At 39.8% G+C, this 57,671-nt stretch carries 54 protein-coding genes, 1 tRNA gene and 1 other RNA gene (1 of these 56 running past the window's edge); 25 read left to right on the forward strand and 31 right to left on the reverse strand.

Annotation, left to right across the window (positions count from 1 at the left end):
* The 4 genes from MTF66_RS23780 to fabB form a co-directional block, all read right to left on the reverse strand.
* Positions 1-1,872, reverse strand: a 1,872-nt coding sequence (locus tag MTF66_RS23780; RefSeq protein WP_282454172.1) for a FimV/HubP family polar landmark protein, incomplete at its 3' end; no start/stop codon positions are given.
* 349 nt (positions 1,873-2,221) lie between these two features.
* Positions 2,222-3,238 (reverse strand): aspartate-semialdehyde dehydrogenase, encoded by a 1,017-nt coding sequence (locus tag MTF66_RS23785; RefSeq protein ID WP_010388045.1) that lies wholly within the window; start codon positions 3,236-3,238, stop codon positions 2,222-2,224.
* A gap of 45 nt (positions 3,239-3,283) precedes the next feature.
* Complete coding sequence (locus tag MTF66_RS23790) at positions 3,284-4,405, reverse strand: 4-phosphoerythronate dehydrogenase (protein WP_138622089.1); 1,122 nt, start codon at positions 4,403-4,405, stop codon at positions 3,284-3,286.
* Between the two features lie 108 nt (positions 4,406-4,513).
* Positions 4,514-5,725 (reverse strand): beta-ketoacyl-ACP synthase I, encoded by a 1,212-nt coding sequence (gene fabB, locus MTF66_RS23795; protein WP_010388041.1) that lies wholly within the window; start codon positions 5,723-5,725, stop codon positions 4,514-4,516.
* 178 nt (positions 5,726-5,903) lie between these two features.
* Here fabB and mnmC point away from each other — a divergent pair, with 178 nt between their 5' ends.
* Together mnmC and MTF66_RS23805 are read left to right on the forward strand one after the other, a co-directional pair.
* The gene (gene mnmC, locus MTF66_RS23800; protein ID WP_138622091.1) at positions 5,904-7,913 is read left to right on the forward strand and encodes a bifunctional tRNA (5-methylaminomethyl-2-thiouridine)(34)-methyltransferase MnmD/FAD-dependent 5-carboxymethylaminomethyl-2-thiouridine(34) oxidoreductase MnmC; all 2,010 of its coding nucleotides are present in this window, start codon (positions 5,904-5,906) and stop codon (positions 7,911-7,913) included.
* Positions 7,914-8,202: 289 nt separating this feature from the next.
* Positions 8,203-8,838, forward strand: a complete 636-nt coding sequence (locus MTF66_RS23805) for an SDR family oxidoreductase (RefSeq protein WP_138622093.1) — start codon at positions 8,203-8,205, stop codon at positions 8,836-8,838.
* Here the strand turns inward: MTF66_RS23805 and MTF66_RS23810 are convergent.
* Entirely contained in the window at positions 8,831-9,589 is a 759-nt protein-coding gene (locus MTF66_RS23810; RefSeq protein ID WP_138622095.1) for a sulfite exporter TauE/SafE family protein, read from the reverse strand. The two genes, MTF66_RS23805 and MTF66_RS23810, sit on opposite strands and share 8 nt — an antisense overlap.
* A gap of 270 nt (positions 9,590-9,859) precedes the next feature.
* Positions 9,860-10,216, reverse strand: a transfer-messenger RNA (tmRNA) gene (gene ssrA / locus MTF66_RS23815).
* 249 nt (positions 10,217-10,465) lie between these two features.
* On the opposite strand from ssrA, the gene MTF66_RS23820 reads away from it, so the two are divergent.
* Positions 10,466-12,091: a DUF342 domain-containing protein gene (locus MTF66_RS23820; protein ID WP_138622097.1), complete on the forward strand. Its 1,626-nt coding sequence runs from the start codon at positions 10,466-10,468 to the stop codon at positions 12,089-12,091.
* A gap of 55 nt (positions 12,092-12,146) precedes the next feature.
* Here MTF66_RS23820 and rnt read toward each other — a convergent pair whose 3' ends face one another.
* Complete coding sequence (gene rnt, locus MTF66_RS23825) at positions 12,147-12,821, reverse strand: ribonuclease T (protein WP_024602076.1); 675 nt, start codon at positions 12,819-12,821, stop codon at positions 12,147-12,149.
* Between the two features lie 471 nt (positions 12,822-13,292).
* On the opposite strand from rnt, the gene MTF66_RS23830 reads away from it, so the two are divergent.
* A complete protein-coding gene (locus tag MTF66_RS23830; RefSeq protein ID WP_138622099.1) occupies positions 13,293-14,171 on the forward strand; it encodes an OmpA family protein in 879 nt (292 codons plus the stop codon).
* A gap of 303 nt (positions 14,172-14,474) precedes the next feature.
* Positions 14,475-15,677, forward strand: a complete 1,203-nt coding sequence (locus MTF66_RS23835; protein WP_138622101.1) for an aromatic amino acid transport family protein — start codon at positions 14,475-14,477, stop codon at positions 15,675-15,677.
* A 76-nt stretch (positions 15,678-15,753) separates the two neighbouring features.
* On the opposite strand, the gene ggt is transcribed toward MTF66_RS23835, so the two are convergent.
* Together ggt and MTF66_RS23845 are read right to left on the reverse strand one after the other, a co-directional pair.
* Complete coding sequence (gene ggt, locus MTF66_RS23840) at positions 15,754-17,418, reverse strand: gamma-glutamyltransferase (RefSeq protein ID WP_138622103.1); 1,665 nt, start codon at positions 17,416-17,418, stop codon at positions 15,754-15,756.
* Between the two features lie 109 nt (positions 17,419-17,527).
* Entirely contained in the window at positions 17,528-18,073 is a 546-nt protein-coding gene (locus MTF66_RS23845; RefSeq protein ID WP_138622105.1) for a GNAT family N-acetyltransferase, read from the reverse strand.
* Positions 18,074-18,122: 49 nt separating this feature from the next.
* Here MTF66_RS23845 and MTF66_RS23850 point away from each other — a divergent pair, with 49 nt between their 5' ends.
* The gene (locus tag MTF66_RS23850) at positions 18,123-18,488 is read left to right on the forward strand and encodes a hypothetical protein (protein ID WP_010388018.1); all 366 of its coding nucleotides are present in this window, start codon (positions 18,123-18,125) and stop codon (positions 18,486-18,488) included.
* A 71-nt stretch (positions 18,489-18,559) separates the two neighbouring features.
* On the opposite strand, the gene MTF66_RS23855 is transcribed toward MTF66_RS23850, so the two are convergent.
* Positions 18,560-20,782: a TonB-dependent receptor gene (locus MTF66_RS23855; protein WP_138622107.1), complete on the reverse strand. Its 2,223-nt coding sequence runs from the start codon at positions 20,780-20,782 to the stop codon at positions 18,560-18,562.
* 375 nt (positions 20,783-21,157) lie between these two features.
* Here MTF66_RS23855 and MTF66_RS23860 point away from each other — a divergent pair, with 375 nt between their 5' ends.
* From MTF66_RS23860 to MTF66_RS23870, 3 genes are all read left to right on the forward strand, one after another.
* Positions 21,158-21,754: a LuxR C-terminal-related transcriptional regulator gene (locus MTF66_RS23860; RefSeq protein WP_138622109.1), complete on the forward strand. Its 597-nt coding sequence runs from the start codon at positions 21,158-21,160 to the stop codon at positions 21,752-21,754.
* A gap of 242 nt (positions 21,755-21,996) precedes the next feature.
* A complete protein-coding gene (locus tag MTF66_RS23865; protein ID WP_138622111.1) occupies positions 21,997-23,142 on the forward strand; it encodes a porin in 1,146 nt (381 codons plus the stop codon).
* 12 nt (positions 23,143-23,154) lie between these two features.
* The gene (locus MTF66_RS23870; protein ID WP_010388011.1) at positions 23,155-23,562 is read left to right on the forward strand and encodes a phosphate ABC transporter substrate-binding protein; all 408 of its coding nucleotides are present in this window, start codon (positions 23,155-23,157) and stop codon (positions 23,560-23,562) included.
* A gap of 105 nt (positions 23,563-23,667) precedes the next feature.
* Here MTF66_RS23870 and MTF66_RS23875 read toward each other — a convergent pair whose 3' ends face one another.
* The 8 genes from MTF66_RS23875 to rlmE all read right to left on the reverse strand — a co-directional run bounded on the left by MTF66_RS23875 (position 23,668) and on the right by rlmE (position 31,961).
* On the reverse strand, positions 23,668-25,296 hold the full coding sequence (locus MTF66_RS23875; protein WP_054201677.1) for a methyl-accepting chemotaxis protein: 1,629 nt from the start codon (positions 25,294-25,296) through the stop codon (positions 23,668-23,670).
* A 250-nt stretch (positions 25,297-25,546) separates the two neighbouring features.
* A tRNA-Leu gene (locus MTF66_RS23880) sits at positions 25,547-25,631 on the reverse strand.
* Between the two features lie 76 nt (positions 25,632-25,707).
* A complete protein-coding gene (gene secG, locus MTF66_RS23885) occupies positions 25,708-26,061 on the reverse strand; it encodes a preprotein translocase subunit SecG (RefSeq protein ID WP_010388009.1) in 354 nt (117 codons plus the stop codon).
* 1 nt (position 26,062) lies between these two features.
* The gene (tpiA, locus tag MTF66_RS23890) at positions 26,063-26,812 is read right to left on the reverse strand and encodes a triose-phosphate isomerase (protein ID WP_138622113.1); all 750 of its coding nucleotides are present in this window, start codon (positions 26,810-26,812) and stop codon (positions 26,063-26,065) included.
* Positions 26,813-26,884: 72 nt separating this feature from the next.
* Positions 26,885-28,234: a phosphoglucosamine mutase gene (gene glmM, locus MTF66_RS23895; protein WP_138622115.1), complete on the reverse strand. Its 1,350-nt coding sequence runs from the start codon at positions 28,232-28,234 to the stop codon at positions 26,885-26,887.
* The gene (gene folP / locus MTF66_RS23900) at positions 28,235-29,080 is read right to left on the reverse strand and encodes a dihydropteroate synthase (RefSeq protein ID WP_248528946.1); all 846 of its coding nucleotides are present in this window, start codon (positions 29,078-29,080) and stop codon (positions 28,235-28,237) included.
* 211 nt (positions 29,081-29,291) lie between these two features.
* A complete protein-coding gene (ftsH, locus tag MTF66_RS23905) occupies positions 29,292-31,265 on the reverse strand; it encodes an ATP-dependent zinc metalloprotease FtsH (RefSeq protein WP_041709666.1) in 1,974 nt (657 codons plus the stop codon).
* A 66-nt stretch (positions 31,266-31,331) separates the two neighbouring features.
* Positions 31,332-31,961 (reverse strand): 23S rRNA (uridine(2552)-2'-O)-methyltransferase RlmE, encoded by a 630-nt coding sequence (gene rlmE, locus MTF66_RS23910; RefSeq protein WP_010388002.1) that lies wholly within the window; start codon positions 31,959-31,961, stop codon positions 31,332-31,334.
* Between the two features lie 88 nt (positions 31,962-32,049).
* Here rlmE and yhbY point away from each other — a divergent pair, with 88 nt between their 5' ends.
* The gene (gene yhbY / locus MTF66_RS23915) at positions 32,050-32,346 is read left to right on the forward strand and encodes a ribosome assembly RNA-binding protein YhbY (protein WP_008112687.1); all 297 of its coding nucleotides are present in this window, start codon (positions 32,050-32,052) and stop codon (positions 32,344-32,346) included.
* Positions 32,347-32,403: 57 nt separating this feature from the next.
* Here the strand turns inward: yhbY and MTF66_RS23920 are convergent, their stop codons facing one another.
* The gene (locus MTF66_RS23920; protein ID WP_138622119.1) at positions 32,404-32,895 is read right to left on the reverse strand and encodes a histidine phosphatase family protein; all 492 of its coding nucleotides are present in this window, start codon (positions 32,893-32,895) and stop codon (positions 32,404-32,406) included.
* Complete coding sequence (locus tag MTF66_RS23925; protein ID WP_054201683.1) at positions 32,892-34,046, reverse strand: serine hydrolase; 1,155 nt, start codon at positions 34,044-34,046, stop codon at positions 32,892-32,894. Before MTF66_RS23925 ends, MTF66_RS23920 begins: the two co-directional genes overlap by 4 nt.
* Before the next feature lie 115 nt (positions 34,047-34,161).
* Between MTF66_RS23925 and MTF66_RS23930 the strand changes: the two genes are divergently transcribed.
* The 6 genes from MTF66_RS23930 to MTF66_RS23955 all read left to right on the forward strand — a co-directional run bounded on the left by MTF66_RS23930 (position 34,162) and on the right by MTF66_RS23955 (position 39,973).
* The gene (locus MTF66_RS23930) at positions 34,162-34,971 is read left to right on the forward strand and encodes a hypothetical protein (protein WP_010387998.1); all 810 of its coding nucleotides are present in this window, start codon (positions 34,162-34,164) and stop codon (positions 34,969-34,971) included.
* 93 nt (positions 34,972-35,064) lie between these two features.
* On the forward strand, positions 35,065-35,922 hold the full coding sequence (locus MTF66_RS23935; RefSeq protein WP_010387997.1) for a MipA/OmpV family protein: 858 nt from the start codon (positions 35,065-35,067) through the stop codon (positions 35,920-35,922).
* Positions 35,912-36,298 carry a DUF3019 domain-containing protein gene (locus MTF66_RS23940; RefSeq protein ID WP_010387996.1) on the forward strand — a complete coding sequence of 129 codons (387 nt, stop codon included), beginning with the start codon at positions 35,912-35,914 and terminating at the stop codon, positions 36,296-36,298. Before MTF66_RS23935 ends, MTF66_RS23940 begins: the two co-directional genes overlap by 11 nt.
* 41 nt (positions 36,299-36,339) lie before the next feature.
* Entirely contained in the window at positions 36,340-37,044 is a 705-nt protein-coding gene (locus MTF66_RS23945; protein ID WP_138622122.1) for a response regulator transcription factor, read from the forward strand.
* Positions 37,045-37,130: 86 nt separating this feature from the next.
* Entirely contained in the window at positions 37,131-38,420 is a 1,290-nt protein-coding gene (locus MTF66_RS23950; protein WP_138622124.1) for an ATP-binding protein, read from the forward strand.
* Positions 38,421-38,617: 197 nt separating this feature from the next.
* Positions 38,618-39,973 (forward strand): sodium-dependent transporter, encoded by a 1,356-nt coding sequence (locus tag MTF66_RS23955; RefSeq protein ID WP_010387992.1) that lies wholly within the window; start codon positions 38,618-38,620, stop codon positions 39,971-39,973.
* A 49-nt stretch (positions 39,974-40,022) separates the two neighbouring features.
* On the opposite strand, the gene MTF66_RS23960 is transcribed toward MTF66_RS23955, so the two are convergent.
* Both MTF66_RS23960 and MTF66_RS23965 read right to left on the reverse strand, forming a co-directional pair.
* A complete protein-coding gene (locus tag MTF66_RS23960) occupies positions 40,023-40,466 on the reverse strand; it encodes a GNAT family N-acetyltransferase (RefSeq protein WP_010387991.1) in 444 nt (147 codons plus the stop codon).
* A 51-nt stretch (positions 40,467-40,517) separates the two neighbouring features.
* Positions 40,518-41,261: a sporulation protein gene (locus MTF66_RS23965; RefSeq protein ID WP_138622126.1), complete on the reverse strand. Its 744-nt coding sequence runs from the start codon at positions 41,259-41,261 to the stop codon at positions 40,518-40,520.
* Between the two features lie 310 nt (positions 41,262-41,571).
* Here MTF66_RS23965 and MTF66_RS23970 point away from each other — a divergent pair, with 310 nt between their 5' ends.
* Both MTF66_RS23970 and MTF66_RS23975 read left to right on the forward strand, forming a co-directional pair.
* Positions 41,572-43,143 carry a cation:proton antiporter family protein gene (locus MTF66_RS23970; protein ID WP_138622128.1) on the forward strand — a complete coding sequence of 524 codons (1,572 nt, stop codon included), beginning with the start codon at positions 41,572-41,574 and terminating at the stop codon, positions 43,141-43,143.
* A 284-nt stretch (positions 43,144-43,427) separates the two neighbouring features.
* Positions 43,428-43,649, forward strand: coding sequence for a DUF3820 family protein (locus tag MTF66_RS23975; RefSeq protein WP_138622130.1), 222 nt, complete (start codon positions 43,428-43,430; stop codon positions 43,647-43,649).
* A gap of 107 nt (positions 43,650-43,756) precedes the next feature.
* On the opposite strand, the gene MTF66_RS23980 is transcribed toward MTF66_RS23975, so the two are convergent.
* The 6 genes from MTF66_RS23980 to ilvY all read right to left on the reverse strand — a co-directional run bounded on the left by MTF66_RS23980 (position 43,757) and on the right by ilvY (position 49,098).
* Complete coding sequence (locus MTF66_RS23980) at positions 43,757-44,992, reverse strand: ATP-binding protein (protein ID WP_138622132.1); 1,236 nt, start codon at positions 44,990-44,992, stop codon at positions 43,757-43,759.
* 26 nt (positions 44,993-45,018) lie between these two features.
* The gene (locus tag MTF66_RS23985) at positions 45,019-45,711 is read right to left on the reverse strand and encodes a response regulator (RefSeq protein WP_010387984.1); all 693 of its coding nucleotides are present in this window, start codon (positions 45,709-45,711) and stop codon (positions 45,019-45,021) included.
* A 14-nt stretch (positions 45,712-45,725) separates the two neighbouring features.
* Positions 45,726-46,091, reverse strand: a complete 366-nt coding sequence (locus MTF66_RS23990) for a DUF3019 domain-containing protein (RefSeq protein WP_010387982.1) — start codon at positions 46,089-46,091, stop codon at positions 45,726-45,728.
* A gap of 13 nt (positions 46,092-46,104) precedes the next feature.
* Entirely contained in the window at positions 46,105-46,944 is an 840-nt protein-coding gene (locus MTF66_RS23995) for a MipA/OmpV family protein (RefSeq protein WP_171043258.1), read from the reverse strand.
* Positions 46,945-47,055: 111 nt separating this feature from the next.
* Entirely contained in the window at positions 47,056-48,102 is a 1,047-nt protein-coding gene (locus MTF66_RS24000) for a GGDEF domain-containing protein (RefSeq protein WP_138622134.1), read from the reverse strand.
* 90 nt (positions 48,103-48,192) lie between these two features.
* Positions 48,193-49,098, reverse strand: a complete 906-nt coding sequence (gene ilvY, locus MTF66_RS24005; RefSeq protein WP_075169662.1) for an HTH-type transcriptional activator IlvY — start codon at positions 49,096-49,098, stop codon at positions 48,193-48,195.
* 137 nt (positions 49,099-49,235) lie between these two features.
* Between ilvY and ilvC the strand changes: the two genes are divergently transcribed.
* From ilvC to MTF66_RS24025, 4 genes are all read left to right on the forward strand, one after another.
* Complete coding sequence (ilvC, locus tag MTF66_RS24010) at positions 49,236-50,708, forward strand: ketol-acid reductoisomerase (protein WP_010387978.1); 1,473 nt, start codon at positions 49,236-49,238, stop codon at positions 50,706-50,708.
* A gap of 155 nt (positions 50,709-50,863) precedes the next feature.
* Positions 50,864-52,783: a methyl-accepting chemotaxis protein gene (locus MTF66_RS24015; protein ID WP_138622136.1), complete on the forward strand. Its 1,920-nt coding sequence runs from the start codon at positions 50,864-50,866 to the stop codon at positions 52,781-52,783.
* Between the two features lie 77 nt (positions 52,784-52,860).
* Positions 52,861-54,051 carry a tetratricopeptide repeat protein gene (locus MTF66_RS24020; protein ID WP_248528948.1) on the forward strand — a complete coding sequence of 397 codons (1,191 nt, stop codon included), beginning with the start codon at positions 52,861-52,863 and terminating at the stop codon, positions 54,049-54,051.
* A 139-nt stretch (positions 54,052-54,190) separates the two neighbouring features.
* Entirely contained in the window at positions 54,191-54,964 is a 774-nt protein-coding gene (locus MTF66_RS24025; protein ID WP_248528950.1) for a M28 family peptidase, read from the forward strand.
* Here MTF66_RS24025 and MTF66_RS24030 read toward each other — a convergent pair.
* A complete protein-coding gene (locus MTF66_RS24030; protein WP_138622142.1) occupies positions 54,910-55,251 on the reverse strand; it encodes a GIY-YIG nuclease family protein in 342 nt (113 codons plus the stop codon). The two genes, MTF66_RS24025 and MTF66_RS24030, sit on opposite strands and share 55 nt — an antisense overlap.
* Before the next feature lie 106 nt (positions 55,252-55,357).
* On the opposite strand from MTF66_RS24030, the gene MTF66_RS24035 reads away from it, so the two are divergent.
* A complete protein-coding gene (locus MTF66_RS24035; RefSeq protein WP_010387969.1) occupies positions 55,358-55,717 on the forward strand; it encodes an outer membrane protein assembly factor BamE in 360 nt (119 codons plus the stop codon).
* Between the two features lie 56 nt (positions 55,718-55,773).
* Here MTF66_RS24035 and MTF66_RS24040 read toward each other — a convergent pair whose 3' ends face one another.
* Both MTF66_RS24040 and MTF66_RS24045 read right to left on the reverse strand, forming a co-directional pair.
* Positions 55,774-56,097, reverse strand: coding sequence for an RnfH family protein (locus MTF66_RS24040; protein WP_010387968.1), 324 nt, complete (start codon positions 56,095-56,097; stop codon positions 55,774-55,776).
* On the reverse strand, positions 56,094-56,534 hold the full coding sequence (locus tag MTF66_RS24045; RefSeq protein WP_054201695.1) for a type II toxin-antitoxin system RatA family toxin: 441 nt from the start codon (positions 56,532-56,534) through the stop codon (positions 56,094-56,096). The genes MTF66_RS24040 and MTF66_RS24045 overlap by 4 nt, the downstream gene beginning before the upstream one ends.
* 148 nt (positions 56,535-56,682) lie before the next feature.
* On the opposite strand from MTF66_RS24045, the gene smpB reads away from it, so the two are divergent.
* Together smpB and MTF66_RS24055 are read left to right on the forward strand one after the other, a co-directional pair.
* Entirely contained in the window at positions 56,683-57,162 is a 480-nt protein-coding gene (smpB, locus tag MTF66_RS24050; RefSeq protein WP_008109102.1) for an SsrA-binding protein SmpB, read from the forward strand.
* A 292-nt stretch (positions 57,163-57,454) separates the two neighbouring features.
* On the forward strand, positions 57,455-57,671 hold the beginning of the coding sequence (locus MTF66_RS24055) for a TonB-dependent receptor (protein WP_010387964.1). The gene runs 2,378 nt beyond the window's last position; 217 of the gene's 2,595 nt are visible here — the first part of the coding sequence; it begins with the start codon at positions 57,455-57,457; its stop codon lies beyond the right edge, outside the window.

Below are 57,671 nucleotides of genomic sequence, written 5' to 3' on the forward strand. Positions count from 1 at the left end.
TTCAGTTTGAGCTTCAGTAGTTGGTTGCTCAGCATCGAGCAATTCATCAATATCAACTTCATCGTCTTCATCAACTAAGCTGTCGATGTCTGGCTCTTCAGTTTGAGCTTCAGTAGTTGGTTGCTCGGCATCGAGCAATTCATCAATATCAACTTCATCGTCTTCATCAACTAGGCTATCGATATCAGGCTCTTCAGTTTGAGCTTCAGTAGCTGGTTGCTCAGCATCGAGCAAGTCGTCAATATCAAACTCGTCGCCCTCTTCAACTAAGCTGTCGATATCTGGCTCTACGCTTTGATCTTCAGTAGCCGGTTGCTCAGCATCGAGCAAGTCATCAATATCAAACTCGTCATCTTCATCAACTAAGCTGTCGATATCTGGCTCTTCGCTCTGATCTTCAGTAGCTGGTTGCTCAGCATCGAGTAAACTGTCTATATCAAACTCGCCATCATCAGCTTGTGCTGTTACATCATCTGCTTGTTCATTATTCTCATCAAGCAAGTCGTCAATGTTAAAGTCTTCGCCCTCTTCAGCAAGTTCTTCACTAAGTGCTGCCATATCATCATTCGATTCACCTTTAGGTTCATCTGGCAGAGCATCGTCGTCTTCTTCGTCAAACAGGCTATCTAAGTCATCTGAACTTAAAATATCATCCGATTCGTCAAGATTAATTGTATCGCCCGTGTCATCTTCATCTGAGCTATCAAAGTCTTGTTGCATGAAAACATCAAGTTCATCGTCTTCGGTATTTTCGTCTTCAAAAACAACATCATCACTGAGTAGGCTTTCTAACTCATCTTGATCTAGAAGACTGTCGTCGTCGAGATCATCGTTTAAATCAACATCATCATCGAGTAACACGTCATCCATGTTATCGTCTAGTTGCACACTTATATCATCAAGTGGATCGGGGGCTGGCGCTTCATCAAGAGTGGGCTCTGGCACTTCATCTATCGGATCAGTAAAAGCAGGTGCTTGTGGAATAAACTCATCATCGTCACTTTCAGGCTCTTGATTATTACTTCGCTTACGCAACCACATAACAACGGCAAAAATGATCAATAAAGCCGGAATGGTCATTAATAAAATCAGCACTAAAGGATTCGAAAGTAGCGCGGCAAAGCTAAATTCACTCTCTTGCTCTACCTCTTTTAATTTTTGCTGCGCAATAATCTCATTTTGCTTAAGGATTAATTCTTTTAACTGTTGCTGTATTTCACTGTCTTGACCAAGCTGTAAGCGAACGTTTTCTAACTCGTTTGAAATACCTGTAAGCTGTTTTTTTAGGTTGTTGTTTTCAACTAAGATCTCTTCTACGTTGCTAACTGAACTTTTAAACTGCTGCTGAAGCTCAACTAATTTATTACCTTGGTCTGTTTTTATCGCTTTTAATTCTTGTTGTAACTCTTTTTTAGCTTCATCAACATCAGCTTTGCGAGCTTGCGTGACTTGTGTTTGTGCTGAATTAATTTCTGCTTGAGTAAGCGTACCATTTTTCTTTTTTTCCCACAGGTCATCATCTTGCTCAGAGCGTTGCTTAGCTAATTGCGGGTTTACTCGTCTAATTTCTGCCAAAGTAGGTATCTTTAAATAAGAACCGCTTCGCATGTGATTTAAATTTTGTTCTAAAAATGAGTTGGGGTTTTTGTTATACAAGGCCTGCATAACTTGGTAAATGCTAACTGAATTATCGGGACGAACCTTAACGGCAATGCGCCAAAGTGTATCGGTTGGTTTTATTGGCCCAATAGAACGCCCCTGTGCGCCGTAATCTGCGCCTTTGGGCCCTCTTAATTGGGTACTGTCTTGAGAGTAAACAGTCGTTACCATCAGTGCAGACGCTAATATAATAAGTGAAACGAAACCGCGCATGCTGATCCTTTAATGTTTAAATGTTAACACAGCGCTTTCAATTGGCGCTTAAACATTGATTATTCTTGCCGTTGTTAACCACGTGGCTAACGCACATTTTTATTACAATCTATTTTTATTGCAAGCTCTATTCCAGTTACAAACTATAAACCAGTTAAGCCATAATATCCATCGCAACGCATTGAAAATAAATACCTTAAACATCAAGATAAAAATATTTTTATGTTGTTTATCAAAGTGTTTACATTACTGTTGTTTATAAGTGGCAAAAAAATGGCAATTTAAGCACAAAAAAACGGCAAGCCACTTTGGTTTGCCGTTTATTGGATTATCACTGTATTCTGGCTAATTACATATAATTAGCGATCAGTTCTTCTGCTATTTGCACACTGTTGGTTGCTGCCCCTTTACGGGTGTTATCACTTACTACCCACATATTTAATCCATGTGGGTGTGAAATATCGGCACGTAAACGGCCAATGTAAACAGTGTCGTTACCACTGGCATCAGAGACAGCCGTTGGGTAATCACCCGCATCATCAATTAGCTCAACACCCGGTGCATCGCTCAATAATTGCTTCACATGCTCAAAGTCATAAGGCATACGCGTTTCTATATTAATTGACTCAGAATGACCAAAGAACACCGGTACACGAACGCAGGTCGGGTTTACTGCAATGGTGGTATCGCCTAAAATTTTATGCGTTTCGTTTACCATTTTCATTTCTTCGCGTGTATAGCCATTGTCTTCAAAGCTATCGATTTGCGGAATAACATTAAACGCAATTTGCTTAGGAAAAATGTCGTTTTCCATTGGACGTGCATTCATTAAGTTAGCTGTTTGTTTTGCCAGTTCATCAACCGCTTCTTTACCTGCACCCGACACTGCTTGGTAGGTTGAAACGTTAATACGATCAATACCGTAGGCATCATAAATAGGTTTAAGCGCGAGCATCATTTGAATAGTTGAACAATTAGGATTAGCGATTATATTACGGTTTCTAAAATCGGCTAAACTCGCTGCATTCACTTCTGGCACAATTAGCGGCACTTCAAAGTCATTTCTAAAGTGTGAGGTATTATCAATAACAATACAGCCTGCGTCTGCAGCAATCGGGGCGTACTTTTCAGACACACTGCCACCAGCAGAAAATAAGCCGATATGCGCTTGGCTAAAGTCAAAGCCTTCAACATCGCGTACTTCTATGCTCTCACCACGAAACTTTATATCTTCGCCGGCACTTCGGCTGCTTGCTAATAAAAACAGCTGATCGACCGGAAATTTACGATCTTCCAAAGTTTCAATGATTTGACGACCAACAAGGCCGGTAGCGCCGAGTACGGCAACGTTATATTTTTGCGACATATTTCATCCTCTGTAAGCACGGTTAAAACAACCGCGCTAATTAAATTAGTTTACTGTGGTAAAGCCAAGCTGGGCGAGTGCAGCAAGCTCGGTGCTATCACCTTCAACCATCACAGTGCTAAACTCACGGCGGGTTGGGTAGTTTTTTCGTAAGCTGTCAAAGCCTTCATCGGCCAAGTGACGTAGTAAAATGCCATCATCACGGCGTACGTCATAAACTAAATGCAGTAAACGGGCTATATCTGTTTCGCTAAAACTGCTTTCTAGGGTGACTTTTTTAATCGCAGGAGGCGGTAAAAAATCATCAAGCGATTTTATTGCGTTAACCCCTTTGAGCTCACATAAGCGCTGGTACAACATTTGTGTACCTCGCGCTTTACCTTCAAGGGTATGCCCTGCAATGTGAACACTGGCATAGCGCACGTGCTCCAGTAATTCAGTTAAAATATTAGGTTCATTTTCCCAAACATCCAGCACTAAATCGAGTTCTGCTCCGGCTTGCATCACTTCAAGTAAGGCTTGATTGTCAATTACATCACCTCGGCTGGCGTTTATTAACGTTAACCCAGATTTAAGTTTAGTTAAGCGTGTTTTATCAAGCATGTGCAGGGTTTTGTGCCTACCCGTTTTAATCAACGGCACATGAAAAGTAACAATATCTGACTGCGCTAATAGCTCATCAAGCTCAACATGCTCGGTTAATAGCCCTTGCTCATGCTTAATTGGATCGCACAATAGTAAATTAACGTTCAGTGCTTTTAACTTTTGCGCTAAACAACTGCCAATATTACCTACACCCACAATACCGATTGTTTTACCACTTAACGGACTGGCATTTTCTTGGCTTAATGCAAATAAGCTACTTATTACATACTCAGCTACGGCAATGGCATTACAGCCAGGCGCACTGGTAAAGCCGATATTGTTAGCACTGAGCAAATCAGTATCAATATGATCAACACCAATCGTGGCGGTACCTACAAAGCTTAGTTTATTCGCCTGTGCTAATAGTTCACTGTTAACTTGAGTAACTGAGCGGGTAAGCAGTACATCAACATCGATAAGTTGTTCAGGGGTTAATTGCCTGCCATCAAATCGTTCAACCTCACCCATATCTTTAAAGAATTGCTCAACTAAAGGCATATTTTGATCGGCAAGAATTTTCATTGTGAGTCCGTTTGGCGAAATGAGGCGCTATTGTAACGAACAACCCCCTATTAGCACAAACGAAAAAGCCGAGCATTTTGCTCGGCTTTAAAATAGTTAACGATTAACTTAACCTTTGTATTTGCTCATTACTAGCGTGGCATTAGTACCGCCAAAACCAAAGCTGTTAGACATAACCGTGTTTAGTTCAACGTCTTTTGCTTCAGTCACAATATTCAAGCCTGCCGCTTGTTCATCTAACTCATCAATATTGATAGATGGCGCAACAAAACCGTGCTCAAGCATGAGTAATGAAAAGATAGCTTCGTGTACGCCAGCCGCACCCAATGCATGGCCTGTCATTGCTTTAGTGGCACTGATCATTGGTGAGTTACCACCAAATACTTCTTGAATAGCGCCTAGCTCTTTAACATCACCTACTGGTGTAGATGTACCGTGGGTATTTAAGTAATCAATGCTGTCAACGTTTTGCATAGCTTGGCGCATACAACGTGCCGCACCTTCACCCGATGGTGCAACCATGTCGTAACCATCTGAGGTTGCGCCGTAACCGGTAATTTCAGCGTAAATATGCGCGCCACGAGCAAGTGCATGTTCAAGTTCTTCAACAACCACAATACCGCCACCGGCTGAAATTACAAAACCATCGCGGTTTGCATCATAAGTACGTGATGCTTTTTCAGGTGTGTCGTTGTATTTAGTAGAAAGCGCACCCATAGCGTCAAATTCCATTGCTAACGTCCAGTGAAGCTCTTCACCGCCGCCTGCAAAAATAACATCTTGTTTGCCTAATTGAATTTGTTCCACCGCGTGGCCAATACAATGCGCAGAAGTCGCACACGCAGAACTAATTGAATAGTTAACACCTTTAATTTTAAACGGCGTTGCTAAACATGCAGAGGTGGTACTTGCCATAGTACGTGGCACCATGTAAGGGCCAACGCGCTTAACGCCTTTTTCACGAAGAATATCAGCCGCTTCTACTTGCCATTTTGATGAACCACCACCAGAGCCAACTAATAAACCAGTACGCTCGTTTGATACTTGCTCGTCGCTAAGACCCGCATCTTCAATCGCTTGCGCCATTGAAATATAAGAGTAAGCCGCCGCATCGCCCATAAAGCGCATTGCTTTACGATCAACATGCTCTTTAACATCAATATCAATTTTACCTGATACATTGCTACGCAATTTGTAATCAGCAAATTCTTGATTAAAAGCAATACCACTTTTACCCGCTTTTAGTGACTCTAATACTTCTTGTTTATTATTGCCGATGCTTGATACAACACCGATGCCTGTTATTACGGCTCTTCTCATGGGTAATTCCCTTAGCTTAATACTTAATTGTGTTCTATTTTACGCGAATTTAATCATCTAAGTGGTCAGCTTTCTAGCGTACACTTGTACTCTGAAGCTACAGCTTATAAATAACGCCAGACTATTTCAAAGAAAACACGTAAAATAATTAAAAAATTATCTATAAATTGAATTGGTCATGATAAAAAACGCCCATATACACTTTAACGACTTAGGCACACCAGTTGCCAATGACTTTGACGATGTTTATTTTTCTAATGACGACGGCCTTGCTGAATCGCATTATGTGTTTTATCAACAAAACAGTATAGATACACGGTTACAAAATCATGACTGTGAACACTTTGTTATCGCCGAAACCGGTTTTGGTACTGGGCTTAACTTTTTAAATGCATGGCTGCAGTTTTCTGACCACTTACAGTGCTTACAAGTTCAAAATGAACAGCCAAATACAGTACAGCGATTACATTTTATTTCTTTTGAAAAATATCCACTTAGCGTAAATGATTTAAAACAAGCCTTGCAAGCTTGGCCTAGCTTAAGCCATTTTAGCGACCAACTCGTTACTCACTATCCGATTAATTTAAATGGCTGCCACCGGCTTGAATTTGCCAATGGCCGTGTAGTCCTCGACCTCTACTTTGGCGACGTACTGGAATGTATTAATAGCATGAGCTACCCACAAAGCGGACTAGTTGATGCGTGGTTTTTAGATGGCTTTGCGCCAAGTAAAAACCCCGATATGTGGCAGCAAAGTGTATTTAACGCCATGGTCGATATTTCCAGAAGTAATGCCACATTAGCCACGTTTACCGCTGCGGGGTTTGTGCGCAGAGGACTAAACGAGGCAGGCTTTAGCATGCAAAAAGCCAAAGGTTTTGGCCGAAAGCGTGAAATGCTAATTGGCACACTCGCCCAAGCCAACCCAAAACAATCTGCCCCCGCCTATTTTGAGCATCACCCCTCACCGCTTTCAAGTGTGGCTGTTATTGGCGGTGGTATAGCGAGCAGTTGCATCCTTTATAGCCTCGCAAAGCGTGGGATAAAAAGCCACTTATTTTGCCAAGATGAAAAACCCGCAATGGGTGCATCGCACAATGTGCAAGGAGCTGTGTATCCACACTTACAGGCAAAAAACTCGCCACATAGTGAATTATTTGCCCACAGTTTTTTATACTCAAAGCGGCTTTATAATCAATTACTCAACAATGGCTTTTTGTTTGATCACCAGTGGTGTGGTGTATTACAACATGCAGTAAAACAGCCATTGGCAGATCGCCATCAGAACCTCGCTGATAAACAACTGTGGCCAGAGCAGCTTATGCGAAATGTGACTGCTAATGAGGGTGATGCTATCGCTGGGGTTAAAACAGGTTACTCAGGGGTGTTTTTTGAACAAGGCGGCTGGGTTAATCCCCCGCAGTTAGTTTGTGCAATGTTAGATGCCGCACAGCAATTAAATTCGTTTGAAAGCCTATTTAACTGCCATATTGAGCAATTTAATAAACAACCCGATGGTTGGTACTTAACCACGCAAAAGCAAACATTTGGCCCCTTTAGCGATGTGATTATTTGTACTGGTGAGCACAGTGATGCATTTACGCAAACCAAAACACTTCCCATTGTTGGCGTTCGCGGCCAAGTGTCACATGTTCAAGCAAGCGAGCAATCACGTAAACTTAATACTGTGCTGTGTCACAAAGGTTATTTTACTCCCGCTTATTTAGATCATCATTGTATGGGCGCCACCTTTGAAAAAAATAGTAAGAGCCGTGAAGTGACCGAGCAAGACAACCACACTAACCGCGAGCAACTACTGAGTTTTTATAACAACACTGAATTTGCCACTAGCTTAGGCGATATTAGCTCAGCCAAAGCCGCTGTTCGCTGTAGTTTTATTGACCACTTACCTATGGCCGGTGAATGGGTGGAGCAAACTGATTATACACGTGCATTTGCCAATTTACGTTTGGGCAAGCGCTATCAATATCAGCCGTTAGAAAAACCACAACAGGGCCTACATATTTTTACCGGCTTTGGTGCGCGAGCATTATGCAGTGCACCGTTATCTGCTGAGCATTTAATAAGTAGTTTAAACAATGAACCACGCCCACTAAGCGAGCGTGTAAGCCAAGCAATTCACCCAGGGCGCTTTATTGTTCGAGACCTTATTCGCAATAAAATTTAAAGGTAGTAATACCTACAAAACCCTTTATTGTAATTATCAAGAACGCAATGTAGGTATTAGCTTATACCACCGTAACTATGTAACCGAAGTAAGTATAATGATCGAGTAAAAGTTCTAAAAAACATCTTTAAAGCAGCTAATTTTAATGCTCAGTTAAGTAATGACTTTTTAACTAATATGTTTTTTTAAATAAGCTCATTTAAATCCCATTTACCCTTTAAAAATAATTCCCTACCCCAAGGTCTGTTTGTACGAACAATCTTTACACTATATTGAGAAGGAATTAATTATGAGTAAGACTTTAATTATTGGCGCAAGTGGGCAGATTGGTAAACTAACCACCAAACTATTGCTTGAACGCCAACATCCTGTAGTGGCTTTAGTACGTGACAAAAGTAAATTAGATGACTTAAATAGCGACTATTTAACAATCGTAGAGCAAGATTTAGAAAATGATTTTAGCGATGCGCTGCACGGTTGCGACCATATCATCTTTGCCGCAGGTTCAGGCGGGAACACCGGCGCAGATAAAACCTTACTTATTGATTTATGGGCCGCCACCAAAGCCATTAATTACGCAAAAGAGCATGCCGCTAAGCACTTTACAATGGTGAGCTCTATTGGTGCTGACGATCCAGATGCAATTCAAAGCGATTTAAAACCCTATTTAGTAGCTAAGCATATGGCAGATAGGCATTTAATTAATAGCGGGCTCAATTATACCATTGTACGTCCAGGCTCACTCACAAATGAGAATGCCTCAAAACTTATTTCTATCGAACGTCCCAAAGATCGCGATAAAGCAATCATTAGCCGTGAAAATGTAGCCCATGTTTTATTTACTATTGCCACAGAGCAAGGCAGCAATCGCTGCATATTTGAAGTATTTGATGGCGACAAACCAATAAAAGCCGCTATTAAATAAGCATTACATTCATCCCTTGCCATGCAAGCTGTATGGCAAGCAGGGTTAAAATCACTTTAAAAATAACCCTAAAACGCGCCACCGATAACTGCTTAAGTAACTTAATCCCTAACCATGTGCCAATGGCTCCGCTTAAAATCATCGCTAGTGTTAACGGCAACCATTGCCAAAAGCTAAAGCCAAGCCCCGCATAAACAACGGCTTTTAAACTATGCTGCAAGGTCATAATACTTGAAAAAGTCGCGGTAAATTTAAGCTTATCGTAATGATTAATATGTAAATAACTCGCTACCAAAGGCCCACTTGCTCCGACAAAAGTCGAGATAAATGCGGTTATTAAGCCCGCTAGTAAGCGCCCTAATCGTGAGTCTTTATTAAATTCAGGAATTGTTCCCCACAGTAAATAAATCACAAATAAAGCCACAAACAGCTTCATGCTATCAAGGTTAATATCGCTTACTACTTGGCTTGATAATCCCGCACCAATTAATCCACCCAGAGTAAAATACAACAACATCGGCTTATCAAGATGGGCAATACTTAACAACAACCGATTGGCATTAGAGCCCAACTGCACTAAACCATGAACCGGCACCACCACCGCCATAGGCATAACCGACGCCATTACCACCAACAGCATTAAACCACCGCCCGCACCAAAAGCCGCCGATATAAACGAAGTAAACCCCGCCAGTAAAATGAGTAACAGCGAAATTAAAGGGGAAATGTGTTCAGCTGTAAAAATATCCATATCTATACCCGCTGTTAATCATTGACTCATAATACAAAAAATAGGCAAGTAAGCGACTAGTCTTTTAGTGGTATGGGGTTCGGGGTTCGGGGTTCGGGGTTCGGGGTTCGGGGTTCGGGGTTCGGGGTTCGGGGTTCGGGGTTCGGGGTTCGCAAGATAAACCAAAGCACAATAAATTCAATAATTTTAGCCATAAAAAAACCCGCGACTTGATTGCTCAAGTTGCGGGTTTTTTAGGGTTTTTAAACAAACGAATTTAAAAACCGTTATTGGTGGAGCTGGGGGGATTTGAACCCCCGTCCGAAAAGCCTCGACCGTCGGTACTACATGTTTAGTATTGTCATTTAATTAACCTTTAAATCCCGGACAAACACGGTAGATAAAGGCGAGGCCGCTTAGTTTTAACGCTTCAACCCCGGCCAGGGTTTCCGTCGCGATCAGGTGTTAGGGTGACACTCCAAAATCCAGTCCACAAGAATACATGGAAGGAGCGCTAGCCAGCCTAAGCTGCTAGAGAGTAGTTATCGTCGTTTGCGATTACTTTAAATTGCGGCTTTTTTACGAGGCAAACCGCACCTCGACATGCACCTCGGGCTTCTTGAATTCCGTCGAATCCTAATCAGCCCCTGAATAAGGTTACTCATTCAGAGTGTCCAAGCAGTATAACCGAGTAACCTACGAATACTCAACACCTTAGGCGTTTTATTTTATCGGTTGGTTAATCATGCATCAAACACACATGTAAATGTAAAATATTGGACAATTAAGAAACAATTACTTAACAATAATGGTGCTTTATGCTCAAATGCAAGGCTAGACCTTGGTCTAATAAATTATAAAAAATAATAACAGACATATTACCTAGAGGATTTATAAATGTCGGTTTTTTCTTTTAATGAGCAAACGGGGTATATCTCTTTAGTTTCACACCCTCATGTTTCAGGTTTAGCCTCAACAGCAACACAGCTTATTGAATTAATTGGCCAGTCAGAATATTGCGAGTGTGAGGTTATTGCTAGCAATATTGGTAAGCTGTTTACTCAAAATAACGCCGAAGAAGCCCCCTCTTTAGTAATTGCTCAAGCCATTGATGCAAAGCTAACCATAAACATCGATGAAAAGAATATGCTCGTTGAAGCTACCCTTATTACTGCCAAGGGCGGTAAATTGCTTAGCATGGAACAAGCGATTGAAGAGTTCTCACAAGCAGGGGTTGTAAAAGGCATTAGCTCTCATGCATTAGAACAGTTATTGGCGCAACAGTTCGAACAACCCCCAGGAAGCACGCATTGCGCCGAAGTCGCTTTTGGTCGTGCACCTAAAGTGGGTAACGATGCCAAATTTGTGCGCCTTTGCTGCACAGCGCAAGACCGCGTACTTAGCCCGCAAGCTAAAGGCGGTGGTAAAGTCGATATGAGAAACCTAGGTGATATTATTACTGTAAAACCTGGCTGTGAATTAATGCGGCGCATTCCAGCAACATCGGGAGTTGATGGGTTTACTGTGTTTGGTGATGTACTAACTGCAACCCCTGGCAAAGAACATAAATTACAACCTTTTGACGGCACTAAAATTGCGCCTGACAACCCCAACTTATTAATTGCCGACTGTACTGGCGTACCGGTTGCCCTTCCCCGTGGTATGCGTGTTGATGATGTTTTATGTTTTCATAATATTGATCCCACTACTGGCCATGTTGAATTTGATGGCAGTATTATAGTCAGTGGTGATATAAAAGATGGCATGCGCGTGACCGCCAGCGGCGATATTACTGTTTTAGGCTTTGTTGAATCGGCGCAGCTCAAAAGTGATAGTGCTATCACAATAGTAAAGGGTGCAATTGGCAGAAAGCGAGAAGCCGATGAGCCATTTACCTGTTCTATTTTAGCTAAACGAACCGTTGCGCTTGGTTACTCTCAATACTGTGACATAAAAACGGATCAAAACTTACTAATAGATCGCCAATCATTACATTGTGACTTGAGTGCTGGAAATTTAATTAGGGTGGGCAGTGCAAAAGATCCTAAAGGGAAAATTATTGGTGGCCATATTCTAGACGCAATGCGCATTGAAACAGGTGAATTGGGCGCACCAGCAGGAACTAAAACCCGTGTTTGCATCGCACAGCGATGGTATGTGCTAAAGCAAAAACAAGCGCAAATTACTGACTTTGAAAAAGTTTTAATCGGTAAGTCAATTGAACTACAGCAAGCGCGTCAGCGAATTAATAAACAAGTTGCAAGCGCACAGCGTCAGCAGTTTTTGAATAAAATAACAACGAATGAAGAACACATAGCAAACCGAAGCGCCAGCATCAATCAGCAAAAGCAGTTGCTAAGAAAGAAAATGACGCAGCTTTTAGCGCTCAGTCGCTTAAAAGTTAATGAGCTTATGCACCCTGGGGTAGAGCTTAAAATTGCACGAGAATCAATTAGCTTTTCTCGTAATTACCCACCACATTTAATCACTCATAGTGAAGGTAAAATAACGCAATCGTTTTAATAACGCTTATTAAGACTGACTCAGCCCCACAAAGTAAGTATTCACTATTGTGAACTTAATCTTGGTTGCTTGCTTCGTCTTCGCTCTGTTGTGTTTCATCTATAGCAAGTGGCCAACCACCTAGTTGCTGCCAACGATTAACAATTAAACAATATAATTCAGCGGTGCGTTCTGTATCGTATAACGCAGAGTGTGCTTGTTTGTTATCGAACTCTATTCCTGCTGCTCGGCACGCTTTAGCTAATACTGTTTGCCCTAATGCCAAACCCGCAAGTGATGTGGTATCAAAACTAACAAACGGATGAAATGGTGTGCGCTTGATGTTATTACGCTCAATAGCGGCATTTAAAAAGCCATGGTCAAAAGCGGCATTATGAGCAACCACCACAGAGCGCTGACACCCTGCGGCTTTTTGCGCTTTGCGCACTACTTTACAAATTTCTTTAATCGCCTCTTCTTCAGGGACTGCCCCTCGAAGTGCTGAAAAAGGCTCAATCCCATTAAACTCAATAGCGGCTTGTTCAATGTTTGCACCCTCAAACGGTTGCACATGAAAATGAACGGTATGATCGATACTAAGCAGTCCTTCGTCATCCATTTTTAAGACGGATGCTGCAATTTCTAGTAGTGCGTCGGTTTCTTTGTTAAAACCGGCGGTTTCAACATCAATAACCACAGGAAAAAAGCCACGAAAGCGTTGTGCGAAAAGTGTTTGCTCAGTATTTGCCATAGTATTCTTGGTTTATAGGGATTAGCTGTCCATTATGTCAAAATTGATGGCCTGTCGGCTAGGGGATTTATTGATTAATTACAGTTAAACTATAGGCATGTTACTTGCTTGGTAATTAGGGTCTGTTGACCTTTGCGGATTAAAATTTGTTCAAGCTAGGGGCGGTTTAATCGCGGCGCGAGGTTTGTAACCTAGTGGGCTAAGTAAAAACCGAGCAACAAAGAGTAAATCGCCCCTAGGCAGAACCCAAAGGGCAGCGCCTGTTTGGCATTAATGCTGTGTTATCGCCTATTTATGGGGAATAACCACACCACATAGGCTCTGCCTTGCCTAAATACCAAACAGGCTGCTGCAAATTTAACCTTGAAAGGTCAACAGACCCTAGCGTTTACGCTGAATTATTTGCTGTTGCGTAATATTTTACGGTTTTTGTCACTTTTTTGGCAGAGCTAGATAACTGGAGAATTCTCGATGAAGTGTAAGTTGTTATTAATTAGCCTAGGCATTAGTAGTGTGCTGTATAGTTTGAATACAACTGCGGCAATGCGCCAGTACACGGCTAACCAAGATAATTCAAATTGGAACTTGGTTAAAACAACTCGCTTGCAATGCCAATTAAATCATGAAGTTCCCTACTATGGTGAAGCTGTTTTTAAAGCATCAGCAAGTAAAAACAAAGATCTCACTTTTAATTTAGACATGGTGGTGCGCCCAGAAAATTACGCGATTGCCGGTTTAAAAGCGGTACCACCTAGCTGGCGAGCAGGCCGCCCTGCCCGTGATATTGCTGATATGAAATTACTTAAAAAGTTTGATGGTGAATTAGGTAATAAAACAGCATGGGAAATACTGACTGAGCTTGAAAAAGGGAACCAACCCACTTTTTACTACCAAGACTGGCAAAATAGTGCCGATAAAATTGCCGTGGGTATGTCTAATGTTAACTTTAAGCAAGCGTATTGGGCATTTTTACAATGCCGAGACGAATTGCTGCCATACAATTTTGAAGATATTTCGTTCACTATAATGAACTATGAATCTAATAGCAGTAAGTTAACTAAGTCATCGCAGCAGCGCCTCGATAAAATTGCTGAATATTTAAAAAACGACCCCAGTATAGAGTCAATCAGTATTGCATCCTATACCGATAGTTACGGCGGTCGCTGGAATAACCTCGATTTATCTAGAACCCGTGCTAAGGCGATTAAAGATTACATGGTTGGCTTAGGCGTTGATGAAGCTAAAGTGGTTACAGAAGGCTTTGGTGAAAAACGATTTGTAGACACCAATGATAATATTTTAGGCCGTGATAAAAACCGTCGCTTGGTAATTCAAATAGCAAAAATGTAAGTTAAGCTCTCTCCTTTAATGGCCGAATGTGTAATTTAAGCACTTTCGGTCAATACCTATCAATTTAATCATGCCTCTATTGTTAAAAAACAATACTCTGACCATTTAGTTATTAACATTTGGCTTTTTATTTTTTCATTTATATTAATAAGTTAAATTTAATTTCTTGATGATTTTGGCTTTTTTAATACAGTTGTAAATAGAAGATTACATTTTATTTTGTCTCTTTTATGACAAAACTATTTAAGTTTTGCACAACTAGTTATATCTTGCGTGTCTCTCACGTTTGATCAGGATCATTAAGTGCTTAAAAATAAAACAATAGGTAGCATGTTAATTGTTGCAGGAACCACCATAGGTGCAGGTATGCTTGCCCTCCCCATTGCCTCTGCGGGACTGGGATTTAATACGGCAATGGTGTTAATTGTAGGGTGTTGGTTACTAATGACCTACACCGCTTTGCTTATGTTGGAGCTTCACCAATACGCTCCTCGCGACGCCACCTTAAATACACTGGCTAAGCTTTGGCTTGGTAAGCGTGGCCAATATGTGGCTAACTTTTCGATGATATTTTTATTTTATGCACTATGCGCTGCTTACATAGCCGGTGGTGGTGCTCAGCTACAAGAGCGCATTAATACTGGGTTTAATCTTAGTATTGCTCCTCAATTAGGCTCCGTTATTTTAGCCGTATTGATTGCAGGCGTGGTGACTTTGGGTACTAGTAAAGTTGATAAGCTTAACCGAGTACTATTTAGTGTAAAAATAGTAGTTTTAGCTAGCTTGTTTTATATGTTAACACCTTATGTACATGGCCAACACTTATTGGAAATGCCTGTTGAGCAAGGACTGATACTGTCGGCTATTCCAGTGGTATTTACCTCTTTTGGTTTTCATGGCTCAATTCCTTCTATTGTTAAATATGTCGGGCTTGATATAAAAACCTTGCGCAAGGTTATGATTGCAGGCGCCTCTTTACCACTGGTTATTTATGTATTTTGGCAAGTATTAAGCCAAGGCATAATGAGCCAAGATCAATTACTACAAAGCGAAGGGTTAACTGGGTTTGTAGCCAGTGTGGCCAATATTGCCAATAACGCCAATGTTTCTACTGCGGTTAAACTCTTTGCCGACTTAGCTCTAGCAACGTCATTTTTAGGGGTAAGCTTGGGGTTATTTGACTTTTTTGCTGACACATTCAAAAAAGCAGACACGGGGACTGATAGAATTAAAACAGCACTTATTACTTTTGTTCCTCCTCTTGGATTTGCTTTATTTTACCCGCAAGGATTTATTATGGCATTAGGCTATGCAGCCATTGCTTTAGTAATATTGGCAGTATTTTTACCTATTAGCATGGTGTACAAGCAGCGTCAGGGGATTGAAAAAGAAGGCTATAAAGTACGCAGTGGTAATATTGGTTTAGCCATAGCCGCTTTGTGTGGTATTTCAATTATTAGCGCACAATGCCTGCAAATGGCAGGACTTATACCGGCTATAGGCTAGCCCCTATAGTTGTTCTAATGTGTGCACCCCAATGATGGTTTTGGGGTGCACACCATTCAAACGTCAATTGTTAACGTTAAAATACTATCGCTTGCCCTCTTCCGCTTTGCTCAGACGCCGCATCTAATTTGCCATCATTATTGATAATCACATGCATATCACCAAAGTGACGCTCATCCACTGTATAACCCATTTTTATTAGCTGTTGCTTGACTGAGGACTCCAAACCCGAGTGCGCTCTAATCACATTTTTAGGCCATAACTGATGGTGAAAACGCGGGCTATTTACTACTTCATTTGCACTCATATTAAATTCAATCGCATTGAGTATTGATTGATACACTGAACTAATAATTGTGGTGCCGCCAGGCGACCCTGTTACCATTTTCACCTTATTATTACTGAGTAAAATGGTTGGAGTCATAGAGCTTAACATACGTTTATGTGGCTGAATTTCATTCGCTTTTCCGCCAATGGCGCCAAATACATTCATAACCCCGGGCTTAGCGCTAAAGTCATCCATTTCATCATTTAAAATAAAGCCAGCGCCTTCTACGACTACGCCACTACCAAACCCTAAATTGATGGTGGTGGTATTAGCAACGGCATTCCCCATGTTATCAATAATAGAAAAGTGAGTGGTTTGTTCGCTTTCTTTTAAACCCGGTTTAATATTTTCAGTGGTAGAAATGGCCTTTAAATCTATACTATTGCTGCGGTTTTTAAGATAGTTTTCTGCAAGTAACTTAACTGTAGGCACTTGGTAAAAATCAGGATCGCCTAAGTATTCTGCCCTATCAGCAAACACTCGCTTACCTATTTCAGCAAGTAAGTGCACATACCCAACTGAATTATGTGATGGTGCAGCTATGGGCTTTTTAAGCTCATACATTTTAAGCCATTGTAATATAGCAATACCGCCGGAGCTTGGTGGCGGTGAAGTAAGCACTTGATAGCCGTTCCAGTTAGCTTTTATAGGAGTACGAGACTTTGCGCGGTAATTTTTTAAATCGTCTTGAGTAATAATACCGCCATGTTGCTTCATAAAGTTTGCGATGATTATTGCAGTTTCACCTTGATAAAAACCATCTTGGCCATTATCGCGAATGCGTTTGAGTGTCGCTGCAAGCTCAGGTTGTTTAAAAAGCTTACCTGATGTAGCGCTTGCAAAATAACTGGCAAAGTTTACTTTAATGTTTTTATTGTTTAGGTGCTCTATGTAGCCCTTAATTAACTGAGCCAACTTCTCGGGCACCACGAAACCTTGCTCAGCTAATGTAACCGCAGGTTGTACTAAGGTTTTCCAAGGAAGTGTGCCATGCTTCTTATGTGCTAGCCACATACCAGCAACACTCCCAGGTACGCCACTGGCATGAATACCATAAATAGATTTATTAGCAATAACTTGCCCTTGCGCGTCTAAATACATATCACGATGTGCGGCGTTCGGTGCAGTTTCACGGTAATCTATAAAATCACCTTGCCCATCCTTATGAATAAGCATAAACCCACCGCCGCCAATATTACCCGCCTCAGGGAGCGTAACGGATAACACAAATTGAGCAGCAATAGCTGCATCAACCGCGTTCCCCCCCTGTTCTAATACAGCTTTTGCAGCATGTGCACTAAAAGTGTCAGGCATGGCAACGGCACTCTGTTTAGCCGCTACATTAAAAACACATAACTGTATTACCACAATACTACTGATAATTAGCTTGCTTGGTGAAAAAAGTGCTCCCATCCCATATCCTTAGGTTATTTTTATACATTGATGGCAAACATTAATGCATAGTAACAAACATCAGGTCAATATTTAGATGCTACATTTTTAAGGCTTAGGAAGTTTTAGCTCAACTGCACGGCTTTGAATAAAGCGCAGCAGTTAAGTTTGAGTCATCATCAGTATGAATATAATAGTGCTGTAGCTGCATACCGAGCTTTTTCATGATGTTAATTGAGCCAACGTTGGCGGTCAGCGCTGTGGCACTGATTGCCTTTACTTGCGACTGTTTTTCAATCGTTGAGCAAATCGCTTGTGCCGCCTCAATTGCATAACCCTTACCCCAACTCGCTCGTTTAAACCGCCAGCCTACTTCAATATCACTAAAGTCAGGCGTATCTGAAAAAAAGCCCATCGGCCGAACAAGCACCCAGCCAATAAAAGTATTACTTTCACGCAGAGTTACTTGCCATAGCCCCCAACCTTGTTGCTCATTGCGATAAGCGAGCATTCTTGGAATGGCTTTCGTTTTTATCTCTTCAAGAGTGGTAGGTTTACCTTGAGTTAAATACTGCATAACGGCTGGGTCTTGATCGAGCTCATATAATTGCTGCCAATCATTTTCGTCCATTAATTTAAAACTTAATCGTGTTGTTACAGCTATGTTCATTTTCATTGTTGTATAGTTACCTCTGAAATATATTTTTCACTAAAGGAGATAGTCAATGAAGAAATTAGCAGGTTTAGCATTATTAGGCACTTTAATTACACTAACAGGGTGTGAAGATGCCAACGAAGTGAAACAAGACGCCAAACAAACGAGCGCTGAAGTTCAAGAAAAGCTAAACGAAACGTGGAACGACGTTAAAGAAAAAACCAATGAGCTTAAAAATGACGAGTCATTAAATGAGCTACTCGAAGAGAGTAAAGCGATGGGCTTAGACATGTACGATGACGGCAAAGAAGTAGCTGTTGATGCATGGATCAAAAGCAAAGAAGCGGCTGGCGAGCTAACTGAAAAAACTAAGCAAAAAGCACGTGAAATTGCGGCAGAAATTGAGCAAGCACGTGAAGAGCATAAAGAAGGTTAATTATTTTTAACCATAAAAAAAGGTAAGCCATGGCTTACCTTTTTTGTTTTATTTTTAGAGCAAGTTATAGATTATAGTTCAAAGTCTTTTTTGAATTTTAAACCAAACTCACTACGATCATTGCTGCGCATTACGCCAACAAAGCCAGTTTGCTGCAGGCGACCTACATCGTAAACTTCGTTTAATACGTTCTCACCATATAGCGTTACTTCCATATCGCCGTATGGATTAGTGTAAGAAATATTAAAACCAACTAGCTCACGCGAATCAATCGTTTCACTTTTATTGAAAACTGACTGACCTTGCATTTCGCTACGGTACGAGTAGTTTGCATTTAATGCAACAGTGCCACCATTGCTTAAATCAACAAAGTAAGATGGAGCAACCATCACTGTCCAACGAGGTGTCAGTGCTGGTGAGTCACCTTTACCAATACCTTGTACGCCCTCAGCCACTTCTGTAATTTCAGAATCTAAGTAACCTACTGCAGTGCGAATAGTAAAGTCGTCGGTTAGTGCAATTGTGGTTTCAAGCTCAATACCTTGCGCTTTAGACTGGCCTGCATTTTCAACGATAGTTACAAAGCCACCGCCCGCGGTTGGATCTGAGAATGGCAATGCTAAATCAGTGTAGTCAGTAACAAACATTGCAAGCATCATAGATACATTTTCATGTACCTGGCCTTTTAAACCAATCTCGTAGTTAACTGCTTTGGTTTCATCAAACGATACAAACTGATCCGGACCACCAAATGGGCGCGGTGGAAAGCCACCTGTTTGGTAACCTTTTTGCACTTGACCGTAGACATTCATATTATTGCTAAGCTGGTATGAAGCATTAATGTCCCATGTCACTGCATTAAAGTCTGCACTAATGTCTTTACGTTCAGGGAAGGTTGGGAAAATAGCATTCGCATCTTTTTTATCTTCTGAGTAACGAAGACCACCGCCGATTGTTAAATCATCAGTTAAATCGTAACTACCGTTGATGTAAGCTGCGTATGAGTTTGTTTCTTGATTGATTTCAAAAAAGCCAAAACCACCAAATGACGGAGTAACACCATCATTCAATAGACCATTTGGCGTGTTAAATGGGCTAAATACAAAATCTTCTGAGCGAGTAAAACCATCTTCATTAAAGAAGTATAAGCCAGAAACAAAGTCCATTTTATCAAACGTGGCGTTTAGCTGAAGTTCAAAAGAGTATTGATCTGCACCGCCTACTTCTGGGAACTCAGATAAGTTAAGTGGTGATGCATCATCATCTAAGCCACCTTCATACTCAGAAGTACGATAGCTTGAAATAAACTTAGCTGTATAAGTGTTATTAATCGCCCAATCAGCTGTAAATGACGTACCCCAACCAGAATATGAAGTTGACTCAATACCGGCAACCGTTGTGCCTAAATCATCAGGGTTTTGAGGAATTAAGTCTTCAGTTAATAATGGGAAATCGCCATTAAAGACATCATTTGAATCTAGTGAATCTGTCAGTTCAATAGTATAAGGTGATTGACCTGACTCATTATCAACGCCATCTAGCGAGAAAGTAAACGCTAAATCACTAGTTGCTTCATATTTAAGTGCTATACGACCACTAAACTCTTGCTCTTCACCAATTTCTTTTTCAGGGTTAGCTAAGTTTACTGCCGTACCTACCCCATTACGTTGTTTGTATGACGCACTGGCTGACATGCTTAGATCGTTAGTTAGTGCATTATTAAAGTAAATATCACCCGCAACTCGACCACGACTGCCCACTTTAGCGGTTGTTGTTAAAATACCTTCATCACCAGGTTGTTTAGTAATTACGTTTACTGCACCACCTAATGTGTTACGGCCATAAAGTGTGCCTTGTGGCCCACGTAGAACTTCAACTCGCTCTACATTAGGAAGTGATAAGTTAGACCCCATTTGGCGACCTAAGTAAACACCATCTAGGTAAACACCTACGCCTGGATCGGTTGTTATAATGTGATCTTGCAAACCAATACCACGAATAAACACTGAGGCATGTGCAGCATTACCAACACCATAACGAGTAATGTTTAAGTTAGGAACGTATTTACCAATATCTTCTAAGTTACCCATATTGGCTTTATCAATAAGGTTAGCACCTATTGATGTAATCGCAGTTGGAGATTCGAACAAGCTCTCTGTACGTTTACGAGCTGTCACTTCAATTTTTTCAAACGCGTCTTGTTTGGCTGTCGTTTTAGCTTCTTGTGCATTTGCGGAAGTTGTTAGGGCTGCAATAACCGCTAAACTTAACTGTGAGAGGGTGCGTAATTTCAAGGTTTTCTCCAAAGGGTATTAATTTAATTATGCGTTATGCTGTGTAAACATAAATTGTAGGCATAAAAAAAAGATGCTTTAGATGCATCTTTCCTCTGGGAGTTTATTATATTACAAAAACGCTACAATATGTACATTTAACTTTAGTTTACGTAAAAATTTATTTTTAGCTTTTTAAGCTTAGCCAACTTGCCCAAATAGCAATTGCAAATTTAGTTTTAAATTAATACTTTAACATTAATTACCATCAGTATTATTTGTTAATTGAACATGCGCTTTGTTGCGAAAAACACATTAAAGCTATTTAAGATTATGACAATATCCAAACACCCTTTATATTTAAATATACTGCAGAATCATTTTTAGGTGTAAAGCATGACAAAAAAACAGACCACGCAATCAGCAAACATGCTTTTTAATAACAACCCCTACAATCCGTTATTTTTTACAACATTAAATAGCGACATATTGTTAGTCAGCTATTCAGCACTCAATACGCTTACAAATTACGAACTTCTGAGCCATTTTATACAAATCAATAATTATCAGGGATTGGTTATTTTTAATATTCCTAAAGATACTGATGTTATTTCACTAAAAGAATGGCCAAACTTAAAAGGTCTTTTTTATCAAGACACCAATGAAGAGCTATTCAACAGGGGGTTAGATGCAATTACACAAGGAGAATTGTGGTTTCCACGCACCATTAGTGATATTTGGATGCGCCAAATGCTCGATACAGAGCAAAAAAATGCTTTGCAAACAAGTAACCTAACCGATAAAGAAATTAAAGTGCTTAACCTACTCTTTAGTGGTCTTCATTCCAGTGCTATTGCTGATAGTTTATTTATAAGTGAAGCTACGGTTAGAGTACACTTACATAAAATTTATAAAAAAATAGCGGTCAAAAATAAACAGCAGGCAATTCGTTGGTGCCAAGATAACCTAAAAAATATAAATACGCGTTCATAACTAAAAAAACTAATTACTACTTAATGCGTACTGCAATAAACATAACCTCACCATAAATAACTCAAATAACTCAGTTGGTTACATTACCTTAGATAAAAAAATCCTTAATTTTCAATCACAGCCATGCGTTCTTGTTGCAAAAAAGTAGTGAAAAGTACTTAATTTATTAATTTTAATTAGAAAAAAGTTAATACTCATCTTATACTGCAGCGGGATACACATGAAATTAAATAGGATACACAATGAAAAAACTATCTGTAGCAGTAGCAATTTGTTGCGCACTTGCCACAAGTAACGCGAGTGCTGAAGTTCGTATTAATGGGTTTGCTTCTATTGTCGGTGGTAAGTCGCTCGATAGTGATCAAACGTTATATGGATATGATGATGATATTTCATTTAAAAATGAAAGCGTGTTTGCTCTTCAGCTAACCGCTGACCTGCAAGAGAAGCTATCCGCTACAGCGCAGATAGTGGCTCGCGGCGAAAATGATTTTGACGCCGACTTTGAATGGGCATACTTAACTTATGAGATATCTGACGAATTACAAATCAGTGCTGGTAAAATGCGTGCACCTTTTTATCGCTACTCTGACTTTTTAGATGTTGGCTATACCTACCGCTGGGTGCGCCCACCTCAGTCTGTATATAACTTACCGTTTTCAACCTATGAAGGCCTAAGCTTATTACATACAACTCAACTTGGTGATTGGGACTCTACTCTTCAGGTTATTTACGGCAGCTTCGATGATAACATTGCCGTAGTATCTGTTAACGGTGATACCGAGCTTAACGACATTGCAGGGTTAAACTGGACATTGAGTTACGATTGGTTCAGTGCTCGCGCTGCTTACTTTGTTGCTGAAACAAGTATTGAGATTGAAAATGATACGGCCGAAGGTATGGCGCTTAATGGCTTAGAACAAGCCCTTCGTAACTCAGGTTTTGTTGATCAAGCAAACAGTATTGCTATTGACGAAGACGATGGTGCATTTTTAGCACTTGGCTTTTCAATTGATTACAACAATATCTTGTTCGACGCTGAATACACACAGTTTGAAGTAGATAACAGTGCGCTCGCTAAGCAAACTCAATATTACACATCTTTAGGCTACCGTATGGACGACTGGCTTGTTCATTTAACCTATGAAAACAACGATGATGAGCATGATAGTAATCGTTATAATGCACTACCAAATGTACCGCAGTTAAATGCTGGGCTTAACCAAGTTTTGGAAGGCTCTAAAGCTAAGAGTAATGTATACACGATTGGTGCTCGTTATGACTTCCACCCAATGGCTGCCTTTAAAGTAGACTTTAGCCGCCTAAAAGATGATATCTCAAATACTGAAACTGACGTAGTTGCCGTTGGCGTTGATTTAGTATTTTAATTGGAGCGAATGATGAAGAAATTAATTTTAGCCAGTATGTTAACACTATGTAGTACTGCAGCATTTGCTGAAGTTGCAGTAATCGTTAACCCAGCGAATGCCAATGCAGTAAGCCAAGACGATATTAAAAAAATATACCTTGGCAAGAGCAAATCGTTTGCTGATGGCACCAAAGTAAACCCTGTTAACCAAAATGGTACTGCGGTAGCTGATGAATTTAACGACAAGCTTGTTGGTAAGTCAGGCAGCCAGTTAAATGCTTATTGGTCAAAGCTGGTTTTTACTGGTAAAGGCACACCTCCAGGTAAACTGGATAATGACCAAGCCGTGATTGATTTTGTAGCTGCTAATACAGATGCGATTGGCTATATTGATAGCGCTAAAGCAAGTGATAAAGTCAAAGTAGTAGGCAAGTATTAATCTGCTAAATTAAAAATAAAAAGCCCGCAATAAATACTTTATTGCGGGCTTTTTTATGCCTATTATTTACAACCTTAATAAAACATTAAAATATCGCCTTAACGACTATTCATCAATTTTAAACTTAGCAGTTGCATCTAATAAGTTATCTGAAAGGTAATGTAAGTTTTTAGCCACATCTCTTACGGCTTTGAGTGAGCTCATCGTATCTTCAAATGAAACATGCATATTAGATACGTTGTCTACAACCATTGCGGCTACTGAGGTTTGCTCTTCAGTTGCTGCTGCAATTTGCGAGTTCATACCATTAATTTCTAGTATTTGCTCGGCTATTTTTTCAATCGAAACACCGGTTTGCTCTGCTGCACTGGCATTATCGGTTGCCATATCTCTTGCAGAGGTCATAGCCGTCACAGATTCATTGGCAGCGACACTTAGCGTACTTAATAACTCACGAATTTCATTGGTTGACTGTGCAGTGCGTGATGCAAGCTCACGGACTTCATCAGCAACCACAGCAAAGCCTCGCCCATGTTCACCCGCGCGTGCAGCTTCTATTGCGGCATTTAGGGCTAATAAGTTTGTTTGCTCGGCAATGGATGTAATCACATTTAGTATTTGCGATACATTTTTAGTGTCATCGGCTAACTTATTAATGGTGTTGGCCGCTATATTAATTTCATCGCTTAGAGTGCGCGATGCGTTAACAGACATTTTTACTTGAGCACGGCTTTGATCTACTTCTTTTTCTGCTGTTTGCACGGCATTAGACGCGCTTGCTGCTGATTGTGAAATATCGCCAACACTTTGCTTCATCTCTTCCATAGACTGTTTAACAACATCGGCATCGGTAGTTTGCTTAGTGGTTGCTCGCTCAGCTCGCTCCATTCCCTGTACAAGACGGGTTGAGTTTTCCATTAACGGTTCACATACCGCGATGACTTCTAAAACTGTTTCTCTAAGCAAGCTAATGAATGCATTAAAGTTTATTGATACCTGACCTATTTCATCTTCAGAGTTAACGGCAAGCTTTGTACTTAATGACCCTTTACCACTTGCTAAAAGACTCAGGTTATTAGCGGCATCACTGGCTGATGAACCAATATTACGTGCAATCCAAATAGCCATAAGCAACAACAGTGTTAATGATACAACCGCAACAACCAGCATTAAGTTAAGTGCATCATCTGAGCGTGCTTTTGTATTAGCAACAAGCTGGAAGAAGCGATCATCTGCTTTTTGCTGCGCACTTTTAAAGCTAGTTAAAACAGCTTCATAAAGGCTTGTTTTAAGCTGAGCCTGTTGTTGTATTTTACTAAAATCAGCCGTGCCATTAACCATACCGTTGGCAATCGTTGCAGATATTTTCTCATAATTAGTCAGTCGCGTTTTTGTGTCGCTATTAATATAAGATGCATTAATTGTTTCTATTGCGTCTATATTCATGATGAGCTGCTGGTAAGTTTCACTCGCTTTTGTTACTAAATCTTGCTCGCCAAACGTTACAGCCTGAGTATATAACTCATCTAACTTTTCTAAAATGCTTACATTAGCCAAGGTTAATTTGGCAACTTTATAAGAAGATTTCTCCATTTCATCAAGTGATATGCGATTTTCGTTCATAGCAAAGTAATTAACCAAAACAATTACTAAGAATGCGATTATCGCTATAGATGTAATTGCATGTATTTTTTTAGTAATGCTGAGGTTTTTAAAAGAGAAACCTGAAGCCATATTAATTTACCCCGTTTAATTATCTATAGTTATTATCGGCTTAAGATACAAAAATGTTAACTTTATTTTTAACTTTTGATGCTTTTTATACATAAAGTTAAATATACAGTAGTATTCTTTCATAAACACTTACAATTGAAATATAGAGTGTTCTACTCAATGTTCAACATTAATCCAAAAAGAGTTGTTTAATATTTTAAATTTTAGGCACAAAAAAACCAGTAACATTGCTGTTACTGGTTTTTATATTTGGTGCGGATGGGGGGACTTGAACCCCCACGCCCGAAAGCACTACCCCCTCAAGGTAGCGTGTCTACCAATTCCACCACATCCGCATTTTTTAAGCTATTGCTTAGCGTTAAGTCTTAAAGCTAACTTGAGGAAAGAGAGCAACTTAACAATTTAAACTAATTAATTTGGTACGTCAGAGCTTTGCTCTTTAGTTGATGTTACTGGAACATCTTCTTCAACTGGCGTTACAGTTTCAACAGCTGGAGCCGCTTCTAAGTTTTCCCATTCGTCAGTCTTTTTGATTTGACCGGCAGTTAGGTTACCTAAAACAATACTTAACACAAAAAAGATAGTTGCCAGAGTTGTTGTCGTTTTCGTCATAAAGTTACCGGCTCCAGAAGAACCAAAAACAGTAGACGATGCGCCTGCACCAAATGATGAGCCCATGTCAGCACCTTTACCTTGCTGGATCAAAACCATACCAACAAGCGCTAGAGCTACAATTAAATACACTACTAGTAAAATTTCGTACATCTTATACGGTCCCTTTTGCACTATTGCAGATAGCAGTAAATGATTCTGCTTTTAGACTTGCGCCACCAATTAGGCCGCCGTCTATATCTGTTTGTGCAAATAATAATTCGCTATTTTTTTCATTTACGCTACCACCATATAAGATGGTTAGCCCTTGTGCTAAATCGCTGTCTTGTGAAGCAATTTTGTCACGGATAAATTTGTGAACACTTTGTGCCTGTTCAGGCGATGCAGTCTTACCTGTGCCTATAGCCCAAACGGGCTCATATGCTATCACAGATTCTTTCAGTGCTGCTACACCTAATTTGTTAATTACTGCGTCAATCTGCGCAGCAACTACCTGTTCTGTTTTCCCGTTTTCTTGCTCTGTTTCACTCTCACCTACGCATAATATGGGTGTTAAACCTACTTGTTGGGCGCGAGCAAATTTTGCGGCTACGGTATCGTTACTTTCTTTGTATATACTGCGGCGCTCTGAATGACCGACCAATACATATTTTGCACCTAGCTGTTTTACCAACTGGGCATCTACTTCACCAGTAAAGGCACCTGGCGTATTCTCTGAAACTGTTTGTGTCCCAGTAGTTACACCACTTGCAATCATTGCTGATATCAGTGGAAACGGAGGAAATAAAACAATGTTTACTTCAGAAGATTTAACATTGTTAATAGCATCAGACAGTTGCTCAACGAGTTCTAATGAACCATTCATTTTCCAATTGCCTGCGACCATCGCCTTGCGTGTTGCCATTTTTCCACTCCACATTAGAAAGCGGGCGAGATATTAACTCGACTCGCCCAAAGTTACAAGAGGTTATTGTTATCAATCAGTTTGTTTGCTCATAGATTCGACAACCGCTGCTATTTTCTGAGCGCTATCGATAACTATTTTTTCTTGTTCCGCTTCAACCATCACTCGTACAACAGGTTCAGTACCTGACTTACGAAGTAATACACGGCCTTTATCTGCTAAGCTTTGCTCTACTTCAGCCACAATAGCAAGCACTTCTGGTGCTTGGGTTGGATCGGTACCAGCAGTGTATCGCACATTAATCATTTTCATTGGGTACTTAGTAAATCCAGCGCCTAAATCTTGAAGTGTACGGTTTTGAGCTACCATAGCAGCAAGTACTTGTAAGCTTGAAATGATGCCATCGCCAGTGCTAATCAAATCTAGATTTAAAACATGACCTGAGCTTTCGCCGCCTATTTTCCAGCCTTTTTGCTGCAGTAGTTCCATCACATAACGGTCACCCACTTTGCTACGAGCAAAAGCAATATTTTTGGCTTTTAACGCATTTTCAAGACCTATATTCGACATTACAGTACCAACAACTCCGCCACCTAGGTTGTCATCTTGAGCGGCTTGGCAAGCAATAATGTAAACTAAATCATCACCATCAAATACGCGGCCATTATGATCAACCATCATCACCCGGTCGCCATCGCCATCATAAGCGATACCTACATCTGCTTTATGCTCAAGTACTTTTTGCTTTAGTGTATCTACGTGAGTTGCACCACATTCATGGTTAATATTAACCCCATTTGGCTCACACGCATGGGTGATCACCTCAGCACCAAGCTCTCGCATAACTGAAGGTGCTATGTGGTAGGTTGCACCGTTGGCGCAATCTAAAACTATTTTTAGCCCTTCAAGTGATAAGCCTTGTGGAAACTGACTTTTACAAAACTCTATATAACGGCCATCAGCGCTAGATAAGCGTGTTGCTTTACCTAGCTTATCAGAGGCTACACAGGTCATTGGTTCGTCAAGCATGGCTTCAATTTGCAGCTCTACAACATCATCTAGCTTTAGGCCTTGGCCATTAAAAAACTTAATGCCGTTATCGTAATAAGGATTATGGGATGCGCTGATCACAATACCCGCTTCTGCGCGAAACGTTTGCGCTAAATAAGCAACGGCAGGCGTTGGCATAGGGCCGAGTAAAATAACATCAATGCCGGCAGCAATTAGACCAGACTCTAATGCAGTTTCAAGCATGTAACCAGAAATACGAGTATCTTTACCAATAATGACTTTTTTTGTGCCATGTTGTGATAATACACGCCCTGCAGCCCAACCTAATTTCATTGCAAACTCAGGATTTATAGGCCCTTGACCTACTAAACCACGCACACCGTCTGTGCCAAAATATTTTCTTTCTTTCATTTAAAGTACTCCTTGTTTGCAGGCTTGATATACGCCAAGCACGTCTGCGGTTTCTTTTACATCATGCACACGGATAATATGCGCACCGTTTTGTGCAGCTATTAATGCGCCAGCTAAGCTGCCTGCTAATCTACCTTTTGTATCTCTGTTGAGTAAATTACCAATCATTGACTTACGTGATAACCCCGCAAGCAGCGGTAAGCCAAGCTGCGCATAGTCATTAAATTGAGCCAATATTTGATAATTGTGTTTAAGTGTTTTTCCAAATCCAAAACCAGGGTCTAATATTAACTGGCTTTGTTTTATACCAGCAGCTTCGCATGCGGCGATACGCTGGTTAAAAAAATCATTTATCTCGCTTGCTAAATCATCATAGTGAGGAGCGTTTTGCATACTTCGCGGTTGTCCTTGCATATGCATTAAGCACACGACTACGTCAGGATATTGAGCAACCACCTCTATTGCACCAGGCTCTTGCAGTGCTCGCACATCATTAACAATATCGGCACCTGCTTCAATGGCTTGACGCATGACTTCAGCTTTACTGGTATCGATTGAAATAACGCAATCACTTTGCTCACGAATAGCATTAATAAGTGGGATAACGCGTTGTAGTTCATCTTCAAGGCTGACATCGGGAGCACCCGGGCGTGTAGATTCACCACCGATATCTAAAATAGTCGCTCCCTCATCAAGTAACTGCATCGCATGATTGAGTGCTGCTGTTGTATTAAAAAACTGGCCTCCATCTGAAAATGAATCAGGAGTAACGTTTACTATCCCCATAATAACGGGTTCGCTGAGTTCAAGCACTCGACCACGTGCAAGGTTAATTTTATTATTCATCGCTAACCCTAAAATATGTTTCTGCAGTGTAATACCAACTCGTTATGATACTTAACCATTTTAAGCGAGGAAAGTCGGACGGTAACAAGGCACGGCTTTCCTATCCAAAGTAGCTAACTTTATTAAGCGCATTGGTATAATTTATTAATTACAGCAAACTGATACAAAAAAGCCCCGAACTTCGGGGCTTTTGGATACGTTATTTTAACGATTATTCCGCTTTATCATCAAGGTTTGTTTCATCTTTTTTAGAGTCATCTTGTTTAGAGTCGTCGTTTTTAGATTCGCTAGTTGGTTTTTGTATTTCATCAACTGCTTTATCTTTAGAAACATCTTCCTTTTCAGGTTTAGCTTCATGACGGTCATGCGCATCACGTGGTTCACGTACTGGCTGACGCGCCATTAAATCATCAATCTGTTTCGCATCGATAGTTTCATACTTCATCAGTGCATCTTTCATTGCGTGTAAAATATCAATATTTTCTTTCAGTATTGATTCTGCACGTTGATAGTTGCGGTCTGAGAACAAACGTACTTCTGCATCAATTACTTTAGCTGTTTCGTCCGACATGCTCATAGAACGACCACCGCCGCCACCCATGTACATTTCGTTTTGATCTTCAGCATAAAGTAATGGACCTAGCTTTTCGCTTAAACCCCATTGTGTAACCATTTTGCGAGCAATGTCAGTTGCACGTTCGATATCGTTACTTGCACCTGTAGTTACTTTGTCTTCACCATAAATAATGGCTTCTGCAATACGGCCACCATAGAGGCTAGAGATCATAGACTCAAGTAGCTCTTTAGAATGACTAACACGGTCTTGCTCTGGTAAATACATTGTCACACCTAGCGCACGGCCACGTGGAATAATAGATACTTTATAAACCGGATCGTGCTCAGGCACCATACGACCAACAATGGCATGGCCTGCTTCATGGTAAGCAGTCATTTCTTTTTCTTGCTCACTCATCACCATGGTCTTGCGTTCAGCACCCATCATGATCTTATCTTTTGCAGCGTCAAATTCAGCCATACTAACAACACGTTTATTACCACGTGCTGCATAAAGAGCCGCTTCATTCACTAAGTTAGCAAGATCAGCACCTGAGAAACCAGGTGTACCACGAGCAATCACTGCCGCTTCAACGTTATCACCTAACGGTACTTTACGCATGTGTACTTTTAGAATTTGCTCACGACCACGAATATCTGGTAAACCAACCACAACTTGACGGTCAAAACGACCAGGGCGAAGTAATGCTGGATCTAGAACATCCGGACGGTTAGTCGCAGCAATAACAATAATACCTTCATTGCCTTCAAAGCCATCCATCTCAACTAGCATTTGGTTAAGCGTTTGCTCACGTTCATCATGACCGCCGCCCATACCTGCGCCACGCTTACGACCTACTGCGTCGATTTCATCGATGAAGATGATACAAGGCGCTGCTTTTTTAGCTTGTTCGAACATGTCACGTACACGTGATGCACCAACACCCACAAACATTTCAACAAAATCGGAACCTGAAATAGTAAAAAACGGTACTTTTGCTTCACCGGCAACCGCCTTCGCAAGTAATGTTTTACCTGTACCTGGAGGACCAACCATAAGTACGCCCTTAGGAATACTACCGCCTAATTTTTGAAATTTAGAAGGATCACGTAAAAAGTCCACCAGCTCGGTTACATCGTCTTTGGCTTCATCACAACCAGCTACATCAGCAAAGGTCGTTTTAACTTGATCTTCACTCATTAAGCGGGCTTTACTTTTACCAAATGACATGGCGCCTTTGCCACCGCCACCTTGCATCTGACGCATGAAGAAAATCCACACACCAATTAGCAGTATCATAGGGAACCAAGAAATGAAAATGCTTGCTAAAAACGATTGTTCCTCAGGTTTTACACCTTTGACATTTACATCGCTTTTTAACAAATCATTTAAAATATCTTTATCATAAATCGGCATAATCGTTTGAAAACGCTCGCCACTATTTTTTATGCCAGTAATTGTGCCACTGCCACTTTCAATAGACACTTCTTGTATAGAGCCACTACGGGCATCTTTAACAAATTGACTGTAACTTGTTTGACGATCAACTTGATCGCCGCCATTAAAGCTCTGAAATACTGACATAAGCACAACTGCAATAACCAGCCAGAGTATTAGATTTTTCGCCATATCGCTCAAGGGGTTAACCTCTTGTATCCAATTAATTTAAATTCAACTAAACGCCAAGCAACTGTACTACAGTTTGTATCCAGTCGCTACTATATATACTTCCCGAGAACGGGGACGCGAGGCATCCGGTTTACGTATCTTCACTGCTTTAAAACTATTACGTACATCTTGCAAATACTGATCAAAGCCTTCACCTTGGAATACTTTAACAATAAACGCGCCATTTTTCTTTAAAACTTGGTGACACATATCAAGTGCAAGCTCAACCAAGTACATGCTACCCGCCTGATCAACCGAGTTATTACCACTCATGTTAGGTGCCATATCAGACAATACCACATCTACATTTTTACCATCAATACGTTTTAACAGCGCATCAAGTACAGCTTCTTCACGAAAGTCTCCTTGTAAAAAGTCAACACCCGCTAATGAATCCATAGGTAAAATATCACACGCAACCACTTGACCTTTGTCACCTACTTTTTCTGCTAAGTATTGTGACCAACTCCCTGGAGCTGCGCCTAAATCTACTACTGTCATTGCTGGACGCAATAACTTATCTCTGTTTTGAATTTCGTCTAATTTGAAAACAGCTCGAGAGCGCCAGCCTTTTTTTTGCGCTTCTTGAACATATTTATCATCAAAATGTTCTTTAAGCCAACGCTGTGAACTGGCTGACTGTTTTTTATTTGTCATAAATTAACACGCAACTAATTAGTAATATTCTCTAGATGGCGTTAGAATACCCTTAATTCAAGCCATATTCAGCAAAATTTGTAATATCATGACATTATCAAACAAACAAAAGCAGTTTTTAAAAGGCCAGGCACATAGCCTTAAGCCTGTAGTTTTACTAGGTTCTAACGGTTTAACCGAAGGCGTAGTAGTTGAAATCCAAAGCGCACTAGAAATTCACGAATTAATTAAAGTGAAAGTGCCAACTGACGATCGTGAAACAAAAAAGCTTATTTTTGATGCCATTGTTCGCGAAACAGGGGCCACCAAATTACAAACAATTGGTCATACGATTGTGCTTTACCGTCAAAGCCCAGAGAAAAAAATTCAGTTACCTCGCGGCTAATAGCCCGTTGTAAAGCTATAAAAAAACCAGCCGCGGCTGGTTTTTTTTATAAATGGATTAAAAATCCATTATTCGCAAGTTTGCTTTATAGCTGCCATGCTCAAGCCTACTAAGTGAGTAATAGTGCCCGTACTGCCCCTCATCCATATTCTCAATAGTTTGGTTACTCAATAACGAAGCTAATTGCGGCGTGGTGTTACTATGCCCTATAACCACCACAACGCCGTCTTGTGCCAACAACTGATTTTTCAATGTCGTTAAATCGGCAGCATTATAAGTAATAACTTTAATATTAAAATACCTAGCTAAAGGCGCTGCAGTGCTTAATGTGCGGTTATAATTACTACTGTATAACGTAATGTGTGGATGGGTTTTAACTAGCGAAACCAAATGCTCAGCACGCGCCTGCCCTTGGTCTGTTAAATATGGATTACTGCCTGTTTGTTTTTCACTATGGCGAAACAAATAAAGCTGTTCAGGCGCAGAAAAAGCAGGGTGGCAAACGAGTAACAATAATGCTACCCATGCTGATTTTATCAATGAGCTCATTGTTTTTTGCCTCGTTTGTATGCCAATAAACGGTCTATGAATTCAGTAGTGAGCTCATTAATCAGCCCAGTTTCTGCATTTAAAATCAAACTAAAGCCTACATTTAAGTGCGGAAAAACCACTAAGTCACTGCGGTAGCCTTGCACCCAACCACTGTGATAATAAAGCGTTTCATCATCATAGTCATACACACGCCAGCCTAGCCCATAGTAGGCTTCGTTCATGTGCTCTCGCCATACTCGTCTGTAGCGTTCTTTTTTAGTATGAGTATAAGGGCGTGTTTGCGTGGCCAATGCATCTAAGGATAATACCGATGGATATTGCCCTAATTGCGCATTTAACCAAATAGCCATATCTGACGCACTGGCGTTTACCCCTGCCGCGGGTGCAACTTTATAATAATTCTTTTTTAAGCGGGCGCTATACCAACGTTTTTTGCCACGCACGTGAGGGTGTGCATAGTTATTATCCTGCACCATGGCATCGTAACCCAAACTAGCATCATTCATTTCTAGGGGAGTAAAAAAAGCCTCATTAAGCCACTGGGTATAGGTTTTGTTGGTACTTTTTAAAATTACGTCGTCTATTAAGCTAAACATTACATTTTGATAGCCATAGCAATCACCAGGGTCACAAATGGGTTTAACACTCAATAGTTTTTCAACAATGTCCTTATAACCCATCCGCGATTCGATTAAATTATCGTAAGCGTTAGGAACTAGCCCACTAGAATGGCTTAAAATATGAAAAACTTTTAAATCATCTTTATAGTCAGTTTGCTTAAAATCCGGTAAATAATAACTAACAGGTAAATAAAGGTTGAGCCGCTGTTCATTTGCGAGTTTAGCCGCTAACGACCCTGCAAATGTTTTCGATACGGAGGCTAAACGAAATCGAGTGTGCGGGTTAATTTTTTGCCCACCGCGCACCTTTGTATTGCCCATAGTATGGATGTAGTCACGTGCTTGTGAGTTGACAATGGATAGCGCCCCTCCTGGGATTTTTTTTATTTTTAGTTTTTTTTCTGTATAGCGTCCATAACTTTTAACAAATGCTTCCCAATCAGGATCTGTGCTTGCGCTCGCCTGTAAATGCGTCCCGATAAGGAGCACGGCAAAAAAGTAAAAGGGTAAGGTGTTAAAATACTTCATTCTTAGCTAATTTTTCTTTTTTAGTCATAATCAACCGTTATAATATCATGAACTTTTACTCGGACTAACGTACAATATGTCCGATTAATGGCTTTTGAGTGGATGTAAAATATTTATGCGTTTTTTAGTTGTATCACTTTTTATAATATCAGCGTCAGGTTGTGCTGTCGTTAAACAACCCGCAGAGCCTTTAGCAATGCCTGCAAAGCCTATGCTTAAGAGCCAAACTTATCAGTTAAAATATGAAACTGAGCATGCTTCACCAAAAGTGAAGTCGGTACAATTACCTGCCCACAACGTGAAAAAAAATCAAACTGTTAGAGTAATCGTAGACCGTGCAAGTGTTACCGACACTTTGGTCTCTCAAATAAGCCAAGCCTTAATTGATAAACAGCTTAAGGTGACCACTAGCGAGAATAGCGATTACACGTTAGCAATTCATCAAGTTGATCTGGAATTTATAGATGACGCCAAGTACACCCTAGCACAACCAGAAAAGCCATATTCACTGTTTTCAAAAGTAGCGCAGCAATTTCCGTCCCAACAATGCGCCAATATATTAGCCCAAGTTAGTATGCGACTTACTCACAAAGCATCGGGCGATGTGGTGTGGTTTGCTAAATCATCAATTGACAGTGCAAGCTTTCATCGTGAACCTTTAGTTTATAGCTTTAGCGAAGAAAAGAAGATCACTAATGAGCTAGAAGTTGTTGCATTTATACACAAGCACAACACCGAACAGGCTCGTCTTAAACGAGCTGAGCTTAATAATGAAGTAACGGCCCCTGCTTATAAAACCATTACAAAACTGAGTCGTTTAACTAAATTAAATGGGCCATGTACACGCACTGAAATAAGTGCTCTCACACCTATGATGCAATTTTACTTAAGCAGTATTCTTATTGATAAAATTAAAGTTCAGTAGTTGTTAGGACGACCGCTACATTTTTTTACAGATTTAGCTAAGAGTTTGACAATATACTACCCTTTTTAGCAAACTCTAATTAAGGTTCCAAGGATGACGTATACTTCTCTTAAACAGTCTTTTGGTTGTGCGGCCTTATTAGTTGCCGCTATTTTTAGTGCCCAAAGCAGCGCCAGTAATCGTTACTATGCCGATAACACTTTGGAACCCACCACTGGTTTTGCCTGGGATTGGAGCGCTGGCGCAGGTTATTACATTGAAGACTCTTATTTAGTTGGCATGAACTCCTATGATGTTGGTGCAGAACTAGATTTGAGTATTGCAGTTTCTTACGATAATTTTTATCTAGATTTTGACCATAATCAGCTCAGCGGTGGACTTGTTTTAGGCTATAGCTTAATTAACAAATATGATTGGGGTCTTGATTTATTAGGCACCAACATTCAAGCAGGTTTTGATGAACAAGGTTTAGGCTTTTATAACGACGGAATAATTGATCCACTGCGTGGTATAAAAAAGCGTAACTATGATTTTGACACCGGCCTTCGATTAACACGCCGATTTGAAAACTCACAAATTTCATTTGAATATTTACATGATATAAGCGGTGCTCATAATGGTTGGGTTGCCAATGTGTTTTTCAGCCATATTCAACCTTGGCGCAATTGGGAGTTTCGCTCCGGTATTGGCTTAAGTGCCTACTCTGCTGATTTTACAAACTATTACTTTGGTATTGATAGCGATGAAGCAAACGCAGCACGCCCTATTTATAGTACCGATGCCAGTACCAGTATTATGTTTGAATTTCATGCTGAATATCCCATCAATCAAGATTGGGTATTTTTAGCAGGCTGGTTAACCACATGGTTTTCAAAAGAAATTGAAGACAGCCCAATTATTTCCCAAGGATATCAACACAAAGCCAAGGTAGGCCTGCGTTATGTACTTTAGATTTTTTTACTGTTTGTTGTTTACATATTCGGGCTCTTTGCTTGCAGCCACTACACAACCACCCAGTGAACTTACTGCCGTTCCCGATACCTGTGTAGCCTTACGTGAAGGGCGTCAATGTTATGCCGATGTTGTCTTATCATGGCAGCAACCAGAGGTAGGAAATTATTGTTTACGCGATGCGACCTCAAAATACATTATGCAGTGCTGGCTTAAACAGCGACAAGGCTCACTTAATTACGCCTTTGATTCAACCCAGAGCATTTCATTTGAGCTGTTTGATAGTAATACATCGCAAGTGATTGCTGTAAGCGAAGTTAAACTACAATGGGTGTATCAAAATAGACAAAAAAAGCGGCGTTGGCGGTTATTTTAGCCACACACTATAAACATCATTCAGGTATACGAAGAAAGCTTATGGATAATTACGGTACTATTCTACTGGTTGAAGATGATATCTCTCTTGCACAATGGGTAACTGAGTATTTAACTGAGCAAGGTTATATTGTGCATGTATGTCATCGCGGTGATGAAGTTATAAGCCAAGTAAAGCATTTAAACCCACAACTTATTTTACTCGATATTATGTTACCAGGTCTTGATGGTATTAGTGTATGCCGTGAGTTACGCAGCTTTTATCAAGCTCCTATAATTATGCTCACCGCACGAGATGAAGAAATGGATGAGGTCATTGGGCTTGAAGTCGGTGCCACAGATTACATTATAAAACCTGTTCGCCCTCGTGCACTGCTTGCTCGTATTAAGTCGGCTTTACGCTATAGCAGTGACACGCCTAAAACTGATGCTCAAGAGAGCATGATCAATATTGGTCAATTAAGTATTGATACCGAATCTCGTAACGTTACACTCAACCAACAAGATGTGAATATTTCAAGCGCAGAGTATTTATTACTGCATTATTTAGCGAGCAACGCTGGGCAGGTTGTATCACGTGATGCGGTGTTTAAAGCAACCAAAGGTAGAGAGTATGACGGCCTAGATAGAAGCGTTGATGTGCTTATTTCTGCTTTGCGTAAAAAGTTTAATGATGATCCGCAAAAACCAGAAAAAATAAAAACTATTTGGGGGCGTGGTTATTTGTTTGTGACTACAGCGTGGTAAGTTTTAATGCCTGAGCGCTTAAAATAATAAGCGCGACAATAATAAAAGTCACTTCAATACACCCAGCCTATTATGGAATAGCATCAATGAAAAAGTTTTATATTTCACTACTAGGCAGTGCGCTGCTTTCAATTATTGTTTTAGGTTGGCTTATTGATGCATTTAGCCAACAAGCACATGCACCTTTGGATGAGTTTAGCGTTCAAAGCCAGATTATTGTCGGGTTAAGTAAACAGCTCACAGCTATAAAGCCACAGGCACGACCAGAACAGGTAACTAAGTTAGCCAAAGATTTTAACCTGACTCTTAACTACAAATTAAATCAGTCGCTAGCATTACCATCAGCGCTATTAGATAAAATGCAAACTCAAGGCGGGTTAATACTTGAGGACGAGCAAGGCTTTTACATGCTCTACACTAATGATGCATTAAGCCCTTACCATTTAACCATGCGTTTAGATAAACCTTATGAGAACATACAGCGAAACGACATAATTTTAACTTTGTTATTTTATACTGGCTTATGTGTTTTTATGGGCTTTATTATTACCCCTTTAGCAAAACGTCTTACAGTATTAAATGATGCGGCAAAACAGTTCGCATCCGGTAATGTTAAAGCCCGAATTAAGCCCTCTCGCTTTACCTATATAAAAGATGTGGAACTGACCTTTAACCGCATGGCAAGTCAAATTGAAAAGTTAGTTGCTGAAAATAAACTGATGGCCTCAAGCCTGTCCCATGATATAAGAACCCCAATAGCATGCTTACGCTTTGGTGTTGACGCTGCACTTGATAGCCATGATGAGAGCAAAATAAAGCATTACCTAACCCGTATGGAAACCGATTTGGATCATATGGAGTCAATGTTAAAAAGCTACTTAGCATTTGCTACTTTGGAACAAAATGCCAATAAACTTACTTACTCATCAGCAAACCTTAAACAATATCTAAGTGATATTGTGCTGCAGCTTGAACCAAGAATAACCGCACGTTCGCTTAATATTTCTTTAGAATGTGATGATCATACTATTTTTGCTGACTTACATTGGCTAGCAAGAGCGATCGCAAACTTAATTAATAATGCCTGCGATTTTGCACATCATCACATTAAAGTAACCGCCTCGCTACAAGAGCACACTCTAGTCATCAGCATTGCCGATGATGGCCCAGGTATAGCTCAAGAAAACAATCAAAAAGTATTTAGCCCGTTCTTTCGTGAGCGCAGCCACCGTAATCGCAGTGACAACAGTTACGGGTTAGGATTGGCTATCGTTGCCAAAGTAGCCGATTGGCATCATGGCTCGGTAAAAGTGAGTAAAAGTGAGCACCTTGGTGGGGCCTGCTTTACACTTACGATTGCGCGGTTTAGATATTAATTAAACAAGTACCATCCGTTCTAACTAACGCAATATAATTAAAGAAATCGTGCTATTTATAATCAAAAAATGCACGTGTTATTTATATCTGAAAATAAAACGCAATAATTGTGCGACTAAGTCAAATAAGCACTTTTTATTTTTTTACAATTCCAGTAGATTGTCACGGCGTCGAAAAAATAGAGAAGCAAAATAATATGAGTGCAGTAAGAGGTGAGTTTAGCTCCCGCTTTGGTTTTATAATGGCTGCGGCAGGATCTGCTGTTGGGCTTGGTAATATTTGGGGTTTCCCGACACAAACAGCAAGTAATGGCGGGGCTGCCTTTTTAGTCGCGTACTTAGTACTGGCCTTCTTTTTAGCCTATCCTGCTTTAATGGCAGAGCTGATGATAGGTCGTCATGGACAAGCTAATGCGGTTTCTTCACTAACTAAATTAACCACTAAACCTTGGCAAAAGCAGTTTGCCTTTGCTGTTGGCTTTGGCGGGATTTTATGTGCTGGCTTTATACTAAGCTTTTATGCGATTGTTGCTGGTTGGATGTTAAGTGCGACTTTAGAGCCGGTTACTACTCTCATAGGCGCAGATGCGGCATCTTCGTGGTTAAGTGAACAGTCACTTACACGTAACATTCTTTTTACTGTGGTATTTATTATTTTAACCGTTGCTATCATTAGCCGCGGTGTTGAAAATGGTATTGAAAAATGGTCAAAACGTTTAATGCCTGCTTTGCTCGGTATTTTGTTTGCCTTAATTGCCTATGTAATGACTCAAGAAGGCGCTGTTGAGGGATTAAAAGCTTACCTAGTCCCTGACTTTTCTTCTATTTTTGATCCCACCTTATTAGTCAGTGCACTAGGACAGGCCTTCTTTTCATTGTCACTGGGCACCAGTGTAATGATTATCTATGGCTCATATATCAGTAAAAAAGAAAACCTCGTCTCTTTGGGGGCTTATGTTACGCTTATTGATGTATTCATCGCATTTGTAGCAGGCTTACTGATTATCCCCGCGATGTATGTTGCACAAGCCCAAGGTGTTGAAATATTCTCGTCAACAACAGGTAAACTACTTTCAGAAGACACCTTAGTATTTCAGGTTTTACCCGCCTTATTTGATGGCATGGGTGGTGTGGGTTTATTTGTTGGTTTTGCTTTTTTTGCATTAATGAGCATTGCCGCTCTAACCTCATCAATTTCAATGCTTGAAGCGCCGGTATCGTACACTGTAGAGCGCTTTGCAATGAAGCGTGTGCAAGCAACATGGTTAATAGGTGCTTTAATTGCCATAGTTAGTATTACCATAGTGTGCAACTTAGGCACGTTATTTGGTTTAGTGATCACCTTAACAACTAAAGTCGCGCAACCTTTATTAGGACTTATGTGTTGTATTTTTGTAGGGTGGATCTGGTACAGGTCGTCATTGCTCAAAGCAATCCAGCAAGGTAACCCTGAAGTACATAACACCTTATTTTGGAAAATATGGCCTTGGTACACTAAGTTTGTATGCCCTATCGCCATTAGCTTAGTATTTTTACATTCTTTACTTAGCTAATAAAACAAAAAAGGCCCACTAATGTGGGCCTTTATTTATTAAGAATTATCTACTGCTTTAAAATCATATCTTGATGGGGTATGCCATCTTCTAAGTACTCCTCCCCAACACACTCAAAACCAAATGAGCGATAAAAATTTAGTAAGTAGGTTTGTGCGCCTATATAAATATCACGAGTAGGCCAATGAGTTCTACAACAGGCAATAGCCTGGCTAACTAATTCTTTGCCTAAACCAGAGCTACGCTGTGATTGAGCAACTAAAACACGCCCTATCGCACTATAATGTGCATCTTTTTCATAACAACGAGCATAGGCATTTACTGTTTGCCTATTGAGTGAATACAAGTGGCGAGTAGCATCTGCAATATCCACATCATCAAGTTCGGGGTAAGGACACGCTTGTTCTACAACAAATACGTCAACACGTTCACGCATTATTGCAAACAGGGTTTGGGAGTCGAGCGCAGAGAATGGCTCACATTTAAACGCCATTTAAACACCTTTTATTATTACAGGGCCTTACTAAAAGGCCCCATAATCTTATTAAGCAAATAATCGCTCTAACTGATCACATAACTGAGATAAGTTAACATGATCATGCTCGATAGTTAAATCGACATAACCGTCACTTCTAAATGCTCTGTCTAACTCAATCAGTACATGCGTTTTATGCGCTTCAGGAATAAACGACAGTTCAATTTCCTTTATACCAAATAAGCTGCGACTATTTGGTTGATATTCAAGCTCTTGATAACACCCAGACACAGATTGAAAAGTAGAAGCACGTAAATGGCCTTGCTCTACATCTGCTTTAACTAAATTAAATCCTAGCTTCTCCATTGCTTGCATACAGGTTTTAACTGCTTCATTCGGATAGATGTGCAAATGGTCTTTATCTGTTGGATCAAGCGCAAGGTCAATATCAAGCCCTGTTTCTAACCACACATAAGACTGGTTATAACCGGCATTAATTTCAGTAATTGGTGTTTCTGAATGCAAACGGGCTTCAAACGGGATAGTTTTAACTTCACCAGGCTCAACAGTACCAATGTCAGTTATGCGCCATTGTTCAATAACATGATTAGTAAAGTAATCACCGTCTTCACTGGCTACTTTAACCCGAGTAACTAACATTAAATCTAAACCCGCAATTTCTTGACTTACATCACCTGCACTAATAACTATTTGTGCATTGAATAGTTGGCCAGGCTGAAGATGCTCGGTTTCTAAAATAGTATCCACCTTGGCGGCACCAATGCCTACCGATGCTAAAATCTTTTTAAACATATTTTCTCCTTAAGCTAAGCAATACACTTGTTTGCTTACACTTAAACTCCTTCGTTATGGCATCTTAACCACATTTAAAAGCGCTTGTCAGCGAAAAACTGCTATTTACATGCTGTTTACCATAAAACTAGCCATTTATGTGTGTTTTTTGTACTTTACAGCCGCCTTTATGCATACATAAAGGTGTTTTAGCAATCAGGTGATAAATACTCACTATCAGCCAATTAGCAGTAGGAAATAAGTAGATAAATTGTCAATAAGCATTGTTTTTCGCTACACTACAATGCCAAGTGCAGTGATACTAATAACTATGGAACTAATTTATTTTGCTACCGCCTTCGTCTGCGGTTTTGGTATATATCAGCTAAAATTACCGCCGCTTATCGGCTTTCTTATGGGCGGATTTATTCTTAATTTAGCGGGTTACAAAAGCACGGAGCTACTCGAAACGATTGCCTCTTTAGGGGTCACACTGCTACTTTTTAGTATTGGCCTCAAACTAAAAATTGCTAACCTTATAAAACCACAAGTGTGGGCTCCTGCCACCATACATATTATTTTAAGTAGCGCATTGTTTAGTGGCTTCATGTTGCTGCTTGGTGTATTCGCACTGCCATTATTTGTCGATTTAAGCTGGCAAAGTGCATTGTTAGTCGGCTTTGCTTTAAGTTTTTCGAGTACGGTATTTGCTGTAAAAGTACTTGAAGAACGCGGTGAAATGGCAAGTTTGCACGGTAAAATCGCCATTGGTATTTTGGTTATGCAAGATATATTTGCAGTCATATTCTTAGCGGTCAGTACAGGTAAAGTACCGAACATTTGGGCTTTAGGGTTAATTGTTGCACTACCTTTGTTTCGCCCAATTATGTACTGGGTTTTAAACCGCTCTAAACACGGTGAGTTACTGCCGCTATTTGGTTTTTTCTTTGCATTGGTAGCTGGGTACAATGCCTTTGAATTCGCAGGATTAAAAGGCGATTTAGGCGCATTGATCATTGGCATGATGTTCGCCCCTCACAAAAAAGCAGGTGAGCTGTCTAAATCACTGCTTAGCCTAAAAGACATACTACTGGTTGGCTTTTTCTTAAGTATTGGTTTAAGTGCAGAGCTTACTGCCCACTCTTTAGTCGTTGCTTTAATTTTAGTATTAATTATCCCTATTAAAACGCTGCTTTACTACATACTAACTAATTTATTTAAACTGCGAGCTCGTACCTCTTTGCTCACCGCATTTAGTTTGGCTAACTTTAGTGAGTTTGGCTTAATTGTTTGTGCCGTTGCTGCATCTAGCGGTATGGTTACCTCTGAATGGCTCGCGGTTATCGCGATTGCCGTATCAATTACATTTGTGATTGCCTCCCCTTTAAATAAACGCTCTAACGAGCTGTACGTTAAAATTGAACGCCTCTTATTGAAGTTTGAAAGCAAGACCCGCTTAGCAGAAGAGCTTCCTGTAAACTTAAATGATACGAAAATAGTGATCTTTGGTATGGGTAGAATTGGCACTGGTGCCTATGAAACAATAAACGCAACTCACCCTGATGTAGTTGCAGGTATTGATATTAAACCTGAGGTGGTCGATAAACATATTAAACGTGGACGCAGAGTATTAATTGCCGATGCCACCGACCCTGATTTTTGGCAGCGCGTTAATCACTCTCATGTGGAAATGGTCATGTTAACTATGCCTAAGCATATGCAAAATATTTTTGCTTTAGAGCAATTACAAGCATCAGGTTATAAAGGGCAAGTAACTGCGATTGCTAACTACCCCGATCAGCAAAAAGAATTAGAAGATATGGGAATAGATTCTACTTATAACTTTTATTTAGAGGCTGGTAGCGGTTTTGCGGAGCATGTAAAGCAAACCTTGTTTCCGTAATCGGGCTTAGATGCAAATAGATTGCATTTACATTCCTTTACATCTGAGTATTTTATTGGTGAAAAAATCAGGTAAAATGTCTGTGTTGGTTGAATAAAGCTAATACCTAAGTTTGTGTTTTATAAAAGACAAATAACGGACCCCTTGCTTTTAAGTGACCAATAAGATTCTCAAATTAGAGGGCCTACTCCCTCTATCAATAGGCTGTTACTTGCCCGTTACAGCCTATTTTATTTCCTTAAAATCCCTTACACTTATCCCATTATTTATAAAAGATGTCAGTAATGGATCCTCAACAACTAAAAATCGCGATTAACACCATTATGCCATTTGGCAAGTATGCGGGACGCCCTTTACTTTTGCTGCCTGAGCCATATTTAGTGTGGTTTAAACAACAAGGCTTTCCTAATAGCAAGCTTGGCTCTCAGCTCGCAATGATGTACGAAGTGAAGCTTAATGGCTTAGAGCAAATGCTGATGCCATTACTAGAAAAAAATAGTAAATAAAATAGAACTTTTCTATAAATGGTCTGTCTATCTATTTGCTACTTGTTGATTTTTTGGTTTTAAACCGCAAAAAAGCGCCTTTATGGCGCTTTTTTATTGTTTGGGATTCAGTTGTCGAGGGTAATAATAAACTTAACCCCACCCAATGGTGAGTCTTCAATCTTACACTGCCCTTTATGCCAGCTAATAATTTTATTTACAATTGCTAGCCCTAATCCAAACCCACCAGTTTTTTTATCACGGCTTTTATCTAAACGGGTAAAAGGTTTAAACACTTTCTCACGTTCAGCATCCGCAATACCTGGGCCATCATCTTCAATCACCAGAAATAACTTTTCGGCGTTGGCAGTTAAACTAATATGTACATTTTGCGTAGCATGTTTCAGTGCATTACTAATTAAATTTTGTAGCACTCGCGACATGAAATGACTATCGCATACGTTTATAAATTGACTCGGTAACGTTGTGGTTAATTTAATAGGGGTATCAAAAGTTACTTTTTCGATATTAGCTTTAATTAATGCGACGATATCACAGGGAACCAATTGCAAGCTTGGTTGCTGTGTATCTAAACGAGCGTATTCCAACATTTCTGATACCAAGGATTCAAGCTCATGAATATCCATTTGCATATCAGATAAATAGTGCTGTGCTTTGCCATCTTGAACTTTATTCTCTAACATTGCGATTGCAAACTTCAAACGGGCTAATGGTGTTCTGAACTCATGTGACACTGATGAGGTTAGTTCTTGTTGAGCACTCAGTAAAAACTCTATCCGTTGCTGCATTACTTTTAATGTATCAGTGATGGGTAAAAAGAATGATTTAGAGCTGTCGCTTAATTGAAAATCTTGCGCCCCACCGACCGCTTCACAGGCTTGACTGAGCTTGGCAAAATCTCGCCATAACAATAAGCTCCATAACCCTATCGGTAAGCTAATAATAAATAAAACTAATAAATAAGGTATCACGGTCCCAGTGTTTTTAGCTTTAACACCCACAGGACCTACTTGTAATAACTGAGAGTTATTTAAAGTGACATACCAAACAATACGTTGCTGCTTATCGTACAAGTAAAGGTAATTATTTTGAGCTAATTGTGTTTGCTGCTCAGGAGGGAGAACCAAATCTTGTTGGGCGATAACTTGGCTATCAAAATTATGCTTTAGCTGCTCAAGACCATCTGGCGTTTGAGAAAGCAGCCATAACGACTGCCCAAATTCATTATCTAACAAAACATGTTGCTCAGATTCATCATACGGCCAAAGCTGCTCTATAACACCACTGGCAATAAACAAAGAAGCAATAATATACACGTAAAGGCTAATAAATAGCTTTCCCATTAACCTAGCCTAATACCTTGCATTAATTACATGTCCCACGCATCTGATACAAATAAATAGCCTTGTCCCCACACTGTCTTAATACGGTATGGTTTATCACTGTTATCACCAAGCTTCTTACGAATTCGAGACACACGTACATCAACGGTTCGATCTAGCCCATCGTACTCACGTCCAATCATATGTTGGTGCACATGTTCTCGGCTGAGCACTTCTCCTGCATTTGAAGCTAATAACCACAGCAATTCAAACTCATGTGAGGTTAATACGATTTCAACACCACTTAGCTTTACAATACGGCTAGTTTTATCTATTGATAAGTCACCAAACTTAAGCTCTTCTATGGCTTTTACGCTAGGCTGTCCACGGCGTAATAATGCACTAATTCGCGCCAATAGTACGCGCGGCTCTGCAGGTTTAATAACGTAATCGTCAGCACCGAGTTCTAAGCCGATAACTTGGTCAAAATCTTCGCCCTTTGCAGTAAGCATTAAAATAGGTAAGGTGTATTTGTCGCGCACTTGACGGCACACACTAAAGCCATCTTTTCCTGGCAGCATCACATCTAGAATGATTAAATCAACATGGTTTTCACTCAGATAAGGAAACACTTCGTCACCGCGTTCTAATACGTCAACTTCTAAGCCATTATGTTCAAGATAGTCTTTGGTTAATTGTTGCAACCCTAAGTCATCTTCAACAAGTAATATCTTTGGCATTTACTGCTCCTAAATTAAAAAAAGCTCCAAGGTGAGCGTAGCCGATGTTTTTTCTTAGCGTATGCAGTTTGCACTTCTACTTGCACACTCGCTAATGACACACCTGTAAGGGGATTAATCAGGGAGTATATGGTCTCCACCTGAACACGCGCTTTATAACTAAATTGCCCTTTTTTTACCCCTTGCCAACATTGCAATTGGGTATCTTGCTGGTATAAACACACATCACTTGGCTCAGACAGTTGCCACTTAAATTTTAACTCAAGATCACAAAATTCTTGTTGTTCGGAAACCACACAGACTTTGGGTGATACGTTAAGTGAAGAGGCTTTTGCAACACTTAGGTTGCTAAAAAATGAAGCTGCAAACACAACCAACATAAAACACTTCATATTAAAATGTATGTTCGAATCCTATAAAGGCGGTCATTGAATAGTCATGTTCAAAGAGCGGACTGCTATCCATTGCTGAATAGTCATAATATGCTAAATGAAAACGAAGTGCGTTGGCTTTACCTACCGGCCAACGGACGTCGATTTTAGCATAAGGTTGCCAGCTACTACCAACTTCTATTTCACCATATAAAGATTCTGTATTGTTTAAGCCATAAAAGTAGTTATTTAGTTGTGCTGATTTGTAGTTTACGCCTAAGGTCGATTTAAGTTCTAACACCTTAAGATCAAAATGGTATTGCCATTGTAGCGAGCCCCTAAAGCTATTATAAACACTGTTTACGTCATGCAATAATTGCGCAGAAAATACCTGTTGTTGTTTTACAAAAACATAACTGACGCCGGCATCCAGCACCACTCGTCTTTTTTGAATATTATTGATATTAATCTGGCGAGGAGATTCAATGTGTTGCGATTCTAATATTTCGTTATTAGCCGTTGCTGTGAGCGGGAATATATTTTGCGGATGCCAGTCAATAAAAAATCGTGATTCTGGGTTAATTTCTGACACAAAGCTAATGTTATGCGTATCACTTTGTATAAAAGAATAGCCTAAACGACCGTTATCAAAAAACCAATTTTGGCCATAATAAGCCACTTGTGGAACCACCACCAAAGGAATGTTGTCTGCACCATGTAAAGGGTTACTGATCACTCCCCCCCCTAAGCTGACACTCATTTTAAGCTCATCAGTAGAGATGTGTTGCTGCGTCTGAGCAATGGCATTAGCGCTAAACAACGCCAATAAAATGCATATTTTTATTCTCAGATGTAACACCATGGGGTTATTCACTAGTTTATAAAGTGGCTTTGACCCTATAGTAGCAAGTAGTATAAGTACAAGCTCTAGAGGGTTACAATCATTAACAAATTTGATACAAACGGAACACGTTTACAAATTAGCGGCTATTTCAACTCGATTTCGACCATGGGTTTTAGCTAAATAAAGTGCTCTATCAGCCTTTTCTACTAATAAACAGCTTTTACTAAAAGGCTCCATTAAAGCAATACCAAAACTTGCTGAGATATTACGTTTATAATCGCTATCTTCTTTTTTACGAATAGTTAATTTAGCAATACTCAAACGCAACTGATTGCAGAATGTCATCGCATCATTAATGCTATCAAAGTAACCTGTAATACAAAATTCTTCACCACCGAAACGATACGCATTATATTGTTCTTGCACACAATTTTGAACTTTCTGAGCGACAAGTTTGAGTACCTCGTCGCCTTTTTGGTGACCAAAATCGTCATTAAAACGCTTGAAGTGATCAATATCGAACATTATTAACACGGCTAACTTAGATTGCTCATCTTGTGAAGATGCATGAACACAAAACTCGACTATGTCAGTATCAAACTTACCGCGATTAAATAACCCCGTTAGTGAATCTTTATCAACCGCTTCTTGAGTCATAGTGAGGGCTTCTCTTAAATCTTTTATCTCATTATATGCTTGCGCTAATTTAGTTTGGAAACCGCGAGCATAATCTTGCATTGCGATTGATTCATCTGTTAGACGTTCAACACAAGATAGAATTTCATTAAATGAGTTAATGCTAGAGAGTGTTTTTAACTCATTTTGTGAGTCAACTAACGAAGTAGTAAAGCTTTTTGAATACTGAATAGAGTCACTCAAGTCAAACTGTACTTGCTCTACCGTACCATGAAATTTTTCAGACATTTGTTGAAAAAACGCTAATTCTTCGTCGTTTATGTATTTATCAAATATTTCCTGTGCATTTTGAGCTGAGCAAGTATTGTGCTGACCGATAACTTTATCAAGCTCTGTATTTAGTTGCGGGTTATCGCCCTGTACATAACAGTACCAAATCGCATAGTTTATTGGCGTTACTGGCATTCTGTACTTCACCATAAGTGGAATGGCTTTTTTTAAACACTGGGCAGAATGAGCAAGTGAGGCAGTATTATCCATAATTGAAACTCTCAGACATCACAACAAAGATGTTAACAAACACATAAATATTAGCGGTTTATATTAACACTTTTTTATCATCCAACAAGCCTATATTATGTTTTCTCCCATATTTTGTGCAATATTCCACAGTGCACTAATAGCAGGATCATTTAATTCTTTATGTAATACCGCTAGGCCAATTTTAAAACCTTGTGGGGGCTCATCTTTGCTATCCAAAATCTGAACTTTATCGTTTAAAGGGCTATTATCGAGAACAATTTTTGGGATCATGGCCACGCCTAAGCCCAAACTCACCATAGATACCATAGCCTCATGCCCAGCGACTTGTGCATAGATTTTTCCTTGAACGTTATTTTTTCGCCACCACTGCTCTAACCTTTGTCGTGAAAACCCTTGTTCAGCAACAATAAATTCAAGCTCAGACCAATCAATAGTCTCGCTGTTATTGATTAGTTTTTCTGTGATCGGACATTGAATAGTGGGCGCAATTAATACCAGTGGCGAGTAACCAATATCTACAAATGCAATTTGTGCAGGTAATTTACTGGGCCTAGCTGCAATAGCCATGGATTCGTGACCGTCTAATACACGATTTATTGCCAGAGCAGGGTCGCCCGTATTTAAGGTGATTTCAATATGCTGATGCTGGGCCCTGAGCTGCTCCAAAATATGATGCAAAAAACTATAAGATGCGGTAACGGAGCAATAAAGACTCACATTGCCATAAATATGTTGTTGCGGTTCGTTTAAATTGGCCTTAAAACGCTGCCAATTACTAAGCGTTGCACTAGCATACTCCTTAAATGCAACGCCTTCGCGAGTAAGCTTGACACTGCGATTATCTCGCTGGAACAACATCACCCCTACTTCATCTTCTAACTGCTTAATATTGCGACTTAAAGTAGGCGCACTTATGTGGCATAACTCACTGGCACGAGAGAAATGAAGCGTTTTTGCCAACGCCAAAAAGTAATTTAAATGCTTATGATCCATAACAACACCGGTATTTCATATTATGAAACACTTTAATTCAAATATATCATTTTACGCAAGAAGAGAATTTTCATATGGTTATCCCAAGCAAAGCAAAAGCATTGCATCTAACAAACTGAATTAATGGGAAACTTATCATGGCAAATTATTTTAATAGCTTACCTTTACGCGAACAATTAGCGCAATTGGCACAATGTGAATTTATGGGCGCAGACGAATTTAACGACGGTGTTGCTGCACTTAAAGGTAAAAAATTGGTAATTGTAGGCTGTGGCGCACAGGGCTTAAATCAAGGTTTAAATTTACGAGATTCTGGTTTAGATGTAGCCTATACACTACGTGATTCAGCAATTGCTGAGCGTCGTCAGTCATTCTTAAATGCATCGGAAAATGGTTTTAAAGTGGGTACATATGAAGAATTAATCCCAACAGCCGATGTAGTACTTAACTTAACGCCTGATAAACAACACACTGCGGTTGTTAATGCCATCATGCCATTAATGAAACATGGCTCAACCCTTGCCTATTCACATGGCTTTAATATTGTTGAAGAGGGCATGCAAGTTCGTGAAGACATTACCGTTATTATGGTTGCACCAAAATGCCCTGGTTCAGAAGTACGTGAAGAGTATAAGCGCGGCTTTGGTGTACCAACACTCATTGCGGTTCACCCCGAGAATGATCCTCAGGGTCATGGTTTGGCACAAGCAAAAGCCTATGCCGCAGGTACGGGTGGTCATCGAGCGGGAGTACTTAAATCATCGTTTATCGCCGAGGTTAAGTCTGACTTGATGGGTGAGCAAACCATTTTATGTGGCATGCTACAAACTGGCTCTATTTTATGTTTTGATAAAATGATTGATAAAGGCCTTGATGCCGGTTATGCCTCAAAGCTAATTCAATATGGCTGGGAAGTGATCACAGAAGCACTTAAGTATGGCGGTGTTACTAATATGCTTGACCGCCTATCAAACCCAGCCAAAGTAAAAGCGTTTGAATTAAGCGAGCAATTAAAAGTAATCATGCGCCCACTGTATAACAAACATCAAGATGACATTATCGATGGCACATTTTCACGAGTCATGATGGAAGATTGGGCAAATGATGACGCTAACCTACTAAAATGGCGTGCTGAAACCGCGGAAACTCATTTTGAGAAAACCCCAGCGGGTGATGTAGAAATTACTGAGCAAGAGTTTTTTGATAACGGCATTTTAATGGTAGCCATGGTTAAAGCAGGCGTAGAGCTGGCGTTTGAAACCATGACTGCAGCCGGTATTATTGCAGAATCTGCCTATTATGAGTCATTGCATGAAACGCCGTTAATTGCTAACACCATTGCACGTAAAAAGCTGTTTGAAATGAATCGTACTATTTCAGATACTGCAGAGTATGGTTGCTACTTATACAACCATGCATGTTTACCGCTACTACAAGAATTTATGCAAGATATTGATACTGATGTTATTGGCAAAGGCTTAAATGAGCAGAGTAATCAAGTAGATAATCAAACCTTGATTCAAATAAATACCGCACTGCGTGAACATCCTGTTGAGAAAGTTGGTGCTAAATTACGTGGCTATATGTCAGCAATGAAAAAAATAGTTTAACCCTATAACCCTAGAACTTTCACTTGTTAGAAACCAAGCCCACTTGCATTTTGCTGTGGGCTTTTTTAATGTAAATTAATCATCAATAGCCGAAAATAAATAATGTGCTAGAATAATCGCCTCATTGCCTCAGTTGTAAATATATAAGCACTACCATGACGATACAAAATCTCTCTATTACTCAAAAAATTACAGCACTTGGAAGCATTATTGCTATTTGTGTTGCTGTATTAATTGGTTTGACGTCTTTACATAACTCAAAGAATATTATTGAGCAACGCATGATCGAATCAGAACTGCCAAGCAAGCTGCAAACAATCAGTAATCATATTGGTGGGGAGATCAATGAACTTTTAGGCGCAGCACAGCAGCTTTCTGCCAATACCTTTATTTTAGATTGGGCAAACTCTGGCAACACCAACGATGCGTTATTACTCAAAGAACTTAATCGTTTAGTTGAGCAATATGATCTTGCAACTGCTTCGTGGGCAAATAAAAATACCGCGCAATATTGGAATCAAGATGGCTTTTTACGGGTGTTGAAAAATGATGCTGCAGATGGTTGGTTTTTTGCTTTTACCCAATCAAAACAACCTTATTCAATCAGTATTTATCAAGAGTCGGCAAACGATGTAAAAATGTTTGTTAATCACCAACAGCCTAATGGATTCGGCTTGGCGGGCTTAGCAAAAAGCATTACTGATATGCAAAAGCTACTACAGCAATTTAAAATTGAGCAGTCAGGATTTGTATTTATTGCCGATAAAAGTGGCTTAATTCAGCTACACAAAGATGCAGCTAAAGTCGCTAAGGTTAATATAGATAGTATTTACAGTGCTAATATTCATAACAAATTACTTGATGAAAATGGTTTTGCACTAGAAGAAGTAAATATTAACGGACAAGCCACGCTGATTGCTGCCACACCAATTAAAAACACCGACTTATTTGTGTTGGCTCAAGTACCAAAAAGCGAGGTATTCGCAAGTGTAAACACCCTCGAGTGGCAAATATTCACATTTACTATCATTACAGCACTTATCGCAAGCGTGATAAGTTACTTGTTAGCTCGCTCTTTAGCCTCACCGTTATCAAAAATGGCGGAGTTGTTTTCTCGTTTAGGCCGCGGTGATGCTAATTTAGCGTATCGTCTACCAGCATCACCTCAACCTGAACTCAATAATTTAACGTCAGGGTTCAACCAGTTTATTGAGAAAATAGAAACCGCCATTGTGCAAGTCGCTGATGAAAGCCATGGTATTCGTCAAAGTTCTGATCATGTCTTTGCGCAAGCAAAACAAAACTCCTTAGCGCTGGATAAACAAAAAGAGCAAACTATTTCAGTTGCTGCAGCGATCAATGAAATGGGCGCTACAGTGCAAGAAATAGCACAAAGTGCAGCAAATGCAGCTAAGTTAACTAACGATAGTCGCGATAATACCAAACAAAGCCATCAACAAGTATTACAAAGCCAGACGACAATCTCAGCCCTTGCCAGCGACATCGATGGTATTACCGAGCAAGTTGCACTGCTTTCTAAAAAAACCATAGACATTGCCAGTATTGTAGATTCAATTAGAGGGATTTCAGAGCAAACCAACTTACTGGCTCTCAATGCAGCCATTGAATCTGCACGTGCAGGTGAACATGGTCGAGGTTTTGCCGTCGTTGCTGACGAAGTAAGAGCACTGGCAAATCGTACGTCGCAATCAACCACTGAAATTCAATCAATGATTGAAGAGCTCACTCAAATTTCAGATGATGTTGTAAATGATATTAGCCAATCAAAAAATAAAGCCCAACAAAGCGTTAGCGCAATGCAAAACTCGGTTGAGTTACTTAATACTATTACTGAAACAGCGAATGAAATTAACGATATGGCAACTCTAATTGCCACAGCCACCGAACAACAAAGCAGTGTAGTGAACGATGTGGGTGGAAGTATTGAGCAAATTAGTGAGATCAGTGATAAATCAATGAGTGAACAAATAAATACCGAACAAGCAATTCGTGACTTAGCCACCAGCGCACAAACACTTGATGCGCTAGTTGCCACGTTTAATCAGCAGCGTTAAATAGTTTGTTACGTTTTAAATAACCTCTGTACAAAATAACCACTATACTTAAGTGTGTTTTTTGTACAGAGGTGTGTATGAGTGCTGTTCAAGGTAAACATTATTTACTGGCTGTCTGCTTGCTGAGTTTAAGTGCGTGTAGCGCTACAAATAACGCCAATTTAAGCGTGCCAATCCCTATTATTACTCCCCCAATGCAACTTCAACAGCAGCCTATCGAGTCTGAGCAGCAAATATTTCAACTCGACCAGAGTCTCAAACAGCAATTAAGTGCTTATGTACAAAAAAATAAATCGGCTGATAAAATTGCCTATAGTCTACTTAGTTTTTTACTCACAAATGGTGATAACTCACTATCTTACCAATCTACTAGCACACAAACGGCGTCTCAAAGCTATCAAAATTTAAATGCTAATTGTCTTTCCCTCTCTATTTTAGCGTATAGCTTAGCCGAACATTTAGGCCTTAAAGCCCGCTTTCAAAAAGTACATGTTCCTGAGTACTGGGCGTTAAATCAAGGATTTAATTTACTCACTGGGCACATCAACCTTGCCATAGACAATAAAACTAAGCTCAAAGACAGCTCACTTGTTTATCAGCGTAATAAGCGCTTAATTATTGATTTTGACCCCAATAGCCGACAAGCCCGTTTTGCAACCTCATCGCTGTCAAAAAAACGAGTGACCGCCATGTTTTATAATAATAAAGGCGGTGAGGCACTGGTAAATAAACACTATGATTTAGCGTATAGCTATTTCAAAGCCGCAATTAATACCGATGCTTCATTTAGTGCTAGCTGGGGCAATTTAGGGGTACTCTTTAAACAATTAGATGATTTAAAGCAAGCGGAGCAAATGTACAGCTATGCTATTGCCTTAAACGCCAATGATAATACTGCGCAAGGTAATTTAGCATTATTATATAAACTTACAGATAGAGTAGCCGAAGGCGAAAAGCTATTGGCAAAGCTTGACAAAAAGCGCCAAGAAAACCCTTACTATCATATATCGCTTGGTAACAGTGACTATGTAAATGGTGATTACGCAAATGCAATTAGCCATTATAAAAAAGCAAACGCTATGTCACCGACACTTCATGAAAGCCACTTTGGGCTAGCGCGCAGTTATTTTGAATTAAATAATATAACTAGAGCGGAGTTTCATTTGCGTAAAGCTAGAAAAAAAGCAGACTTTGATCATGAAAAACAGCGCTATGACAATAAGCTTATCGCATTAAAGTCACTCACCGCTAAGGCGAATCATCATTAAATTATTTAGCTTAACCTGTATCATAGTTTTTATAAGTTGGAGCGGCCTTTGTAAACAGATTGAGCCGCAATTATTAGCTGATTTAACTATATTAACCAGCTCGGAGTTAGCTGGTAGAAAAACGAATAGCCATGCAGCCTTGCTCACAAGGGAGTATTTAAAAACACGCTTCAAAGAGCATCAACTTACAGTAAGTGAACAACCTTTTACTTATTCCTCAGGGCTGTTCTCTAGCGCACAAGGCGTTAATATTATTGCCACTAATACTGTAAAAGATTTACCTGTAATTGTTATTACTGCGCATTATGATCATCTAGGTCTAAAAGCAGGAAAATTACACCCAGGTGCTAACGATAATGCCTCGGGTGTTGCTGCATTACTTTATTTATCGAATGTGCTAACGGATTCTTCTTCATATCGTTTTATGTTTGTTGCAACAGACGCTGAAGAAAATGGTTTACACGGCAGTGAGCACTTTGCCAAAACAATGCGCCAGCTCCCAATTGTTTTAAATATTAACTTAGATATGTTGGCTATTAAAAAGTCACATAAGCGGTTATACGCGCTAACAAGTCGATCTTTAAAAGCCCAGCTTAATCCGTTATTTACTCAGATTAACGGGGACAAGATCAAATTAAAGCCTATTTATTCATCACGAAAAATGAGCCGACTCACCAACACGAAACAAATAGATTGGCGCAGAGCCAGCGACCATTACTCATTCGCTAAACAAAAAATTCCGTATGTCTACTTTTCTATGGGGGCAGATAACTACCACCATAGTGCCAAAGATACGCTCGAAAATATTAACGCTCCCCTCTATCAAGAAGCCGTATTGCTAATTGAGGAATTTATTAATCAGCTTTTGACAAACTCCGCGGTATTAACTCCCTCTTTAAAAGCAGCAACATAAGCCTCTTTTTTTGCTCGTGGAAGTTTTTTAATCGCATATTCTAATTTGCTTGCTTCGCTTTTAGTACCTACTTGTTGTTGATGAATCAGCATAAGCGGCCCTTTACCTTTGAGGTTTTTTGCTCCTTTACCTGCTTGATGAGTAGCGATACGTCGAGCAACATCAACAGTAATACCGGTATACCAATGACCAAACCGTGTTTGCACAATATAAAGTGACCAAGTTGGCGGTTTATTTTTAATTTTGCACAACTCATTGTTTAAACTTTTTTGATTATTAATGGTCAAAACCTCGCCTTAACGCGCTAAACAAAAACAATTACTCAAAAGGGTTTTACCTTGAGTGACTAATCGGTATCATGCAGATTATAAAAAATAAGGATCACAACTAACAATGCAGTCGTTAAAAACTTTTTCTCTTTGGCTTATCGTCGCTTTAACGCTTAGTTCAGCCGCAGGTTGTTCTAGCTGGGTATACAGAATCAACATCCCTCAAGGTAACTTTTTAGAACAATCAGACGTTGATAAGCTTCGCGTTAATATGACTCGCGAACAAGTAATTTACGTATTAGGTAGACCCATTGCCGAGGACGCCTTCGATAAAAATACTTGGCGTTATGTATACAGCTTCAATAAAGGACGTGCTAATGAACAGTTTAAATCATTAGTACTAAACTTTGAAAATGAAAAGCTAGTTACTGTATCGGGCGACTATGAGCAGCCAGAAAACTTTACAACGCCTTTAGAGCAATAAGAAGCTCTTAAGGTTTAATTAAAAAAGGTGAGCATAATAGCTCACCTTTTTTGTATCTAACGTTCTAACGGCCGGCCACCAGTGACTTTATTAGCGCGGCCCTCTTCTTTGGCTTTTTCAGCACGTTTTCTGCGAGCATCTTTAGGGTCGGCAATTAATGGGCGGTAAATTTCAATTCTGTCGCCATCTTTAAGCTCATGATTTAGCTTCACCGTTCTGTTCCATACGCCTAAAGTTAAATCGGTTGCATCAATCTCAGGGCATTTTTTAATAATCCCTGATTGTATTACCGCTTGCTCAGCCGTTGTGCCTTGCAGCACTTCTATATTTAATGTGGTTGCCTTAGTGGGTAACGCGAACACAACTTCAATATTGATCATGCACGTTCTCCATACACTGTTTTTGCACGTTGAGTAAACGCACTCACCATGTTTTTTGCCACATCATTAAAAATTTTACCAAACGCTAGCTCTATTAGCTTACTTGAAAATTCAAACTCTAGCTGTAAATTAACCTTACACGCATGTGTATCTAATTGCTGAAAGTGCCAGCGACCCTGTAGGGTTTTAAAAGGACCATCGACCAAGCGAAGCATCACTGTTTGCTCATCAATTAGCGTATTTTCAGTGGTAAACCATTTTTTTATGCCGGCTTTAGATATTTCTAAACTAGCGGTCATGTTATTATCATGCTGCTTAATAATTTTTGAGTCTGAACAATTAGGTAAAAACTGTGAATAGGCTTCTACATCATTGACTAGATCAAACATCTCTTTAGTGCTGTACATAACCAGCGCGCTTTTTTCTATTTGTGGCATACTCACTCCCAACTGTGTGCAGGAATTTTAGCAAGCTTTGTGCGTTTCCCCAAACTTTCATCGCGCTTAAATTAATCCTTCGCTTTTGCATGTATAATTTAAAAAAATCGATGTAAAACATCTTGTATAACGTATATTATAGGGCACTATGGCTAAGAAAAATTCATCAAAATCGACAAGTAATACCATCGCGCTAAATAAAAAAGCGCGACACGAGTATTTTTTACACGACAAGTTTGAAGCAGGTGTTGAACTCCAAGGCTGGGAAGTAAAAAGTATCCGAGCAGGTAAAGTAAATATCTCTGAAACTTATATTCATCTTAAAAACGGTGAAGCATTTTTATTAGGCAGTACCATTCAGCCTTTAAATAGCGCATCGACCCATGTTATTTGTGACCCGCTACGTTACCGTAAATTACTACTAAGCAGGCGTGAGCTTGACCGCTTAGTTGGTGCAACTGAACGTGATGGTTATTCATTAGTTGCCACCGCTATGTATTGGAAAAAATGCTGGGTGAAGCTTGAATTCCATTTAGCTAAAGGTAAGAAAATGCATGACAAACGTGAAGACGGCAAAAATAAAGATTGGTCCCGTGAAAAAGAACGTTTAATGAAACATAAAGTTTAAATAAAAACGTCTAACATCATGTTAGGCGTTTTTTTTTAATTAAATTTTTAGCAAAATACAAATTATTACAAATTAAAGTCGCTCGGTGATTTATTTTTAAATAATGAGAAGACCCCCATCCCGCACCAGATAGCGAGTATCCCATCGTTTTTCATAATTGAGAAAATCAGTACATATTCGTGCCGATAACAAAATCATCTTTGCGGCTAATTGATAACACTTAAGTTACATGGTATTAATAATTCGACTTGTAAAAACAAGTAAATTATAACATATCAACAAGGACTTAAGGATGAAGCAATCAATTGCATTTACACCGAGCTTAATCATCGGTGCTACTATCGCATTGTCAGCAGGTTTTAGTACAACAACTTATGCTGCACAGCAAACTGCAGAAAAAGTAGAACGTATTCAAGTAACAGGCTCTCGTATCAAACGTTCCGATATAGAAGGCCCATCACCAGTACAATCCATTAATAAAGAAGACATCGAAAACATGGGTTATGACA

The sequence above is a fragment of the Pseudoalteromonas sp. 2CM39R genome (assembly GCF_023161845.1).

Coding starts and splice junctions, on each gene's coding strand:
- smpB (WP_008109102.1), top strand. CDS start 56,683: ATGGCTAAGAAAAATTCATCAAAATCGACAAGTAATACCATCGCGCTA.
- MTF66_RS23830 (WP_138622099.1), top strand. CDS start 13,293: ATGAAGTGTAAGTTGTTATTAATTAGCCTAGGCATTAGTAGTGTGCTG.
- MTF66_RS23870 (WP_010388011.1), top strand. CDS start 23,155: ATGAAGAAATTAATTTTAGCCAGTATGTTAACACTATGTAGTACTGCA.
- ilvY (WP_075169662.1), bottom strand. CDS start 49,098: ATGGATCATAAGCATTTAAATTACTTTTTGGCGTTGGCAAAAACGCTT.
- MTF66_RS23970 (WP_138622128.1), top strand. CDS start 41,572: ATGGAACTAATTTATTTTGCTACCGCCTTCGTCTGCGGTTTTGGTATA.
- ftsH (WP_041709666.1), bottom strand. CDS start 31,265: ATGGCGAAAAATCTAATACTCTGGCTGGTTATTGCAGTTGTGCTTATG.
- MTF66_RS23940 (WP_010387996.1), top strand. CDS start 35,912: ATGTACTTTAGATTTTTTTACTGTTTGTTGTTTACATATTCGGGCTCT.
- folP (WP_248528946.1), bottom strand. CDS start 29,080: ATGAATAATAAAATTAACCTTGCACGTGGTCGAGTGCTTGAACTCAGC.
- MTF66_RS23995 (WP_171043258.1), bottom strand. CDS start 46,944: ATGGTGTTACATCTGAGAATAAAAATATGCATTTTATTGGCGTTGTTT.
- fabB (WP_010388041.1), bottom strand. CDS start 5,725: ATGAGAAGAGCCGTAATAACAGGCATCGGTGTTGTATCAAGCATCGGC.
- MTF66_RS23975 (WP_138622130.1), top strand. CDS start 43,428: ATGGATCCTCAACAACTAAAAATCGCGATTAACACCATTATGCCATTT.
- MTF66_RS23930 (WP_010387998.1), top strand. CDS start 34,162: ATGCGTTTTTTAGTTGTATCACTTTTTATAATATCAGCGTCAGGTTGT.
- MTF66_RS23955 (WP_010387992.1), top strand. CDS start 38,618: ATGAGTGCAGTAAGAGGTGAGTTTAGCTCCCGCTTTGGTTTTATAATG.
- MTF66_RS24020 (WP_248528948.1), top strand. CDS start 52,861: ATGAGTGCTGTTCAAGGTAAACATTATTTACTGGCTGTCTGCTTGCTG.
- MTF66_RS23850 (WP_010388018.1), top strand. CDS start 18,123: ATGAAGAAATTAGCAGGTTTAGCATTATTAGGCACTTTAATTACACTA.
- yhbY (WP_008112687.1), top strand. CDS start 32,050: ATGACATTATCAAACAAACAAAAGCAGTTTTTAAAAGGCCAGGCACAT.
- MTF66_RS24015 (WP_138622136.1), top strand. CDS start 50,864: ATGACGATACAAAATCTCTCTATTACTCAAAAAATTACAGCACTTGGA.
- ilvC (WP_010387978.1), top strand. CDS start 49,236: ATGGCAAATTATTTTAATAGCTTACCTTTACGCGAACAATTAGCGCAA.
- mnmC (WP_138622091.1), top strand. CDS start 5,904: ATGATAAAAAACGCCCATATACACTTTAACGACTTAGGCACACCAGTT.
- MTF66_RS23920 (WP_138622119.1), bottom strand. CDS start 32,895: ATGAGCTCATTGATAAAATCAGCATGGGTAGCATTATTGTTACTCGTT.
- MTF66_RS23820 (WP_138622097.1), top strand. CDS start 10,466: ATGTCGGTTTTTTCTTTTAATGAGCAAACGGGGTATATCTCTTTAGTT.
- rlmE (WP_010388002.1), bottom strand. CDS start 31,961: ATGACAAATAAAAAACAGTCAGCCAGTTCACAGCGTTGGCTTAAAGAA.
- ggt (WP_138622103.1), bottom strand. CDS start 17,418: ATGGGAGCACTTTTTTCACCAAGCAAGCTAATTATCAGTAGTATTGTG.
- MTF66_RS23790 (WP_138622089.1), bottom strand. CDS start 4,405: ATGAAAATTCTTGCCGATCAAAATATGCCTTTAGTTGAGCAATTCTTT.
- MTF66_RS23865 (WP_138622111.1), top strand. CDS start 21,997: ATGAAAAAACTATCTGTAGCAGTAGCAATTTGTTGCGCACTTGCCACA.
- MTF66_RS23860 (WP_138622109.1), top strand. CDS start 21,158: ATGACAAAAAAACAGACCACGCAATCAGCAAACATGCTTTTTAATAAC.
- rnt (WP_024602076.1), bottom strand. CDS start 12,821: ATGGCAAATACTGAGCAAACACTTTTCGCACAACGCTTTCGTGGCTTT.
- MTF66_RS24045 (WP_054201695.1), bottom strand. CDS start 56,534: ATGCCACAAATAGAAAAAAGCGCGCTGGTTATGTACAGCACTAAAGAG.
- MTF66_RS23805 (WP_138622093.1), top strand. CDS start 8,203: ATGAGTAAGACTTTAATTATTGGCGCAAGTGGGCAGATTGGTAAACTA.
- MTF66_RS23845 (WP_138622105.1), bottom strand. CDS start 18,073: ATGAAAATGAACATAGCTGTAACAACACGATTAAGTTTTAAATTAATG.
- MTF66_RS23925 (WP_054201683.1), bottom strand. CDS start 34,046: ATGAAGTATTTTAACACCTTACCCTTTTACTTTTTTGCCGTGCTCCTT.
- MTF66_RS24035 (WP_010387969.1), top strand. CDS start 55,358: ATGCAGTCGTTAAAAACTTTTTCTCTTTGGCTTATCGTCGCTTTAACG.
- MTF66_RS23875 (WP_054201677.1), bottom strand. CDS start 25,296: ATGGCTTCAGGTTTCTCTTTTAAAAACCTCAGCATTACTAAAAAAATA.
- MTF66_RS23980 (WP_138622132.1), bottom strand. CDS start 44,992: ATGGGAAAGCTATTTATTAGCCTTTACGTGTATATTATTGCTTCTTTG.
- tpiA (WP_138622113.1), bottom strand. CDS start 26,812: ATGGCAACACGCAAGGCGATGGTCGCAGGCAATTGGAAAATGAATGGT.
- glmM (WP_138622115.1), bottom strand. CDS start 28,234: ATGAAAGAAAGAAAATATTTTGGCACAGACGGTGTGCGTGGTTTAGTA.
- MTF66_RS23965 (WP_138622126.1), bottom strand. CDS start 41,261: ATGTTTAAAAAGATTTTAGCATCGGTAGGCATTGGTGCCGCCAAGGTG.
- MTF66_RS23785 (WP_010388045.1), bottom strand. CDS start 3,238: ATGTCGCAAAAATATAACGTTGCCGTACTCGGCGCTACCGGCCTTGTT.
- MTF66_RS23950 (WP_138622124.1), top strand. CDS start 37,131: ATGAAAAAGTTTTATATTTCACTACTAGGCAGTGCGCTGCTTTCAATT.
- MTF66_RS24040 (WP_010387968.1), bottom strand. CDS start 56,097: ATGATCAATATTGAAGTTGTGTTCGCGTTACCCACTAAGGCAACCACA.
- MTF66_RS23985 (WP_010387984.1), bottom strand. CDS start 45,711: ATGCCAAAGATATTACTTGTTGAAGATGACTTAGGGTTGCAACAATTA.
- MTF66_RS23810 (WP_138622095.1), bottom strand. CDS start 9,589: ATGGATATTTTTACAGCTGAACACATTTCCCCTTTAATTTCGCTGTTA.
- MTF66_RS24000 (WP_138622134.1), bottom strand. CDS start 48,102: ATGGATAATACTGCCTCACTTGCTCATTCTGCCCAGTGTTTAAAAAAA.
- secG (WP_010388009.1), bottom strand. CDS start 26,061: ATGTACGAAATTTTACTAGTAGTGTATTTAATTGTAGCTCTAGCGCTT.
- MTF66_RS23960 (WP_010387991.1), bottom strand. CDS start 40,466: ATGGCGTTTAAATGTGAGCCATTCTCTGCGCTCGACTCCCAAACCCTG.
- MTF66_RS23945 (WP_138622122.1), top strand. CDS start 36,340: ATGGATAATTACGGTACTATTCTACTGGTTGAAGATGATATCTCTCTT.
- MTF66_RS23990 (WP_010387982.1), bottom strand. CDS start 46,091: ATGTTGGTTGTGTTTGCAGCTTCATTTTTTAGCAACCTAAGTGTTGCA.
- MTF66_RS23935 (WP_010387997.1), top strand. CDS start 35,065: ATGACGTATACTTCTCTTAAACAGTCTTTTGGTTGTGCGGCCTTATTA.